Annotated in this window: 54 protein-coding genes and 1 pseudogene (2 of these 55 cut by a window edge); 18 read left to right on the forward strand and 37 right to left on the reverse strand. The window is 65.7% G+C overall.

Annotated elements, in window-relative coordinates:
• The 7 genes in view from ACFOES_RS06370 to ACFOES_RS06400 are tightly spaced (at most 25 nt apart) and all read right to left on the reverse strand, a layout consistent with a single transcriptional unit that may run on beyond the window.
• On the reverse strand, positions 1–706 hold the 5' end (the start) of the coding sequence (locus tag ACFOES_RS06370) for a hypothetical protein (protein WP_377832360.1). 1766 nt of this gene lie to the left of the window's left edge; only the first 706 of its 2472 coding nucleotides appear in the window; the start codon lies at positions 704–706; the stop codon falls past the left edge of the window.
• Between the two features lie 25 nt (positions 707–731).
• Positions 732–2345 (reverse strand): terminase large subunit, encoded by a 1614-nt coding sequence (locus ACFOES_RS06375; RefSeq protein WP_377832361.1) that lies wholly within the window; start codon positions 2343–2345, stop codon positions 732–734.
• Between the two features lie 2 nt (positions 2346–2347).
• The gene (locus ACFOES_RS06380) at positions 2348–2740 is read right to left on the reverse strand and encodes a P27 family phage terminase small subunit (protein WP_377832362.1); all 393 of its coding nucleotides are present in this window, start codon (positions 2738–2740) and stop codon (positions 2348–2350) included.
• Positions 2737–3072 (reverse strand): phage head closure protein, encoded by a 336-nt coding sequence (locus ACFOES_RS06385; protein WP_377832363.1) that lies wholly within the window; start codon positions 3070–3072, stop codon positions 2737–2739. The genes ACFOES_RS06380 and ACFOES_RS06385 overlap by 4 nt, the downstream gene beginning before the upstream one ends.
• Positions 3060–3479, reverse strand: a complete 420-nt coding sequence (locus ACFOES_RS06390) for a DUF3168 domain-containing protein (RefSeq protein WP_377832364.1) — start codon at positions 3477–3479, stop codon at positions 3060–3062. Before ACFOES_RS06390 ends, ACFOES_RS06385 begins: the two co-directional genes overlap by 13 nt.
• Entirely contained in the window at positions 3476–3910 is a 435-nt protein-coding gene (locus ACFOES_RS06395; RefSeq protein ID WP_377832365.1) for an HK97-gp10 family putative phage morphogenesis protein, read from the reverse strand. The genes ACFOES_RS06390 and ACFOES_RS06395 overlap by 4 nt, the downstream gene beginning before the upstream one ends.
• Positions 3897–4193: a head-tail connector protein gene (locus ACFOES_RS06400; RefSeq protein WP_377832366.1), complete on the reverse strand. Its 297-nt coding sequence runs from the start codon at positions 4191–4193 to the stop codon at positions 3897–3899. Before ACFOES_RS06400 ends, ACFOES_RS06395 begins: the two co-directional genes overlap by 14 nt.
• 416 nt (positions 4194–4609) lie before the next feature.
• Between ACFOES_RS06400 and ACFOES_RS06405 the strand changes: the two genes are divergently transcribed.
• The 3 genes from ACFOES_RS06405 to ACFOES_RS06415 are packed head-to-tail and all read left to right on the forward strand — an operon-like array spanning position 4610 to position 5959.
• Complete coding sequence (locus ACFOES_RS06405; RefSeq protein WP_377832367.1) at positions 4610–5047, forward strand: hypothetical protein; 438 nt, start codon at positions 4610–4612, stop codon at positions 5045–5047.
• Positions 5025–5462 (forward strand): helix-turn-helix domain-containing protein, encoded by a 438-nt coding sequence (locus ACFOES_RS06410; RefSeq protein ID WP_377832368.1) that lies wholly within the window; start codon positions 5025–5027, stop codon positions 5460–5462. The genes ACFOES_RS06405 and ACFOES_RS06410 overlap by 23 nt, the downstream gene beginning before the upstream one ends.
• Positions 5459–5959, forward strand: coding sequence for a hypothetical protein (locus ACFOES_RS06415; RefSeq protein WP_377832369.1), 501 nt, complete (start codon positions 5459–5461; stop codon positions 5957–5959). The genes ACFOES_RS06410 and ACFOES_RS06415 overlap by 4 nt, the downstream gene beginning before the upstream one ends.
• 62 nt (positions 5960–6021) lie before the next feature.
• On the opposite strand, the gene ACFOES_RS06420 is transcribed toward ACFOES_RS06415, so the two are convergent.
• The 19 genes from ACFOES_RS06420 to ACFOES_RS06510 form a co-directional block, all read right to left on the reverse strand.
• Complete coding sequence (locus tag ACFOES_RS06420) at positions 6022–6360, reverse strand: HNH endonuclease signature motif containing protein (protein WP_377832370.1); 339 nt, start codon at positions 6358–6360, stop codon at positions 6022–6024.
• Positions 6360–6992: a hypothetical protein gene (locus tag ACFOES_RS06425; RefSeq protein WP_377832371.1), complete on the reverse strand. Its 633-nt coding sequence runs from the start codon at positions 6990–6992 to the stop codon at positions 6360–6362. Before ACFOES_RS06425 ends, ACFOES_RS06420 begins: the two co-directional genes overlap by 1 nt.
• A 6-nt stretch (positions 6993–6998) precedes the next feature.
• Positions 6999–8555: a phage major capsid protein gene (locus tag ACFOES_RS06430; protein ID WP_377832372.1), complete on the reverse strand. Its 1557-nt coding sequence runs from the start codon at positions 8553–8555 to the stop codon at positions 6999–7001.
• Positions 8552–8875, reverse strand: coding sequence for a gene transfer agent family protein (locus ACFOES_RS06435; RefSeq protein WP_377832373.1), 324 nt, complete (start codon positions 8873–8875; stop codon positions 8552–8554). The genes ACFOES_RS06430 and ACFOES_RS06435 overlap by 4 nt, the downstream gene beginning before the upstream one ends.
• Positions 8872–10050: a phage portal protein gene (locus tag ACFOES_RS06440; RefSeq protein WP_377832374.1), complete on the reverse strand. Its 1179-nt coding sequence runs from the start codon at positions 10048–10050 to the stop codon at positions 8872–8874. The genes ACFOES_RS06435 and ACFOES_RS06440 overlap by 4 nt, the downstream gene beginning before the upstream one ends.
• 90 nt (positions 10051–10140) lie before the next feature.
• Positions 10141–11064, reverse strand: a complete 924-nt coding sequence (locus ACFOES_RS06445; RefSeq protein WP_377832375.1) for a hypothetical protein — start codon at positions 11062–11064, stop codon at positions 10141–10143.
• Positions 11065–11191: 127 nt separating this feature from the next.
• On the reverse strand, positions 11192–12985 hold the full coding sequence (locus tag ACFOES_RS06450; protein ID WP_377832376.1) for a DUF6538 domain-containing protein: 1794 nt from the start codon (positions 12983–12985) through the stop codon (positions 11192–11194).
• Positions 12986–13853: 868 nt separating this feature from the next.
• Entirely contained in the window at positions 13854–15029 is a 1176-nt protein-coding gene (locus tag ACFOES_RS06455; RefSeq protein WP_377832377.1) for a M20 aminoacylase family protein, read from the reverse strand.
• A 29-nt stretch (positions 15030–15058) separates the two neighbouring features.
• Positions 15059–16672, reverse strand: a complete 1614-nt coding sequence (locus ACFOES_RS06460) for a dipeptide ABC transporter ATP-binding protein (protein ID WP_377832378.1) — start codon at positions 16670–16672, stop codon at positions 15059–15061.
• A complete protein-coding gene (locus tag ACFOES_RS06465) occupies positions 16672–17511 on the reverse strand; it encodes an ABC transporter permease (protein ID WP_377832379.1) in 840 nt (279 codons plus the stop codon). Before ACFOES_RS06465 ends, ACFOES_RS06460 begins: the two co-directional genes overlap by 1 nt.
• Before the next feature lie 10 nt (positions 17512–17521).
• Positions 17522–18490 (reverse strand): ABC transporter permease, encoded by a 969-nt coding sequence (locus ACFOES_RS06470; protein ID WP_377832380.1) that lies wholly within the window; start codon positions 18488–18490, stop codon positions 17522–17524.
• A gap of 66 nt (positions 18491–18556) precedes the next feature.
• A complete protein-coding gene (locus tag ACFOES_RS06475) occupies positions 18557–20107 on the reverse strand; it encodes an ABC transporter substrate-binding protein (RefSeq protein WP_377832381.1) in 1551 nt (516 codons plus the stop codon).
• 60 nt (positions 20108–20167) lie between these two features.
• Positions 20168–22366 (reverse strand): N,N-dimethylformamidase beta subunit family domain-containing protein, encoded by a 2199-nt coding sequence (locus tag ACFOES_RS06480; protein WP_377832382.1) that lies wholly within the window; start codon positions 22364–22366, stop codon positions 20168–20170.
• 7 nt (positions 22367–22373) lie between these two features.
• Positions 22374–22997 carry a DJ-1/PfpI family protein gene (locus ACFOES_RS06485; protein ID WP_377832383.1) on the reverse strand — a complete coding sequence of 208 codons (624 nt, stop codon included), beginning with the start codon at positions 22995–22997 and terminating at the stop codon, positions 22374–22376.
• Positions 22997–23506 carry a MaoC/PaaZ C-terminal domain-containing protein gene (locus tag ACFOES_RS06490; RefSeq protein WP_377832384.1) on the reverse strand — a complete coding sequence of 170 codons (510 nt, stop codon included), beginning with the start codon at positions 23504–23506 and terminating at the stop codon, positions 22997–22999. The genes ACFOES_RS06485 and ACFOES_RS06490 overlap by 1 nt, the downstream gene beginning before the upstream one ends.
• Positions 23507–23515: 9 nt before the next feature.
• Entirely contained in the window at positions 23516–24805 is a 1290-nt protein-coding gene (locus ACFOES_RS06495; RefSeq protein ID WP_377832385.1) for a TRAP transporter large permease, read from the reverse strand.
• Complete coding sequence (locus ACFOES_RS06500) at positions 24802–25425, reverse strand: TRAP transporter small permease subunit (protein ID WP_377832386.1); 624 nt, start codon at positions 25423–25425, stop codon at positions 24802–24804. The genes ACFOES_RS06495 and ACFOES_RS06500 overlap by 4 nt, the downstream gene beginning before the upstream one ends.
• A 38-nt stretch (positions 25426–25463) precedes the next feature.
• The gene (locus ACFOES_RS06505) at positions 25464–26444 is read right to left on the reverse strand and encodes a TRAP transporter substrate-binding protein (RefSeq protein ID WP_377832387.1); all 981 of its coding nucleotides are present in this window, start codon (positions 26442–26444) and stop codon (positions 25464–25466) included.
• A gap of 129 nt (positions 26445–26573) precedes the next feature.
• Positions 26574–27233 carry a TetR/AcrR family transcriptional regulator gene (locus ACFOES_RS06510; RefSeq protein ID WP_377832388.1) on the reverse strand — a complete coding sequence of 220 codons (660 nt, stop codon included), beginning with the start codon at positions 27231–27233 and terminating at the stop codon, positions 26574–26576.
• A 165-nt stretch (positions 27234–27398) separates the two neighbouring features.
• Here ACFOES_RS06510 and ACFOES_RS06515 point away from each other — a divergent pair, with 165 nt between their 5' ends.
• Positions 27399–29027, forward strand: coding sequence for a class I adenylate-forming enzyme family protein (locus ACFOES_RS06515; RefSeq protein ID WP_377832389.1), 1629 nt, complete (start codon positions 27399–27401; stop codon positions 29025–29027).
• A gap of 8 nt (positions 29028–29035) precedes the next feature.
• On the opposite strand, the gene ACFOES_RS06520 is transcribed toward ACFOES_RS06515, so the two are convergent.
• The 3 genes from ACFOES_RS06520 to ACFOES_RS06530 are packed head-to-tail and all read right to left on the reverse strand — an operon-like array spanning position 29036 to position 32147.
• Complete coding sequence (locus ACFOES_RS06520) at positions 29036–30187, reverse strand: amidohydrolase (RefSeq protein ID WP_377832390.1); 1152 nt, start codon at positions 30185–30187, stop codon at positions 29036–29038.
• The gene (locus ACFOES_RS06525; RefSeq protein WP_377832391.1) at positions 30171–31289 is read right to left on the reverse strand and encodes an ornithine cyclodeaminase; all 1119 of its coding nucleotides are present in this window, start codon (positions 31287–31289) and stop codon (positions 30171–30173) included. The genes ACFOES_RS06520 and ACFOES_RS06525 overlap by 17 nt, the downstream gene beginning before the upstream one ends.
• A 51-nt stretch (positions 31290–31340) precedes the next feature.
• Positions 31341–32147 (reverse strand): alpha/beta fold hydrolase, encoded by an 807-nt coding sequence (locus tag ACFOES_RS06530; RefSeq protein WP_377832392.1) that lies wholly within the window; start codon positions 32145–32147, stop codon positions 31341–31343.
• A gap of 116 nt (positions 32148–32263) precedes the next feature.
• On the opposite strand from ACFOES_RS06530, the gene ACFOES_RS06535 reads away from it, so the two are divergent.
• Positions 32264–33778: a class I adenylate-forming enzyme family protein gene (locus ACFOES_RS06535; protein ID WP_377832393.1), complete on the forward strand. Its 1515-nt coding sequence runs from the start codon at positions 32264–32266 to the stop codon at positions 33776–33778.
• A gap of 77 nt (positions 33779–33855) precedes the next feature.
• Here the strand turns inward: ACFOES_RS06535 and ACFOES_RS06540 are convergent, their stop codons facing one another.
• The 3 genes and pseudogenes from ACFOES_RS06540 to ACFOES_RS06550 all read right to left on the reverse strand — a co-directional run bounded on the left by ACFOES_RS06540 (position 33856) and on the right by ACFOES_RS06550 (position 34591).
• Positions 33856–34047 (reverse strand): acyl-CoA dehydrogenase C-terminal domain-containing protein, encoded by a 192-nt coding sequence (locus ACFOES_RS06540; protein WP_377832394.1) that lies wholly within the window; start codon positions 34045–34047, stop codon positions 33856–33858.
• Positions 34048–34087: 40 nt separating this feature from the next.
• Positions 34088–34408: pseudogene (locus ACFOES_RS06545) on the reverse strand (acyl-CoA dehydrogenase family protein); the annotation flags it as partial.
• A gap of 6 nt (positions 34409–34414) precedes the next feature.
• Positions 34415–34591: a hypothetical protein gene (locus ACFOES_RS06550; protein WP_377832395.1), complete on the reverse strand. Its 177-nt coding sequence runs from the start codon at positions 34589–34591 to the stop codon at positions 34415–34417.
• Between ACFOES_RS06550 and ACFOES_RS06555 the strand changes: the two genes are divergently transcribed.
• Entirely contained in the window at positions 34581–35117 is a 537-nt protein-coding gene (locus ACFOES_RS06555) for a hypothetical protein (RefSeq protein ID WP_377832396.1), read from the forward strand. The two genes, ACFOES_RS06550 and ACFOES_RS06555, sit on opposite strands and share 11 nt — an antisense overlap.
• 212 nt (positions 35118–35329) lie before the next feature.
• The gene (locus ACFOES_RS06560) at positions 35330–36316 is read left to right on the forward strand and encodes a malate dehydrogenase (RefSeq protein WP_377832397.1); all 987 of its coding nucleotides are present in this window, start codon (positions 35330–35332) and stop codon (positions 36314–36316) included.
• Positions 36317–36750: 434 nt separating this feature from the next.
• Here the strand turns inward: ACFOES_RS06560 and ACFOES_RS06565 are convergent, their stop codons facing one another.
• Positions 36751–37230 carry a MarR family winged helix-turn-helix transcriptional regulator gene (locus ACFOES_RS06565; protein ID WP_377832398.1) on the reverse strand — a complete coding sequence of 160 codons (480 nt, stop codon included), beginning with the start codon at positions 37228–37230 and terminating at the stop codon, positions 36751–36753.
• Between the two features lie 130 nt (positions 37231–37360).
• On the opposite strand from ACFOES_RS06565, the gene dctP reads away from it, so the two are divergent.
• The 4 genes from dctP to ACFOES_RS06585 are packed head-to-tail and all read left to right on the forward strand — an operon-like array spanning position 37361 to position 41070.
• Positions 37361–38353 (forward strand): TRAP transporter substrate-binding protein DctP, encoded by a 993-nt coding sequence (dctP, locus tag ACFOES_RS06570; protein ID WP_377832399.1) that lies wholly within the window; start codon positions 37361–37363, stop codon positions 38351–38353.
• 1 nt (position 38354) lies between these two features.
• Positions 38355–38828 carry a TRAP transporter small permease gene (locus ACFOES_RS06575; protein WP_377832400.1) on the forward strand — a complete coding sequence of 158 codons (474 nt, stop codon included), beginning with the start codon at positions 38355–38357 and terminating at the stop codon, positions 38826–38828.
• Entirely contained in the window at positions 38825–40111 is a 1287-nt protein-coding gene (locus ACFOES_RS06580; RefSeq protein ID WP_377832401.1) for a TRAP transporter large permease, read from the forward strand. The genes ACFOES_RS06575 and ACFOES_RS06580 overlap by 4 nt, the downstream gene beginning before the upstream one ends.
• On the forward strand, positions 40111–41070 hold the full coding sequence (locus tag ACFOES_RS06585; protein WP_377832402.1) for an alpha/beta hydrolase: 960 nt from the start codon (positions 40111–40113) through the stop codon (positions 41068–41070). The genes ACFOES_RS06580 and ACFOES_RS06585 overlap by 1 nt, the downstream gene beginning before the upstream one ends.
• Positions 41071–41112: 42 nt before the next feature.
• Here the strand turns inward: ACFOES_RS06585 and ACFOES_RS06590 are convergent, their stop codons facing one another.
• On the reverse strand, positions 41113–41985 hold the full coding sequence (locus tag ACFOES_RS06590) for a MurR/RpiR family transcriptional regulator (RefSeq protein ID WP_377832403.1): 873 nt from the start codon (positions 41983–41985) through the stop codon (positions 41113–41115).
• Between the two features lie 155 nt (positions 41986–42140).
• Between ACFOES_RS06590 and ACFOES_RS06595 the strand changes: the two genes are divergently transcribed.
• The 7 genes from ACFOES_RS06595 (at position 42141) to ACFOES_RS06625 (ending at position 49988) form a co-directional block, all read left to right on the forward strand.
• Positions 42141–42935, forward strand: coding sequence for an N-formylglutamate amidohydrolase (locus tag ACFOES_RS06595; RefSeq protein ID WP_377832404.1), 795 nt, complete (start codon positions 42141–42143; stop codon positions 42933–42935).
• A gap of 7 nt (positions 42936–42942) precedes the next feature.
• Positions 42943–43449, forward strand: a complete 507-nt coding sequence (locus ACFOES_RS06600; RefSeq protein WP_377832405.1) for a TRAP transporter small permease subunit — start codon at positions 42943–42945, stop codon at positions 43447–43449.
• Positions 43449–44774: a TRAP transporter large permease gene (locus ACFOES_RS06605; RefSeq protein ID WP_377832406.1), complete on the forward strand. Its 1326-nt coding sequence runs from the start codon at positions 43449–43451 to the stop codon at positions 44772–44774. The genes ACFOES_RS06600 and ACFOES_RS06605 overlap by 1 nt, the downstream gene beginning before the upstream one ends.
• A gap of 94 nt (positions 44775–44868) precedes the next feature.
• Entirely contained in the window at positions 44869–45906 is a 1038-nt protein-coding gene (locus ACFOES_RS06610) for a TRAP transporter substrate-binding protein (protein ID WP_377832407.1), read from the forward strand.
• 84 nt (positions 45907–45990) lie between these two features.
• Complete coding sequence (locus ACFOES_RS06615) at positions 45991–47355, forward strand: glutamine synthetase family protein (RefSeq protein ID WP_377832408.1); 1365 nt, start codon at positions 45991–45993, stop codon at positions 47353–47355.
• Between the two features lie 102 nt (positions 47356–47457).
• The gene (locus ACFOES_RS06620) at positions 47458–48846 is read left to right on the forward strand and encodes an aldehyde dehydrogenase family protein (RefSeq protein WP_377832409.1); all 1389 of its coding nucleotides are present in this window, start codon (positions 47458–47460) and stop codon (positions 48844–48846) included.
• Positions 48843–49988, forward strand: coding sequence for an iron-containing alcohol dehydrogenase (locus ACFOES_RS06625; RefSeq protein WP_377832410.1), 1146 nt, complete (start codon positions 48843–48845; stop codon positions 49986–49988). Before ACFOES_RS06620 ends, ACFOES_RS06625 begins: the two co-directional genes overlap by 4 nt.
• A 204-nt stretch (positions 49989–50192) precedes the next feature.
• Here the strand turns inward: ACFOES_RS06625 and ACFOES_RS06630 are convergent, their stop codons facing one another.
• From ACFOES_RS06630 to ACFOES_RS06640, 3 genes are all read right to left on the reverse strand, one after another.
• Positions 50193–52925 (reverse strand): calcium-binding protein, encoded by a 2733-nt coding sequence (locus tag ACFOES_RS06630; protein ID WP_377832411.1) that lies wholly within the window; start codon positions 52923–52925, stop codon positions 50193–50195.
• A gap of 453 nt (positions 52926–53378) precedes the next feature.
• Positions 53379–54407, reverse strand: coding sequence for a hypothetical protein (locus tag ACFOES_RS06635; RefSeq protein WP_377832412.1), 1029 nt, complete (start codon positions 54405–54407; stop codon positions 53379–53381).
• 105 nt (positions 54408–54512) lie between these two features.
• Positions 54513–55975: the 3' portion of a peptidoglycan-binding protein gene (locus ACFOES_RS06640; RefSeq protein WP_377832413.1), read on the reverse strand. It continues 2002 nt past the right edge of the window; only the last 1463 of its 3465 coding nucleotides appear in the window; the start codon falls outside the window, past its right edge; it ends in the stop codon at positions 54513–54515.

Here is a 55975-nt window from a genome sequence, read left to right on the forward strand (position 1 = left end):
GCGACACCTCGTCGGCTTTGGCGACCACCTCGTCGCCCAGGACAAGGCCCAGCTCATGCGCCCTGTTTACGGTCTGGCGCAGCTCAGCATCGCTGCGGCCCATCAGCTCGACAAAGCGCTCGCCGGCGGTGCCGCCGAAAATCTCGTCTGCGATGCGGATGCGCGCGGCCCGGCTCAGCTTGCGCGCACGCTCGAAGATCTCAAGCAGCAGCTCGGCCGGGTTCTTCAGCTTCGCCTTGAGCTCTTCGGCGCCGTAGCCCAGCCGGGCGAACGCCTCGGCCGCCGGCCCCTTGCTGGTGATGATGAACTCGTCGGCGCGCAGGTTCAGCTCTTTCATACCGTCGATCATCGCGTCGAGGTCGATGCGGTTCTGTTCCGACAGGAACTTCAGTTCCTGAAAGTCCTTGAGCGGCACCCCTGCCCGCTTGGCCTCGTCACCGAGGCGCGCAACGCCCTTGGTGGTCTCGGCAATCGCCCGGACGGTCGCCGCCGAGGCGATTCCGCCCACCAGCGGCAGCGCCATCTTCTTGAAACCGGCGGCAATGTCGCTGCCCATCCGGCCATAGGTGTTGCGCATCCGGTCGGCCGACTGCTTCGCGCGCCGCTCCATGCTCTGCGCTGCCCGGCGCTGCGCCCGGTTCGCGCGTTCAAGGCCCTTCTCAAGCTTGTCGATCCGCGCCTCAAGCGGGACGATCAGGCCGGGCATCATCACTTCGTTCATTGCTCACACCTCAAAACGTGAAAATCTCGGCGTCCTCGCCGCTGTAGCTCGACTTGCTGCTCTCACCTGCGACGGCGCGGTGCACGGCCATCGCCGATGCGACAGCGCCGTCAATCCGGTCGGTCTTCTTGCCCTTGTGCATCCGCACGAGGCCCGTGGTCTCGTTCCGGCTCGCGACGACGCTATCGAAGTGGTGACGCAGCACGGGGTGGCCGTCATGGCGGATCATCTGGCCGTTGACGGTGCGCTCAAGGTCGCCGATGGCGACACCCATGCTCAGCGGCGCCTGCCGCAGCTCGATCACCGGAAGGCCGTCATCATAGAGCCGCTGCATGATCTGCCGGGCGAGATGGGGGTCGAAGGCGATCTCGCGCACATCATGGCGCGCGGCCAGCTCGCGCAGGTGATCCTCAACGGCCTCCGGGTCGATGATCGGCCCCGGCGTCGCCGTGATCAGCCCCTCGTCGCGCCAGCGCTCGTAGGGCACGCCGTCGCGCTCGCCGCGTTCCTTCAGCTCGTCACCGGGCACGAAGAACCACGGCTTGATGGTGATCTGCCCGTCAGGGTGCCGCCACGCGGCGACCACGGCGGCGGTGTCGCCCGACAGCGCCATATCGACCCCGACCCAGCACGGCAGCGCCTCAAGCTCGGCCTCGTCATCCTCGAAGCGCCGGGCATCATAGGTCGCCATGTTGAACAGCGGGTCGCGGCTGTTCCCGAACCAGATGTTGAGGTTGTATTGCTGGAAGCTGTAGCGCTCGGCCGGGTGGTCCTTGGCCTCGTTCGCCAGACTGCGCAGTCCCGGCAGGCTCGGGAAGCCGTGCTTGAGGCCGGGGTTCACCCGGTGCCACACGGCCTCGTCCTGCCAGTCATCGCCCGGCTCGGCGGCGAAGATGATCGGAAGGAACTCGGGGTTGTCGATATCGCCCAGGGCGATGCGCCGGGCGTAGTCATACTGCTCTGCGGCCAGGGTCTCATGGCCCCGGCCGGCGGTGGTGGCGATTACCATCAGGTTGTCGTCGGTCTTGGCGAGGCCGGACTTCAGCGCTTCCCACAGGTCGCGGCCGGTCCAAGCGTGGATCTCGTCGGCGAGCACGAAGGCCGGCGTGGTGCCGTGCTGGGCGCGGCCATCGCTCGACACGGCGCGCAGCCGGGCGCCGCTGGCAAGGTCGGTGATCTGCTTGGCGCTGTTGAAAGCGTCGTGAATACGCGTCGCGGCGACAAGGCGCTTGTCCTGCCGGATGATCTCGGCCGCCTCGCGGAAGCCGATGCCCGCCTGCTCCCGATCCGAGGCGGCGAAGATCACCTGCCCGGCCGGCACCTTCTCGGGGCCGATGACGTGCAGCAGCGACAGTGCGGCGGCGAGCGAGGTCTTGCGGTTGCCACGCGGCAGCATCAGAAACACCGTCTTCACGATCCGGCGGCCATCGGCATCGCGCGGCCCGTAGATGCGGCGCACGATGCGCTCCTGGAACGGAGCAAGCTGAAAGGAGCGCTTGGCTGCCGTGCTTGCCGGGTGCCGCAGCCTGCGCAGGAAGGTGACGGCGCGCTCCCCGTGCCCTAGCGGATCGGGAATGGGGCTGCCGTCATCAATCCACATCGGGTAGGTGCTGGCCGCGCTCATGGTCACACGGCGAGCGGGTTGTCGGCGTCGTCATCTTCGGCAAGCCCTGCCCCGATCCGGGCGCGGCTCGTCGGGGTCAGGCCGTATTCGGCGGCGAGCTGGCGCGCGGTCTGGGCAGCCCGGTTGAGAACGCCAAAGAGCTTCACGTCGATCATGCCACCGGCGGCGGCGCGCTCTTCCTCGATCTGGCGCACGATGCCGATACAGGTGGCGTAGTTCTCGACGCCAGCCAGGTCGGCGCGGGTGATCACCCGCCGGGCGATGAGCTGCGGCATGATCCGCCGCCACTCGGCCTTCGCGTGCGGCGCCAGGTGCTTCGGTGCCGGCGGGGCCTTGGTCAGCGCGTCAGCATCGGCGGCGAGCGCCGGCTTTACGCCGCGAGAATGCACGCTCATGCCGCCGCCCTCGTGCAGCGCAGCTCAAGGGCGCGCCGGCGCCCCAGCTCCGCGATTTCGTCAATATCATAGGCCACTCCATCGCAGATCACGCGGTCGGCCGGGGTGATGCCGGCGAGGTAGCGGATGCGGAACACAGCACCGCCGGCGTCGGCCTCGCCGAACCCAGCGAGGTATTCGTCGGCGCTGCGCTGCACCAGCTCGGCCCGGACGGTCGCGATGGGTGCCCAAGTCTTCGACACGGCGCCGCTCGCGGCCACAGTCTCGGCCTCGCGCTCGATGATGATCTGCCGGTCGAGCTTGCCTGCCCTGATCATGATCACACCCGCCACCGGATCACGCCCTCGACGGTGCCGACGCCGTGGCAATAGGCCCGCTCCGGGTCGGGGTCGCGCATGTAGCTGAAGCCGGGGCGCTGGTAGGCATCAATGCCCACCTCGTTGCTCGCCGGCACATCCCAGAGCGCGACCGATGCCGCCGCGCCGATCTGCCGGGCCATGTCGGCGCCGTCCTCCACGGCCCAGATGTGCAGGTCGAGCGAGACGCGCGTCAGATACTGCCCACCGCTCGCCCGGCCCAGGTTGATCGTCTGGGGGCTGGCGATGATGATGGTGGGCAGCTTGTCCGGGCGCGTGGAGCCGGCCCGGACATGATCGGCCGGGACAAGGGCACTCACCGCCGGGTCGGCGATTAGCGCAGCCCTCACAGCGGTCTGAAAGGCGATGCTGGGGTCGATCATGCCTTGCCCTCCGCCGCCTTGCGCACGGCCTGCCCGATGGCGCGCTGAATGCGGCGCAGGGCCTTGGGCTTCGCCAGCCGGAAGCCCGGCCGCAGGAACGGCTGCGCCTCCTGCTTGACGGTGCCGAACTCCTGCAAATGGCCGTGACGCACCTTCTCGTTGCCGGCCGTCACGAGGGCCTGATTGCTACCGGCGGTGCGCTTGCCGCCGCCCTCGGCATAGGCCGGCGTGCTCTGCCCCGGCGCGGTGACGGTGATGCTGTCCTTGAGCGCGCCCGTGTCCACCGGCACCAGCGCGCGCATGTTCGCGGCCACTTCCTCGGCGCCCTTGATCAGGGCCGGCTGCACATCGCGCACCACGGCCTCGGGGATGGCGCTAAGGCGCTTGCTCAGCAGGCGCGACTGCCCGGTCAGGCTCTTAGACTGCGACATAGCCCGTCACCTGCTCACGATAGGGCGCCAGCAGCTCATAGACGCCGAAGGGCACCGGCCGCATGGTCACGTCGCTGGCGCTCTCGCGCTGCTCATACCAGTAGCCGGCAAGCTGCAACGCGGCCTCGGTCAGAGCGGCGTCACCAACGGCAAAGGGCGTGCCGGTGTGGTGGCCGATCCACGCCTCGGCGGCGTCGAGCTTGTGCGCCAGCAGCGCATCATCAAGGTCGGTGTCGATGTTGAGCTGCGACTTCAGCAAGCTCAGGGGTGTCAGGGCGGTCATAGGGAACTCTTCAGCGAACGATGCGTTATGTTATAACACTTCTCGCGAATCCGGTGAAGAGTCGGTGGAAAAGTTATTTAGAGGCTCTCTTGTGCGGACCTCCCCCCGCCGGTCCCCAATGTATCGCGGAAGTTGAACCCGCCCCCATTCACAACGCCCTGAGAGCCACATATCGTGACCTATATGCGATTCGCCAAAGGGCCCACCTCCTGCCGCTCATCCCTCCACGCGGCCATACGGACGATCAAGAATTTGAACATACCCGTGACAACTCACCGCGCCGAACTAGCGCAAGTCTTGCTAATCGCACACAATTTGTGGTGTGTTCAGCGGGTTACGGGGCCAGGGGCATATCCAGTATCCATTTGCAACGCCCGCATAGTTAAGTCATACCTTAACCCATGACCGAGTTTTGAATGCAGATCGAAGGCTACGAAGCACACGCGCCAGATGAAGAAGAGTGGGAGGTGGATGTCCACCTCTCTAAGCAGGTGCGCGACTTCATCGACAAAGAAGGGAGGCGAGGAAAACGGAATGAAAGGCATGTAAAAAAGGCAAGGATTACTCTGACCACCTTGAAAAGACATGGGCTAGAACGCGTCAACAACACCGCACAGTTCAAGAGAGAGGGAAACTTCCCCTCCGGGAAGAAACGGGGCGGCAACCAAGTCGTGTATGAGATCAAGTCCGACCAGGTCAGAATCTATGGCGGTCCGGTTACGGCGAGAGGTCGAACCGAATTTTTCTTTGTTGAAGCAACGAGCAAAAAAGAAAACAGAGCGGACCAAAAACAGCTTCAACGAGTAGCCAAAGCTTTGGGAGCGATTCACGATGAGCTCGAACGAAAGAAATAGCGTGACCAACTGGAAACATGATGCCGATCGCCAAGAATTTGCGATCGAGGCGCTCGCGATGTCGGTTCAATTTGCTTTGCAAAAGGCGATGAACGAAAACTGCATTACCCAAAAACAACTTGCGGAACGCCTTGGAGTTAGCCCCGCTCGCGTCTCTCAAATTCTTGCCAAGGATGCGACCAATTTGACGCTGAAGACGATTGGAAGAATTGCGGACGCGCTCGGAGAAGAATTTGAACTCTTTTCGTTGCGCGACATTAACAAGCTCAAAGCGCGAGCTAAGAAAGGCGAAACGGGTCGCTTCTGCAAAATCATTACCATTCCCCACCTTCACAAGGGTGCATCTTGGGTGGATACGTCTGCGGCGAATGATCGCCTCGGTGAAAGAGACCTTGCATTCGCGGTTGCGCAATGACGAAGAAGACCGGCAAAGACATTGTGAGCGCACCGGAAAATGCGCTCACTTTTTCCAGCGATGATTTCGACGCGGACGTCTACGCGAGCGTCGCGCGCAAAGCGCGTCTGCAAGATCTGAGACTCTGCGAAAGCAATTACTTTTCGAAACCTGAGTGCTTCATGGAAGCTGAGGAAACTGGAAAGGAATTATCTCAAGGGTTTTATGGAGAAATGTCTGGGCACAGTTTTTCCAGCGATAGTGGACTTCTTGTTGGCGGTTATGTTTGGGGCGCCGACGTTAGGTTTGGCCGAAAGAAAGCACTGAAGATGAAGTGTGAGTATGTGCTGATCTATAGCGGCCTGGAGGGAGCTGACGCCGAATATGTGCGTCTCTATTTCAAGAAAATCGCACGTTTCACTTCTTATCCATATTTTCGAGCACATTTTGCGCACCACTCGGCTGCATCTGGATTGCGTCTTCCTCCTCTTCCGTCGTTGAATGATCGCATGGACTAATAATCCGTCCACAATATCAGAGGCACCCCTCGAGTTACACAACGCAGAGAGATTGCATCATTCTATTGACTGCAGTCCGTCCTCTGCTTCACCCTATCATGGCAGCTCTTGCACAACGGCTGCCAGTTCGACCGATCCCAGAACAGCACCATGTCGCCCCTGTGCGGCTTGACGTGATCCAACACATCCGCAGGAGCGCCGCACATCGCGCAGCACGGGTGTAGCCGCAGGAACTCAACACGGGCTTTGCGCCATTCGTGATTGTAGCCCCGCTGCGCCGCACTCGGCCGCCGGGCATCATGGCGGCGGTTCCGGGCACGGGTGCGCACGATCTGACAGGCGCAGCGCTCACCATGGGGCACGATCTGGCCGCAGTTGCAGATGTGCGGAGGCTTCGGCATCAGGCGGCCATGCCCTCGCGCAGCGTCGAGAGCTGCTTCAGCGCGTGCAGTCCTGCCCGGTCGAAGTCAGGATCGAGGCCCTGCTCTACGTTCTGCCTGCGCTGAGCCGCGTCAGGGCCTCTCTCGTCGTGCTCATCAGCACCGGCGCCGTGAATGGCCCTGAGCTTGACGACATGCGCGTTAAAGGCGTCAAGGATTTCCTGCGGCGTGGCGTTCCACGCCGTCTCGGGCGTCCAGCCGAGCCAGCCGGTCGCGAAGCCATACAGTTCCTTGAACAGATCGGCCCAGGGCGTCGGCTTGGCCGTGCTGGGCTGCGCCGTAGCGGTCGCCGGGGTCTCGGGGAAGAACGCGGCCACCAGCTCGATACACGGCCCCTGTGCGGCCCGCTTGAAGCCGCTGAGGGGGTGAGTGGCGGCATAGGCAAAGAGCGCGTCTGTGGCGTCCTTGCCGGCCGCCGTGGTGATCACCCGCCAGATCGTCAGCGTGTCGAACTCTTCGATCTTGCGCAGCAACTCGGGGAAGCCCCCATGCAGCCGCTCAAGGTGAAGGGCAGCCCGCAGAGACGGGCGCAGGACCACGGCGTTGCCGCCGTAGTCCAACGTGATCGTGTCATCTGCGAGCTGCTGTTTCATGGCCGGTTACGCCGCCGCCATCTGGAGCTTGCGGAAGGCGTCCGGGCGCACGACACCAGCGCCGACACGACGGCGGGCGTGGTAGCGCATCAGACCGTTGGCGCGCTGGGTGTAGGGGTCGGCCAGCATCGCCAGCGAGATCCGGTCATAGATGCGGTAGCCGCGCTTGAAGTCGCCGAAGATGATCGGCTCCGCGCTCAGGCCAACGTCCGGCATGTCCACGGCCTCGATCACCGGCCGGCCGAGGATCGTCTCGGGCTGGCCCGCCTGATAGGACGGCTGCCACAGGTAGTTGCCGTTGCCGTCCTTGAGCGTGCGCAGGGCGGCAAGCGTCGTCCCGTTCATCACCCAGGTGCCGGCGTTGCGGTAGGTCGCCGGCAGGGCATACATGAGCGCGATCAGCTCGTCGGGCGAGATCGCCGTGCCGCTGGTCGCGACGGTCGCGCCGATGTTCGCATCGGCCATCACACCGGCCGGTTCAAGTGCGGTGTTGCCGCTGACGAAGGACAGGCTTTCCTTCTGGCCGAAGTCCTCGGCCAGCGCGAGATTGACTTCGCTCAGCACGTTGGCGCTGTCCTCGGCGAGCTGAAGCGACATGTCGACGAAGGTCGCGATTTCCTTGATCTCGATGTTCGACTGATCGAAGGCCGGCTGACTGCCCGTCCGGGCATCGGTTTCGCCGACCCAGACGGCATTGGTGATGCCGGTGCGCTTCGGCAGGACGATGTTCGCCGAGGTGGTGCTGCGCACATCGGCGATGCCCCGGATCGGGCTGAACTCGACCAGGTTACGGATGAACTCGGCGCTGACGTCCTCGGGGGCAAGGATGTGGTTCGCGGTGTCGCTCGCCGTGGTCAGCGATTTCTTCTCGCCGGTGCTCAGGTAATGCGTGAACGCCTTGACCTCTTCGGCGCCGATCACCGGGTCGGGCGTGCCGGTGATCCGGGGGCGGTTGGCCTTGGCCTCGATCTTGTCGAGCCGGGCCTTGATCTCGTTGAACGCCTTGGCGTCGATCTGCGGCACCTGCTGCGTATCGTTGGCCGGGGTCGCGGCCTTCTCTTCGATTTCGATTTCCTCGTTTTCCACTTCGGGGGTCTCCTTGAGGGCGGTGGGGGTCTGGGGTGCATCCGATTTAATGGAGGTGATCTGCGCGCCCGGATGCGCGGGAACGGCGACAACAGAGATTTCATGCAGCTCGGCGGCGGTGATGGTGCGGCCCTTGGCCGTGCGCTGCGCCTTCTTGGTGACGAAGCCGATGGACAGCCCCGAGACGGCCTTGCTGCGGATCATGGCGCGCACCTCGCGCGCGCGCTCCACGTCCTCCACCAGCAGGCGGCCTTTGACGGTCAGGCCCTCCGGGGTCTCGGCGATCTGATCCCAGACGCCGACCACCTGGCCCTGATCGTGCGCGAAGAGCATCGGCAAGGTGCCGGGCGCGGTTAGCGCGCCCTTCTCGATCACGTCGCCTACCCGGTCGGGGCTGCCGAACGGCCATGCGATGCCGGTGATCTCGCCGGCGTCGGTGACGGCCAGCGCCGCCTTGATCTCGATGCGGTCGGTCACGCGGCAGCCTCGTCTTCAAGGGCACCGCCCCAGCGCGCGTCGAGAATGTCCAGCGCCAGCGGGTAGAGATCGTCAATCGGCCGGTTCCGGGCGTAGGTATCGACAAGCTGCGCGGCCCTCTCCGGGGCGGTGCCGCCGCCGATCAGGCCGAGGCGAATGACCTCGATCAGATCGGCGAGCTTGAACTGCATGTTGACGGCGCGCAGGTAGAGCGCGCCGATGCCCAGGTCGGCGAGCCGTTCAAGCTCGGCGATCATGTCGTCGGTCAGGGCGAAGGCGTGCTCGCCGTCGCCGAAGAAGGCGGTGTGGGTCAGCCTCATGCGGCCTTGTCCTTGCTGGTCGTGGTGTAGGGATTTTCGAGGGTGTCGCCGCCGGCCATCGGCGGCAGGTTGAGCCCGGCGCGCACCTCGTTGGCGGTCAGGGCGCCCATGCTGCGATACTGGCCATAGGCGGTCGCACGGGCGGCGGTGTCAGTGGTCAGAAGATCATCGGTGACGGCCTCAAGGTAGGCGGTCTTGCGTTCCTCGGGGGTCAGCAGGCAGCGGGCATAGGCCCAGCTCCACGCGGTCAGCCACGGCTTGAGCGTGACCTGCATGAACTGCCGGGCCATCTCTTCGGTGTTGCTCCACGTCCCGCGCGACAGCTCGAAGAGCATCGTCGGCGGCACCCGGAACACACGCGCGATCTCGCGCACCTGCTCAAGCCGGTTCTCGGCGAACTGGGCGTCAGCGAGCGTGGTCGAGAGCTGCTGATAATCCATGCCCTCGTCAAGCACGGCAGTGCCGCCGGCGTTGCTGCCCGAGTGGGTCGAGAACCAGCTTGCCGCCAGCTTCTTCTTGGCGTCCACGTCGAGCACCTTCGGGCTCTTGATCACGCCCGAGGGCCGGCCGCCGTTCGCGAACAGCCCGCCGATATGGCTCTCGAAGCTCAGGGCGAGCGCGATGGCCTCGCGGCCCAGGGTGATCGGGGAGACCCCACCGAACGCCTCGACGCGCAGAACGTCGCGATAGGACAGCCGCACCGGCCCGGCATCGGTGGAGACGCGATAGAAGGGCTCGCCGTAGTCGTCCTGATCGCGCTGCACCCGGCTAGGGTCGAGCCGGTGCAGCTCATAGGGGGCGCCATCGGCGAGCCGGATCACCTGCGCATGCCCTGCCCCATGCAGCAGCGCGTCGAGCGTCAGGTCGCGGCGCAGCTCGGCCGCGCTCGTCCACTCGTTCGCCTCGTCATGCACGAGCCGATAGGCCGGGTGATCGGTCAGGGCGGCCTTGCTGGCGCGCTCATAGAGCTTCACCGGCAGCGCGCCGATGGTCTCGGAGATCAACCCGACCGCACAGGCGACAGCGGGGACGCGCAGGGCGGTGCTGGGGCCGATGGAGACGCCCGACGCGGTGGGCAGCACCCCGAACAAGGTCAGGGCGTCGGCATCGGTCAGGGTCAGCGCCTTCTTGTCGGCGCCGAACTCGAGGGCCTTCTTGATCTTCGTAAGTGCCATGCAGTCCATGCCATGTGTTCGCCTGCATGGATTCTCTCACAAGTGGAATCCGGACTCAACATTAATGTTATGTTATTACTTTTCCAGGCCTCAGAATCGACCATGGTCAATGACTGCTGCTGCAATCCTCGGATCCTCAAACTCAAGTGGCTCTGCGCGTTCATCCAAGCCTCCAGCGTTCCTTGGATCAATAAGCAGCATCCTGACTTCTTCTTCGTGCATATAATCCTTAGACTTCACAAAAGCCGTTCCGAGCCAGACAGCAAGGCGATCTTTAGAAGCGGCATACTCGAATCTCTCTTCAATCTCCCAATGTCTGTCCTTGCTCCCATAGACGACATCACGCCCGATCAATACGAGGTCATTTGTCTCTGCTTTTTCCAAAATCAAATCTTCTATCGCCTGCCGTAATTTCTTGAGATCATAAACGGCATATGCGCCGATATCATCATTACCCCGTTCACGAAGAAGCTTTGCACGCGCAAGATCAAATTTTCCACTGGACGAACAAGAGCAGTAGTCGTTAACGACATATTCATAAACAATCGGGTTATCGAAACCAACTATAGTAGTTCCAAGGATCCGATTTCCGCCAATCGCCACATCATCATACAACCCAGTCCTGCTTCTAAATGTCTCCTGCTGCGTCCCCTCCTGCGCATCGCTAAACCGTCCAATCTGCTTCATATCCGCCGGCCTATAGCTTGCGATTGTCCCGAAGCGAAAATAGCCTCGCAAAGCTCCACCGATAAAATCTTCCTTAAAATGCCGAGTTACATATTCCGCAGACGTATCATCAATGCCTTCAATGTCGCGCAGAGAGAGAGCTGGACACGCTATCTTTTCACCGAAACGAAAGGCCGTCGACCCGCGCCCTCTCGCCTGACCTGGCGCAACAGCCACCTTTCGCGCTAGCTTCTGCGTATGCCCCGGAGACTTGGCACCCGCAGTTCCTTGATTAAAAGCAATCCTACCTGATTTCAAGAAGGTGGAATTAAGCAACCTACTTTTCATATTGTTCCTAGCTCCGCTACCTCAATATCTCAGATATTATCACCTACACTGCGCCATCAAACAAACGAAATCGAACTGCACGGCAACATCTGAGCACAACCCATGCGAAGCAATATCATGGGTGAAGCTACGTTTCAGCCAAATGCCTCAAGGACAAACCATGATAGCCAATTGCATTGATCAACTCGACGCGCTGCTCAAGCATCCCCTGCGGCAAAATCCCGTAGCGCCCCGTCATCGTCGCGCCCGTGTGGCCGAGGATGAAGCCGAACTGCTCGTCTAGGTAGCCAGCTCGGCGAAGCGCGTCGGTCGCACCATGCCGGAACGAATAGAGCGACAGCCCCCTGCCCTCCTTGATGCCGATGCGCTCTAGGTAACGCCCGAACTCGCGCGAGAAGTCAGCCATCATCTGGCCGCGCGCGTTACGCTGCGCACCGGGGAACAGCCGCTTGCTGCCGGCCCGCTCCTGCTCATCCCGATACTTGATGAACCCAAGCCGCACCAACTCGGGGTGGATCGGCACTACACGCATTGACCCCTCGGTCTTCACCGACTTGTCCCCCTCTCCCTCGGTGGTGATGTGCATGATCCAGTGGCCATGCTGCTGGCGCACGTCCGAGACGGCAAGCTGCGCGATCTCGCCCGGCCGGGCACCCGAGAACAACATGATCAGCGGCACCCAATGGCGGTGATCTCTGACTTGCACGTTGCCGGGCTTAGCGAGGTTGCGCCACTCATCGCCGCTCAGGCAGCCGGTGAACAAAGGCGAGGCGAACAAGGCGTTCAACTGCTCTGAGGTGAAGGGCAGCGTCTTAGAGGTTCGTTCCTTGGGCAGAGCCATACCGTTGACCGGGTTCTGATCGAGATAGCCGTTCTTCACGCACCAGTCGCAGAACGCCCCGAGGCTCGACAGATAGCGGTTCACGGTGCGGTCGGAGATCACCGGCTTGCCCACGCGCTCGTTGTGCTCGACCGTCTGGCGCATGGTCAGGCCGGCGAAGTCCTTCGTCTCGGTGGCCTTGACCGGGTAGCTGATCAGCAGCGTCTTCCACTCGCGCACGGCCGCCTTGTCGATCTTCGTCACCGACAGGTTGCGCCCGACAACATCAACGAACAGACCCAGGTCGCGCCTCATCTGATTGAGCCGGTCCTGCGCGACCTTGCGGGGGTTCTCACGGGCGAAGATGTCGAAGACCTCCATGACGGTTTCGCCGGGCTTCGCAGGCGCTCTGGGCGCGCTCGTGAAGGGAGTGACGATGGGGTCGCGGGGTTGCCCGCCATAGTCGCCCTCATCGCGCTCTAGGGTGCGTTGCAGGGCCTCGATCTCGGCGCGCATCATGCGGTGCGCCAGCGCCTTCCAGTCGGGCGAACCTTCCTCGACCAGTAGCTCGTTCTCTTGGATGTAGGCGGCGACCTCGTGATTGATAAGCGCCATGTTGCCGGTGCGCAGATGCTTACGCAGTTCGGCTAGCTTCACCCTGCGCGCCTCGGCGTCGAGCCGGCCCCATTCCTGCTTCACCTTCAGGTCGAGAGTAGCGTCTAGGATAGTGAGCGGATCGGCCTTGGCGATCTCACCGGCTTCGGCTCGGCGCATGATCTCCGCCCGTTCGGCTTCAATGTCGGCCTCATCCGGGTAGCTCTGCCGGCTCGCCTCGTCGCGGTCGAGGGCACCGGCGTAGTGCGCCCAGGTCGCGTGCGCCTTGTCGTCGTCGGTCACGGCGCGTCGGGCGCGCAAATCATCGAACTGACGATGCCAGCCTTCAAGCACCGGCAGCAGGCGGCGCTTCGCCTCGACGTGATCGCTCGTCCCGAGAGCCTTCACCAGCTCCTTGCGCCCTAAGATCTCGACCAGATCGAGCGGAACGCGGATACGCGCGGAGTAGCTTCCACCACGTCGAAGAAGGTAGTTCAATCGGGCCATAGGCGCACCACATGCGAGGGTCGTGTGTTACAGCCATGTGTTACAATTTCGTTCTGATTTTGCAATATCTATCAGTAACTTATTGAAATGCCTACGCCTTAGAAAAGTTGGATTATTGTCCTACCGCCCCAGCCACTTTCCTGAAATCGATGTGAAAATGACCTTCACGATTGGCCGAGTGGTGTGAAATGCCCCATCGGGTGCCCCAATCTGCCTCTTGCGGGAGGAGGCAGTCATCCGTCGTCTGGCGGTTCTTACGGACGGTTGCTGCCCCAACGCCTTATTGACGTCGAGACGTGCCATTCCTTTTTCTGGCGCATCCTGACGGCACCTGGCTACCTAATTGGCCTTCCGAGACGGTTCTTTGTTCTCACGCCGCCGGGCGAGGCGATCGCGCTCTCGGGCATCAGGTCGAGGTTCCCAAAGAAAAACCTCACAGAAGAGGAGAAGGCTGCGAAGGAGGCGGCTGAGCATAGCCCCCAGCAACTGCTCCCGAGCACACCCGCTGAACCCGGTCACGGGACGAAGGAAGAAAAAAGGCAAAGTGGGGAGACCCCGGCAGTCTCCCGCCGGGGCCTTTCTCAGGTCAGTTTCCTGCTCAGTACGTATTCGGCCAGGCCCACCCAGTACTAGTTGGCATCGTGAAAGCCCTGTGTCTGGGCAGCGCGACCCGGGCAAGATTTTCCCTGACAGCCGAGCGAACGCGATAACGCCCCTCCGCTCCTATCAACTCGGCATGCCGGGAGATCGACGGGCTCAGACAAGTGCCAAGCGCACCGATGCCTGGTCCCCGGCCGGACCTGTTCGATAGCGCCCGCGCCCCTGAACGAGCCGGCGACGTTCTGCGCCTCAACGGCCTGCTGGCGCCTCAGAGCGGCAGCACCCGCGCAGCAAGCTCGCTCCAGTAGGCCACACCGGGCGCAATGGCGCCGTCGTCGAAATCATAGGCGGGGTTGTGCAGCGCCGCGCTGTCGCCGTTGCCGATCAGCACGTAGGCGCCCGGCACCTGGCGCAGGATGAAGGCGAAATCCTCCGAGCCCATGATCGGCTTAAGATCGTCACTGACCCGGTCCTCGCCCACCGCCGCACGCATCGCCGCGAGCGCGATTTCGGTTTCGGCGGGATGGTTGACGGTCGGCGGATAGGGGGTGAGCGGCGGACGCTTCACCTCGACCGAGACGCCAAACGCCTCGCCGGTCTTCTCGCAGATCCGCCAAAGCTCCGCCTCGATCTCCTTGCCGACGCATTCCGAGAAGCAGCGGAAGTTGCATTTCATCTCCACCGTGTCGGGGATTACGTTGAAGGCCTCGCCGCCATGGATTGCGGTGACTGAAACCACCGCCTTTTCGAACGGATCGACCACACGGCTGACGATGCTCTGCACCGCGGCGACGATATGCGCGGCGGCGACGATCGGGTCGCGCGCGAGGTTGGGCGCGGCGGCGTGGCCGCCCTTGCCCTGCACGGTGATGAACACGCCGTCGGCAGAGGCCATCGCCGCGCCGCGCACCACGCCGAACTCGCCCACCGGCATGCCCGGCCAGTTGTGCAGCGCGTAGGCGCCCTTCACCGCGAAGCGCTCGAACATGCCGTCGTCGATCATTGCCTGGGCGCCGGCATGACCCTCCTCGGCGGGCTGGAAACAGAACACCAGCGTGCCGTCGAAGGCCCGGGTTTCGGCGAGGTGGCGGGCGGCGCCGAGCAGGATCGCGGTATGGCCGTCATGGCCGCAGGCGTGCATCCGGCCCGGCACCTCGGAGGCATGCGCCGCGCCGCTGGCCTCCTCGATCGGCAGCGCGTCCATATCGGCGCGGAACATCACTCGCTTTTCGGCGTTGGCCGCCGGGCCGGTCGCGCCGTACAGGATGCCCAGCACCCCGGTTTTCCCGACGCCTTCGATCACCTCGTCGAAGCCGAACTCCCGCAGGCGTTTGGCGACGATCCCGGCGGTGCGCGGCAGGTCGTACATCAACTCGGGATGGCGGTGGAAATCCTGTCGCCAGTCGATCAGCTCAGGCAGCATCGCGGCAATCGAGTTTTTCATGGGCGCATTCATGTTACAGAGATCCTTGTTCAAATTGCACTTTTGGCGGCAACGGGCGCAGCAGGCCCGGTGCCCGCGGGGAACCAGTCCTGCCCCGGGATCGCGGCCAGAAGCTCCTCGACATAGGCGTGCCGGCTCCCGGTCAGCACCGCCTCGGGCGTGCCCCGGGCGACCACGCCGCCATGGCGCATGACTACCACTTGATCGCAGATCTCGGCGGCGACACGCAGGTCGTGGGTGATGAAGAGGATCGCCAGGTTGCGCTGCTCCTTCAGCTCGGCAAACAGCGCCAGCATCTGCTTCTGCACCGAAACGTCGAGCGCCGAGAGCGCCTCGTCGGCGATCAGCACCTCGGGGTTGGCTGCCAGCGCGCGGGCGATGCAGACGCGCTGGCGCTGGCCGCCCGAGAGCTCGTGAGGGAAACGGTCGACGAACTTGCCGTCGAGCTTCACGTCGTCGAGCAGCCCAAGCGCCCGGGCGCGCAGATCGCCCCGGGCACAGCCGTTCGCCCGTAGCACATCGGCCAGCGTGCGGCCGATGGTGTGGCGCGGATTGAGCGCCGCGGTCGGGTCCTGGAACACCATTTGCATCATGTGCCGCTTCTGGCGCCTCTGCACCGGCGGCAACGTGGTGATCTCGGTGCCTTGCACGACGATCTTGCCGCCGTCCGGCTCTTCAAGCCCGATCAGGCATTTGGCGAAGGTGGACTTGCCCGAGCCGCTTTCGCCAACGATGCCCAGCGTCTCGCCGGCCCTCAGCGCCACCGACACGTCATCCAGCGCGGCGAAACTGCCCTTGAACACCTTCTGCAGCGATGTCGCCTCGATCAGTGCCGGTGCTTCGAGCCCCTCGGCACGCGGGTTCCACTGCGGCACCGCCTCGATCAGCGTCTTGGTGTAGTCCTCGCGCGGCGCGCGCAGGATGGTCTCAAGCGGACTGTGCTCGACGATCCGACCATGCCGCAGCACCACCACGTCATCGGCGATCTCGGCGACCACGCCGAAATCGTGGGTGATGAACAGAACCGCGGTGCTGAACGTCCTCTGCAACTCCGCGATCAGCCGCAGGATCTGCGCCTGAGTGGTGACGTCGAGCGCGGTGGTCGGCTCGTCGGCAATCAAGAGGTCGGGGTTCAGCGCCATCGCCATCGAGATCATCACCCTCTGGCGCTGCCCGCCGGAAAGTTCGAACGGAAAGGCGTCGAGGATGCGCGGCGGGTTCGGCAGGTGGGTGAGTTCCAGAAGTTCGAGCATCCGCGCCTCGCGCCCGCCCTCGGGCTCGATCCCGTGCGCCGAGAACACCTCGTCGAATTGGGTGCGAATCCGGCGCGCCGGGTTCAGTGCCGACATCGGATCCTGGAAGATCATGCTGACCCGCTTGCCGCGCAGATCGCGCATCGCCTTGTCGCCGAGCGGGCGCAAATCCTCGCCGTGGAAGCGGATTGCGCCGCCGGTCACCGCCAGCTGCGAGCTCGGCATCAGGTCCATGACGGCATTGGCGATCATAGACTTGCCCGAGCCACTCTCGCCCACGAGACAGACGGTCTGGCCGGGGGTCACCGCGAAGGAGACGTGCTCAACGATCTTCGCGCCGGTCTTCAGGCAGACGCAGAGATCGCGGACTTCGAGGACCGGCTCGGCCATCACAGGTCCTCCTTGCGTTCGAAATGCGGGTCCTGGCTGTCGCCGATCGCGTCGCCGAGGATCGATATCGAGACGATGGTGAGCATGATCGCCATGCCCGGCAGGAAGGTGAGCCACCAACTCCGCGCCATCACGCCGCGTCCGGCGCTGATCAGGTAGCCCCAGCTCACCACCTGCGGATCGCCGAGGCCGACGAAGGAGAGCGCGCTTTCGAACAGGATCGCCATCGACACCATCAGCGCCGCCATCACGATCAGTGGCGACAGGGTGTTGGGCAGGATCTGCGACCAGGCCACGCGCAGGTTGGATTGCCCCGACAGCAGCGCCGCCTGCACGAACTCGCGCCGGCGCATCGACAGGAACTCGGCCCGCGCCAGCCGCGCGACCGGCGGCCAGCTGACCACCGCGATCGCGACCATGATCGAGGTGAGCGAGGGCGCGTAGATCGCCACCAGCAGGATTGCCAGCGCGAAGCTCGGCACGGTCTGGAACATCTCCGTCGAGCGCATCAGGATGCTGTCGACTCGGCCGCCGAAAAAGCCGGCGATGCCGCCGACGCCGGCGCCGAACAGGATCGCCACGCAGGTCGAGACGAGGCCGATCTCCAGCGAGGTGCGCGCGCCATACATCAGCGAGGCCGCGAGGTCGCGCCCCAGCGCATCGGCGCCGAGCGGATGGCGCATGTCGGTGAATGGCGGGATGAACGGCCGCGCCACCATGCGCCACGGCCCGTCGGGGAAGACGACCGGCGCGCAGAGGCCGGCGAGCACCACCGCGGTCAGGAGAACCAGGGCGAGGATCGCGTCGGGGCGCGAAACGAGGGATTTCCATATCGGCATGGCGGACTCCTCAGGCGGCACGCGTGCGCGGATCGACGACGCGGTAGAGCAGGTCGACCACGAGGTTGGACAGGATCACGATGACCGAGGTGACGATGAAGACCCCGATCACCACGTTGTAATCGCGTGCGCCGAGCGCGTCATACATCAGCCGGCCGATGCCGGGCCAAGCGAAGACGGTTTCGGTCAGGATCGTGCCGGCAACCAGCTGCCCGGCCTGCACCCCGGCCATGGTGGTGATCGGCAGAAGCGAGGTGCGCAGCACGTGGCGCAGCCAGATCCGCATCGGCGCCATGCCCTTGGCATGTGCCGCCTTCACGAACAGCGCATTGGAGGTTTCGATCATCGAGGCGCGCACCAGCCTTGCGTAGATCGCCATCGAGAACAGCGCCGAGGCGGTGGCGGGCAACACGAGATGGTGCAGGTAGTCGGCCACGGCGCGCAACCCGGTGTAACCGGCGCCGATGGTTTCGATGCCATGCGAGGGGAACCAGCCGAGCTTGCCGGAAAACAGCAGGATCGCCATCAGCGCAACCCAGTAGTAGGGCGAGGAAAAGAACAGCACCGAGCCGATCGAGATCACCCGATCGGTTAGCCGGCCGCGGTGGATCGCGGCAAGGAAACCGGCGGCGGTGCCGAACAGGAGCGCCAGCAGGAACGCCGCGCCGGCCAGCGCCAGCGTGTTGGGCAGGCGCTCGGCGATCATGTCGAACACCGGCCGGTTCTCGCGGTAGGACCGGCCTAGATCGAGGCTGGCGAGGTCGCGCAGGTAGTAGCCAAGCTGCACCAGGAGCGGCTTGTCGAGCCCCATCTGCGCCCGCAGGTGCTCAATGAAGGCAGGATCGCCCGACCCGGCCTCGCCAGCCATGAAGGCCGCCGGGTCGCCCGGCGCGGCCCGCGCCAGGAGGAAGGTGCCGGTCACCACGAACAGGATCACGACGAAACGCTTGGCGATTTCGGAAACAACGGTCTTTAGCACCACTCGGGCTCCGATAAAGGGGGGGGGCGGCCGGCGCCATCGCACCAGCCCGCCGGGGGGGGGGGGCTACTGCTTGATCCAGACGCCGGCGAAGCTGTCGCTCAGCCCCAGCGCGGTTGCGATGAGGTTGCGCACCTTCGAGCGGTAGAGCGTCGGAAACTCGAGTTCGGCGGTCCAGACCTGCACCGCATCGTTGCCGATGATCTGCTGTGCCTGGGCATAGAGAGCCGCCCGCTCGTCGGCATCGGTCACCGAATCCGCCTTCCCCAGGATCGCGTCGAGGTCGGCGTTCAGATAGCGGCCGACGTTGTTCCAGGGTGAGCCCGCGACATCGTTGAACGAATAGAAATTGCGGGTCACGCCGACCGAGGGGTCGCCGTATTGGTAAAGGTAGATGTTGCCGAGATCGTAGCTGCGGTCGCCCAGCTTTTTCAGGTAGCCGCCGACATCGTTGTTATCGAGCTCGACATTGATGCCGACCTCTTTCCAGGCCTGCACCTCATACTCGGCCAGCCGCGCCCAGGCCGAACCCACCGGCGCGGTCGACAGCTTCAGCACCGTGCCGTCATAGCCCGAGGCCGCAACCAGTTTGCGCGCCTTTTCCGGGTCGTAGGCGTAGTCATTGACGCTGGGGTCGAAGAATTTCGTGCGCGAGTCGAAGGCGCCACGCGGCGGCGTGGCCAGGCCGTTGAACACCACGTCGCGGATGAACGCCTTGTCGAGCGCGTAGTTCAGGGCTTGGCGCAGCTCGACGCTGTCAAGCGGGGGCTTCTGGGTGTTGACCCACAGGAAGCCGTGCGGGGCAAGCATTTCCCAGCCGTGCTTGGTGCTTTCCACCCCATCGAGACCTGCCAGACGTGACACGTCGAAACCTTCGAGATTCGACGCCGAAACCACGTCGACGCTGCCCTCCTCGAACGCCACCGCCACGCCCTGGGCATCGGGGATGACCACGAAATAGAGGTCGTCGAGAAACGGCTCGGAGCCGTCGCGGTAGTCGTCAAACCGCACCAGATGGATGTAGCTGCCCTTCTCCCAGTCGGCGAACTTGAAGGCGCCGGTGCCGATCGGGGTCGCGTTTGCCGGGTTGTCCCGATAATTGCCCCCAGCGTAGAGATGCGCGGGGATGATCGGCAGGTTGCCGTAGTTGATCATGTAGATGAAAGACGGGATCGGCTCGTTGAGGGTGAAGCGCACCTGGTGCTCGCCGACCGCCTCGACCGCGGCGATCTTGCCGGCGATCAGTTTCAGCCGATCGTTTTCGACCGAGAAGACCTCGTAGGAGGTCACCACGTCGGCGGCGGTGAAAGGCACACCGTCATGCCATTTCGCGTCTTCCGCGAGGTTGAAGGTCCAGACCAGCCCGTCCTTGGAGGTCTCCCAGGAGGTCGCGAGCCAGGGCTGCGGGTTGAGGTCAAAATCGTAGGTGACGAGCGCTTCGTAGATCTTGCTCGACACGATGCTTGCCGAGCCGAGGCCGGAGAGGCCAGCCACTAGCGTCGGCGGTTCCGGAAACAGCGCCACTTTCAGGCTGCCGCCGTACTGATGCGCCGAGAGCGGCGCAACAAACGCGAGCCATGCCGCGAGCAGCGACAGGAAGAATGCTTTGAACTTCATGTGAACCTCCGATGGGGAAACAGCCCTCTTCGCGGGGCGGAGTAAGCAGTCTGGGTGTCGTCAGCCGCCCGACGGGCGGAACGGCGCCGGGTCGAGAAAACGCCGGACCACGTTCTCGGTCATCCGGGCCACGTCGTTGCGGCCCGCGGTATCGCCGCCGTCGAGCAGCGCCCCGACCCAGGCCATCGAGCCGACCGAGAACACCGCGCCGGACGCCCCGGCAAAGCGGATCGCCACATCGGCGCGCGCTTTCGGGTCGTCGAACGGCATCACGAAAGAGAGCATTTCTTCCTTGGTGCGCAGCATCGAGGGTGGATGGCCGGTGCTGCTGGCGAGCACGTGCACCTCCGCGTCGGGGGCGAGCCGCGGCTCGACCCGGTCGATCTCTTGCCCGGCCGCGCCGCCGCCCAGCCAGCCATGCTGACCGAAATCGTCGCCGACGCCTTCGAGCGCGAAACCGCCGGGCCCCGAGCGCGCGTCCGGGCGAACGTGGTAGTGGCCGCTCGCGTCGAAGCCCTGCGCGGCGAAACCGACGCCCGCCAACCGGTTCGGCGGCCGGCCAAGCCGGCGCCACAGCCCGCCGTAGCCGCCGTCCATCTGGTGGTGGCCCTCGCCCGGTTCGGCGATCCAGGCCCGGGTGCCGTCCTCGGTGCGACGCACCTCGATCTGGCCCGGCACCGTGTCCGACACGCTCACGCGCCAGTAGAAACCGTTGCCGCCGAGATACATCATCCGCCCGCCCCCGTCGCAGAAGGCCTCGAGCGCATCGAGCATCTCGGTGGAGTAGTATTCGGGGTGGTTGCCGGTGATCACCAGCCGGTGCCCGGAAAGCGCATCCAGCCCGTCGCGGTGCAGGTCCTCATCGGTGAGCAGGTCGATCTGCCCGAACCTGTCGCGCAGCCAAGTGTAGAGCCAGGTATCGGGGGTGATCCCCCAGGGCAGGCTGCCGAACCGCATCGAGGTGACCGGCCGCAGCCGCGACGAGAGCATCACCGGCGCGCCGTCGTCATGGCGGTCGTAATGCGAGCGGCCGAAGCCGGGATGGCCGTCGATCGGCGCCTCGTCGGGATAGGCCGCGATACCATGGTCGGGACCGCGCATCGCCGGCGGGGCGTTGCCGTAGGACAGATACGTGAAGGTGGGCAGCAGCAGCGCCACCGGCTCCCGCTCCGCCGGGCGCGCCCGCACCACGAACGGCACCACGTCGGTGCCCTTTTCGGTTTTCAGTTCGGCGCCATAGAGACCCGAGGGGCAATCTGCCGGAATGTCGAGTAGGGCTGCGTCGGGCCAGCCGCAATCCGAGAGGTCGTCGGCGTGGAAATGCACCGCGTTGTAGTGCTCCGGCCGCAGGCGCCAGTCGAAGGCGCTACCGTCCCAGAACGGCCCGGTGATCACGCGAGAAGGGGTGTTGACCAGCTCGGCGTCGCAGCGGCCGGGGCCGACATCGCTAACCCGCGCGCGTTCCGGCGCCTGCGAGAAATCCCACCGCGACAGGACCGCGCCGGCGCCGTGGGCACGCGACAGATGCCGCCAGCCCTGCGTCCCGCTGGCCAGTGCGGTGGCGATCTCTCCGGCCGTGGCCGTGGTTAGCAACGGATCGGCGAAGCGGGCGTCCGCGACCTGCGCCGCCCCCCCCGCAGCGACAGCAGCGCCGAGGGTCAGGGTTTCAGCCGCCGCCAGGCCGTCGAGAGCCACATCGCCCCGCGAAACGGTCGCCGCGCCGAACAGCGGCGCGACGGCCAGCTCGACCCCGCCCGTGGTGCCGGAAAACCCCGCGCCGACGCTCGCCCACTGGCCGCGCACCAGCGGGGCCGCGCTGCGTAGGAGCGGAGCACCGTCGGCGCCGACGATGGCCAGGTGGCCGCCGGCATCGAGGGCGAGCCCACCCAGCCGCCGGCCGTGCGGGCCGTAGAACTGCACTAGCGCCTGCACCCGACCGTGTCTTGCGGTCGGCATCAATAGCAGGCCGAAGCTACGTGCTTCGGACCGGCGAAAGGCCTCCGACACCGGCGCCTGTGCATAGGAGCCGAGCGGAACGGAATGGAGCGTCCCGTCGAGGACCCGGTCCTCAAAGCCTTCCGCGTGAACCAGTGTTACGTCGGGCCCGGCCTGTGCCGACCAGCTCCCTGAAGCGACCCGCCGGACGCCAAGGCGCACCCGGTCAGCGGTGGTCGAAACCTTCAGTTTCAGCGTTCCGCCAGCCTCGACCGACATCGGGTCGGTGTAGCCGACGACATCCTTGAAATGCGTGTTGACCATGGTGCCCTCACAGCTCCTTCATGTAAGCTGGCATGCCCGGCGCGGCGTGCGCCCGGCCGTAGATCTGCCGGCTGGGGTAGTATTCGGCGTTGTGCTGGACCGCGGCGGCGACCTCTTCCCCCGCGGTCTCGGCGACAAAATGCAGCATCAGGTCGATCCCGGCCGACACACCGCCGCTGGACCAGATATTGCCGTCGCGCACGAAGCGCTGTTCGGCCACATCGACCCCGGCCTCGCGGAGTTGCCCGAGAACCTTCCAGTGAGTGGTGGCATTTCGGTTCTCGAGCAGCCCGGCCGCGAGCAGGATGAAGCTGCCGGAACAGACCGACAGCACGTCTTTTCCGCTTTGGGCAACGGCCCGGACGAACGTGACAACGGCCTCGTTCGCCATCTCGTCGAAGGCGGCAAAACCGCCCGGAACAACCAGCGCGTCGAGCGCCGGACAATCGGCAAAACCTGTATCGGCGACGATCTCCAGGCCCTTGGCACAGCGCACCGATCCGGCCTGCTGGGCGACGACCAGGCATTCCGGTCCAGCGGCGTAGTCCCGCCACATCGTCGCCATTTCCCACGGCCCGACGAGGTCGAGTTCCTCGACCCCGGGAAACGCGAGGAAGCCAATCCGTCTCATCACTTCGACGCCCCGGCCATCTCCGGCCGCCGTTCTTCCTCAGCGCCATTCACCACCATGAACAGCCAGTCGGCCACCACCGCCGGTTTGGCTTGGCCCCGGACCTCGACGGTCATCTCGATGGTAACGAGAAAACGGGCCGGTCCACGGTCCTCGATCCTCTTCAGCCGGGCCACGCCGCGGATCGGCGCCCCGGCCGGGACCGGCGCCATCAGCCGGACCCGGTCGAAACCGTAGTTCAGCTTGTAGGCCTCCTGCGAACCACGGTTCAGGATCTCGTTGATCATCATCGTCATCATCGAGATGGTCTGGAAACCGTAGACGATGGTTTGGCCGTAGGGGCTGCGCGCGCGGGCCCAGTCGGGATCCATGTGCATCGCATCGACGTCGCGGGTGAGGCGGCCGAAGGTGTCGATGTCCTCCTGGCAGATCGGGTGCCAGCTCGATCGGCCAATCTCCTGGCCAATATGCTGCTGCAGGGAAACTCGGTCGGAAAGATCGATACTCACGGTATTCTCCTAGGAATCGAAGGCAAGGGACGGCAGCCACAGGGCAAGGTCCGGGAAGGCAAGAAGTATCAGGATCATCAGGAAGATGACGGCCACGAACGGGATCGAGCCGAGGATCACGTCGCTGAGATCGCCCCCCTGGCGCACGCCCTGGACCACGTAGAGGTTCATGCCGATCGGTGGGGTGATCAGCGCCGCCTCGAGCAGCAGCGTCAGCACCACGCCGAACCAGATCGGGTCATAGCCCAGCGAGACCACGATCGGCACGATGATCGGCACCGTCACAAGAAGGATCGAGAACCCCTCCATGAAGCAGCCAAGCACGAGGTAGAACAGCACGATCGCGATCATCAGCGCCAGCGGGCTGAGGTCGAGCGCGACCACCACGTCGACGATCTGCCGCGAGATGCCGAGAAAGGTCATCACGAAGTTCAGGATCAGCGCGGTCATGATGATCGCGGTGACCATCGCGGTGGTGCGCATGGTGCCCTCGATCGCCTCGGAGAGCATCGGGATGGTGAGCTTCTTGTGGGTGGCGGCGAGGCCGAGCGCGCCGACCACGCCAAACGCAGCGGCCTCGGTCGGGGTGGCGATGCCGACATAGATCGTGATCACCACCAGGCCGAAGATCATCAGCGGCGGAAACAGATCGGGGATGGCCCGGATCCGCCGCGCCCAGGTGGTCTTCACCGGCGTGCCGCCAGCCGCGGGCTTGATCAGGCAACCGCCGGCGATCAGCGCCATGAACATTGCAGCGAGAACGATACCCGGCAACATCCCGGCCATGTAGAGCCGCGGGATCGAGGTCTCGGTGAGCGCGCCGTAGACGATCAGCGACACCGAGGGCGGGATCAGGATGCCGAGCGTGCCGCCGGCCGCGAGCGAGCCGAGAAACAGCCGTGGGCTGTAGCCGTGCTTCTCGATTTCCGGCGCCGAGACGGTGCCGATGGTGGCCGCGGTCGCCACGCTCGATCCGGACGAGGCCGCGAACAGCGCGCAGGCGCCGATATTGGCGTGCATGGTGCCGCCGGGCAGCCACGACAGCCATTCGACCAGCGCGGCGTACATCCGCTCGGCAATGCCGGCACGCAGCAGGATCTCGCCCAGCAGGATGAAGAACGGGATCGCCACCAGTGTGTCGGACGACATCGACTGCCAGGCGATCTCGCCGATCATCCGGTCGAGCGGCACCTCGGTGAAGAGCCAAATCAGCGCGTAGGCCAGCACGCCGAGCGATGCGGCAACCGAAACCGACAGCGCGAGCGCGCCGAGCAGGAGAAAGATCGTCGACGCAATCATGACAGCTCTCCGGCGGTGGCAGGGCCGACGGCGTCGTCGGACGACACCGCGATGTGGGAAAGCTCCTGCGCCACCTCATCCGACGGCGACAGCATCGCAGCCGCGGCCTCGCCCTGCCCCACCCGCCATAGCGCCAGCGCACGCAGCGCGAGCGACAGCGAGGCGAGCACGCTGGCGACCAGCCCGGCCGCCCACAGCCCCTGGGGAATGGCCAGGTAGCTGCGCAGCGGGGTGATCGAGCGTGCCCCCTCTTCGAAGGACTGCAGCGCCAGCGCGCAGGCCCGGTAGGCGATCAGCGCGAACACCAGCGTGAAAGCCCCCCAGGCCAGCACATCCAGCGCGAGCCGGACACGGCGTCCGAACAGGTTGCGCAGGATGTCGATGCGGATGTTGGCGCGTTGTAGGATCGCGAACGGAAACGCAAAGGTGGTGGTGACGGCGAAGACATAGGCCGTGATTTCGTCCACGCCGCCAAAGGAGTGGCTGAGAAATTTGCGCATCAGGGCCTCGACGGTGATGACGAACGACATCACGATGAGGGCAGAGCCGCAGACCCAGACCAGGAGCTGGGCGACGCGCTCAATCGTGCCGTGCCCGCGAAGCAGGAGTCGGTTCATCATCACCGTTTTCCCCTATTGAAGGTTCGGATCGGCGCGCCCTACGGCCGCGCCTCGACCCCGACGACGGCACCAGCGGTCTCGTTCCACCGGGTCGTGCAAGCTTCGCCGCAACGATCGGCGTAGCGCTTGAGCACGAAATCGGCGAGCAGCTGCTTGCGGATCGGATCGTCTTCCGGGCGCGCGGCCACCAGCTTCATGTTGGCCGGTTCGCCATAGCGGCATTCTTCGCCCTGGCCGGTCAGGCAGGCGATCCCCTGCGCTTCGGAATCCGCCAGCGCGTCCCACGCCTTGTCGACGAACTTGTCGGCTTCGGCCTGGATCAGCGCCTGGGTGTCGGCATCGAGGCCGTTCCAGCGGCTCATGTTCATGGCAAGGAAGGCGATGCCGGCCGAAACCGGGGTTTCGTAGACGTATTTCACCACGTCCTGCCATTTCGCCGTATACATGCTGATGCCGCTCGACACGCCGCAGTCGATCACGCCACGCTGCAGCGCCGGCACCACATCGCCGAGCGGGATGGTGACGCTGACGCCGCCAAGACCCTCGGCCATATCGCCAAGCGTGGTGGAATAGACCCGGATCTTGCGCCCTTTCAGGTCATCGAGGCCGGTGAACTCGTCGCGACAGACCAGGATCTGCGCCGGGAACGGGTAGCTCGCCAGCAGCTTCACGCCGTGGATCTGCTCGAACGCCGCGGCGACCACCGGCTCGTAGGCCTCAACCAGCTTTCGGTTTTCCGCGCTCGACCGCGAGACCAGGGCCAGGTCGATCCCCTCGAACACCGGGTCGCCCGAAGCAATGTAGGTGTAGGCGCCGAAGCCGGCATCGTAGACGCCGGTCTGCAGCAGCTTGACCGTCTCGAACCCTTTGAGGCCGAGATCGGTCATCGCCTGGATGTCGGCGGTGATCGCGCCGCCCGAGGCCTGCGGCAGCGCGACAGTCCAGAGCGGCGCCTCGTGCTCGGGAAACATCGCCCCGGTGCCCCAGGTGCCGACGACCTTGAAATGTTCTTCCGCCAAGGCGGCGGATCCTGCGCCCACCAACAGGCAGAACGCACCAACAGCAGTACCGAATCGTTTCATGGTGAACCTCCCCTGTGTCACTCCATGCAACGATCAGTCTCCATTTATTTACATGTCTGTCAATCTTTATCCATCCGCTGGCGGCGCGCCCTCCCCGCCAACCCCCACCAGACCGCTCACAGAACGGACCGCCTGGGCCGCCATCGCGTCAGCCACGGCGGCAGCATCCATCTGCCCGTCCGGGCGGAACCAGAACACCGCGTAGGACAGGATTCCCAGCACGCCAAAAGCGGCCATCGTGGGAGACCCGTCAGCAAACTCACCCGCCTTCTGCCCGGCCACGATCACATCCCGATACATACCGACGATCCGGCGCTGCAGCCGCAGGATATTGTCGCGCTGCTCATCCGACAGCTTTGCGGCATTGCGCAGCGGTCCGTAGAGAAACGCATTCACGAACGGGACAAAGGCGCGCCCGTCGAGCTCGTGGAAAACTTGCGCTCTGGCAATGCTATAGAGCTGCAAACTTGGGTGAAGCGGCAGCGATTTCACGGCCACCTCCATCGCCGCGATCTCGTCTTGGATCGCCTTCTCCACCGCCTCGTAGACCAGTTGCTCCTTCGATGAGAAGTAGTGGTAGAGCGCCGGGTGGGTCAGCCCGAGGCTGGTCGCGATTTCCTTGATCCCGGTCGATTCCAGGCCGCGCTCAGAGAACACGCGCAGCGCCTCGGCCAGGATCGTTTCGCGGCGCTTCGAATAGCGCTTCGACTGCCTTGCTTCATCCACCGTCTCTCTCCTCATTGCCAGCATTGGTGCTGCCACAGTTATCCCGGCCCGAACACCGAAAGGCAACATGTCACGGCGCCGCCGACAACGGGCCAGATTTCGACACTCTTGTAAACCTTATGGGTTCTGATAGAAGGTTTCTACATAGCTGTCGGGAGACGCCAAATGCCGACTCTTCCCCGCCCCACACCGGACCGATTCGCGGCCGCGCGCGCGCGAACGCGCGCGCTTGGTGACACCTTTCCGCTTCAGTCGATCGGCAGCGCGGTCTCCGAGGCCTGCGCCCGCTATCCCGACCGGATGGCGATCGAGGTGTTCGAACGCGGTGAGCGGGCAACCTTCGCCGCATTCGAGGCGCTGACCCACCGCTATGCCCAGGCGCTCACGCGCATGGGCATAGCCAAGGGCGACCGCGTTGGCCTGATGCTGCCTAACCGGCTGGCCTACCCGGCGCTGTTTATCGCGCTCGCCCGGCTCGGGGCGGTGCACGTGCCGGTAAACACCCGCTACACAGCCGACGAGATCGCCTATGTGCTGGGCGATTCCGGCGCCCGGCTACTGCTGCATGACGGCCAGTTCGCCAAGGTGGTCGCGGGCCTGCCCGAAGACCTGCGCCGCCGCCTTGCCGTTGCCGACATCGCCGAAGGCGACGGTGCGTTCGACCGGATCGCCGCGGCAAGCCCCGAGACGCCGTTGGCCTCCGGCCCCGCCGGCCCCGACGACCTGGCCAACATCCAGTACACCTCGGGCACCACCGGTTTTCCGAAAGGCTGCATGCTCACGCATGATTACTGGCTGGTGCTCGCCCGAGCGGCGCTCGCCTGGGACGCCGCGCCTGCGGGGCGGATCCTGTCGGCACAGCCCTATTTCTACATGGACCCGCAATGGATCACCCTGAAAGCGCTGCTGAGCGGCGCGACGCTGGTGATCGCGCCGGGCCTGTCGTCGTCGCGGTTCCTGGGCTGGCTCATCGACCACAACATCGAATGGTGCATGTTCCCGCTTCTGATGACGCGCCAGCCGGAACGACCTGAGGAAGCGCAGACCGCACTGAAACAGGTGGCGACCTTCGGCTGGCCGCCGGAAACCTGCCGTGATTTCCGCCGCCGCTTCGGCGTCACCGCGCGCGAGGCCTTCGGAATGACCGAGATCGGTCTCGGCACCTGGATGCCACCGGAGCTCGACGAGATGTACGCTTCCGGCAGCGTCGGCTTCGCCGCGCCGTGTCGCGAAACCACGATCCGTAACGAGGCCGGCGCGCCGGTGGCCACCGGCGAGACCGGCGAGCTCTGGGTGCGCGGCCGGTCGATCTTCCAGGGCTACTGGAACCGCCCCGAGGCCAATGCCGAGGCGTTCCGCGAGGGCCGCTGGTTCCGCACCGGGGACCTGTTTCGCAAAGACGCGGACGGGTTCCTCTATCTCGTCGGCCGGCTGAAGGACATGATCCGCCGCTCGCAGGAAAACATCGCGGCGCGCGAGGTCGAGGCTGTGATCTGCGCCCTGCCCGGGATCGAAGACGCCGCTGCGGTGCCGGTGCCCGATCCGGTGCGGGGCGAAGAGGTAAAACTCTACGTCCAGCTCAAGCCCGGCACCCGGCGCGACGCGATGCCGGTCGAGCTGATCCTCGACCACGCCCGCGCGCATCTCGCGAAATTCAAGGTGCCGCGCTACCTAGCCTATGTGGAGGGCTTCCCGCGCACGCCGTCAAACAAGATTGAGAAAAAGGCGCTGCTGGCAGGCGTCGACGACCTGCGCTTCGGCGCGTTCGACGCGGTAGAGGGCATCTGGCGCTGAGGCGCTGGCTAGCCGAGAAAGTCTCTCAGGATCCGGTTGAACAGCCGCGCACCGATGCAAATCAGATCGTCGGGGAAATCGTAGTCGGGGTTGTGCAGATGTGGGCGGCTTTCGCCCGCGCCGAGCAGGAACAGCGCGATCTTGCTGTCACCCTTGCCGAACCTGCCGAAATCCTCCGAGCCGCGCAACGGCAGCTCGCCGGCATCGAAAGCGATCCCTTCCGCCTCCAGCGCGCGGCGCACATGGGCGGCTGCCTCGGGATCATTGGTGCAGTCGGCAAACACGTTGTCATATTCGATCTCGACACCGAGCCCGGCCTCTGCTGCCGCCTTGCGTGCGAGCTGCTCCGCCTCGAGGCGCAACGCCTCCATGCGGCTGTCGGTCAGGCTGCGCAGGGTGAGCCAGACCTCACCGTCGCCCGGCGAAATGCCGAAGACCGGCTCGCCGATCTCGACATGGGTGATCGTGGTCATCGCGAAATCCGGCGACGGCAGCGCACCGCTGCCGAGGCTGACCAGCTCGGGCAGGAGCTTCAGCACGGCCGGTATCGGCGAGACCCCCGTTTCAGGCATCGAGGCGTGGGCGGTGCGCCCGGCGAAAATGATCTTCATCCCGCGCGAGGCACAGGTGACGGGCCCATCCGTCAGCGCGACCTTCCCCAGGGGCATGCCGGGCATGTTGTGGTAGGCGAAAACAAAATCCGGCTTGATCGCGACAAAACCGTCGTCGGCGACCACCGCGGCGGCACCGGCGCCGTTTTCCTCGGCAGGCTGGAACATCAGCACCGCCCGCCCCCGTCGCGGCCGCTGCCGTGACACCCCGCGCGCGAGTGCCATCAACGTGGTCATGTGCCCGTCATGGCCGCAGTGGTGCCCCTTGCCGGGCACCTGCGACCGATACGGAAGATCGGCGGTGTCCTCGATCGCCAGACCGTCCAGCTCGGCCCGGAACATCACCGTGGGACCGAGCTCGGCACCCTCGTAGACGGCCGCCACACCATGCCCGCCGAGGCCGTCGATGATATGGTCGGGGCGGGTCGCCATCAGCGCCGCCTTCACCTCGCGTGCGGTCTCGACCTCCTCGCCGGACAGCTCCGGCAGGGTGTGCAGCTTGCGCCGCCAGGCCACCAATTCCACCACATCTTCATTCGTCAGAAACATCTGCCAGCCTCTCCTGGGAATTGCATCGTCTGGCGGGCACCGCCGCCTCATTGCGCGCTCGGGCCCGCAACAGCATGCCAAGAAGATCCCGCGGCTCATCAGGGTCCGCCACCAGGTCTAGACGCTCACTGAACGGGCCCGCGGTGATGCGGTCGTGGACGTAGCGCAGCGCCGAGAAATCCTCGATCGCAAAGCCGACGCTGTCAAACAGGGCGATCTGATCGGCGCCCGACCGCCCCCGCGTCGCGCCGGTGACGACCTGCCAGAGCTCGATGACCGGGTGGTCGGTGGCCAGCTGCTGGATCTCGCCTTCGATCCGCGTCTGCGGCAGATACTCAACGAAGATCTCCGCGCGCCGCAGGATGTCGGGATGCACCTCGGTCTTGCCGGGACAGTCGCCGCCGATCGCGTTGATGTGCCCCCCCGGCCCGATCATGTTGTCGCCGAGGATGGTTCCGTGCTGCTTGTCGGCCGTGCATGTGGTGACGATCTGCGCCCCCTCGACCGCTGCTTCGCCCGAGCGGCTGGGCACCACCTTCCGTCCGCTGCCGGCGAGGTTTCGCACGGCTTTCTCCGTCGCAGCCGGGTCGATATCGTAGAGCCGCACCGTGTCGATGCCCGGTACCGCCTTGAAGGCGATCGCCTGGAATTCGCACTGCGCGCCGTTGCCGATCATGCCCATGGTCCTGCTGCCTTTCGGCGCCAAGTGCCTTGCCGCCACCGCCGACTTCGCCGCCGTGCGGAGCGCAGTGAGGATTGTCAACTCTGACAACAGCACCGGATAGCCGGTTTCCACGTCCGCCAGCACGCAGAATGCGGCGACCGTCTGCTTGCCGCTGCGGGCGTTCTTCGGGTGACCGTTCACGTATTTGAAGCTGTAGAACCGGCCGTCGCTGGTCGGCATCAGCTCGATCACTCCGCCCGGCGAATGCGCAGCGACGCGTTGTGTCTTGTCGAAGTCTTGCCAGCGCCGGTAGTCGTCTTCGATGTAGCCCGCGAGCTCGATGAGAAACCGCTCGACACCGATTCCGAGCACAAGCTTCATCATGTGGTCCACGCTCACGAAAGGCACCGAGCTGAGCGGCTTCGCGGTGATCTGCATGTGTGGAGAAACCTTTTGTGTCGGGCGGACACTTGGCCCGCCCGGGGCATTTCAGCCGGCGACGGCGTCCAGGTGGGCGCGCAGCCGGTCGGCCAACAGCTCGGGCGCCTCGGCATTCGGTTGATGGCCGAGGCCGTCGAAGATCTCGAGTTTGCTGTCGCGGATGCCTTCGGCGATGATCCTGGATTTTGCTGGTGGGTTCGCCCCGTCGAGTTCACCAACGAAGACATAGGTCGGGCAGGCGACATGCGGCAGCATGTGACGGATGTCGACCCGGCGCAGGATCGGCGCCGAAGCGCGCGCCACCGCCGGGCCGTCATTGTCGATAATCCGCGCCCGTTCGCGGGCCACGTCGTCGGCCCGGGCTGGGTCGGTCCGGAACGGTTCGCCATAGAGGATCGGCATCAGCCCGTCGACCACGCTCGCGGGATCGACCGCATAGCCATCCAGCAAGAGATTTTCGTATTTCATCACCTTCTCGATCGGCTCCGCCTCGGCAGAGGCCCCGCCGATCGCCAGAGATTTGAACCGCGCCGGCATCTGCGCCGCGAGCCGGATACCCACCACCCCGCCGACCGACATGCCGACCCAATGGAACCGGTCGATGCCGAGGGCGTCGGCCACGCCGATCACGTCGTGGCAGAGGTTGTCGACATCATAACCGCCAAGCGGCTTGCCGCTGCGCCCCATGCCACGCCAGTCGATCGTGATGCAGCGGTACCGGTCGGCGAGGCGTTGGATCTGCCGCTCATACATCCGACCGCTGAAGAACAGCGCATGGGTGAACAGGACCACCTCTTCGCCGGCGCCAAATTCCTCGACGAAAAGAGCCGCCCCATTAACATGCATCAGTGCCATTGAGACCTCACGTGCTGCAGTGTGTCATTCCGGTTGCCGTTTTTTACATGTATGTTAATTTCGGCCGATGGTCAATCGCCATTACGGCGCAACACGGATGTCAAAGGTCGACATATATGCCCCTACCCACACCCCACCCCAAGACACTCGACGCCTTTACTTCCCACTACGCCGCGGCCACGCCCGAGGCGGAAGCCGCGGTCGACGGGTCCCTGCGTTTGAGTTATGCAACCCTAAATTTGTTGATAGATTTCCTGTGCGCCTGGTTGGATGAAAAGGGCATTCGCCGCGGCGACCGGGTTGCGATCGCGGCCGCGCCCGGCATTCCCTACCTGATGACTCTGCTCGCCGCATCGCGACTCGGCGCAATTTACGTTGGTGTCAATCCGCGCTATTCCGAGAGCGAGATTGCCCATGTTCTCGCGGTCACCAAGCCAGCGATCCTGCTCCATGCCCCGGTGCCGCGCGAGCAGGATCTCGCGTCTCGGCTGAGCCGCGCCGCCGGCGACATCCCGGTCCTGCCGGTGCCAACTGCCGAAGGGCTCGCCGGCCAGGTGGCCACGCATCACAGCCCGGCCCAGCCCGACGATGTCGCGGTGATCGTGTTCACGTCGGGGTCGACCGGCAAGCCCAAGGGCGCGGCGCTGCATCACGGCGGGCTGATCGGCGCGGCGACCGGCCAGCACGAACATCTCGACGGGGAGGCGCGACGCTACATCTCGAACCTGCCGATCAACCATGTCGGCGCGATCATGAACAACACGATGGCCTGCGTGGTCGGTGGCGGCACGCTGGTATTTCAGCCCAAGTTCAGTCCCAGCGAGGTGATGGAGCTGATCGAGCGCGAGCGGATCCAGACCTGGCTCCAGGTGCCCGCCATGTTCACCATGGTGGCGAACCACGACGATTTCGGCCGCCGCGATCTGTCGTCGCTGCGCTCGATCTGCATCGGCGGCGGCGCGGTCTCGGCCCCCACCCTCGCCCGCCTGCGCGAAACCGGCGCTGAAGTCTTCGTCGAATACGGCCAGACCGAGGTGATGAGTTCACTGTCCTATTCCGACCCGGGTGCGCCCGACGAGGTCTTGCTTAACACGATCGGTCGGTTCGATCCGCGGTTCGAGACCCGGATCGCGCGCGCGGACGGCACACTGTGCGAGGAGGGCGAGGTCGGCGAGATCCAGGCGCGCGGCGACTGCGTGCTGCGCAGCTACTGGGGCGACGATGCGGCCACAAGCGAGGCCTTTACCGCCGAGGGTTGGCTGCATACCGGCGATCTCGCCTTCCTGCGCCCCGACGGCAACGTGACAATCAAGGGACGGCTGCGCGAGATGATCAAGTCGGGCGGCTACAACGTCTACCCGCGCGAGGTTGAGGTGGCGATCGAAAGCCACCCTGCCGTTGCCGAAGTCGTGGTCTACGGCGTAGCCGACGAAGTCTACGGCGAAGCGGTGCATTGCGCGCTCGAGTGCAAGCCCGGCGCCAGCGTGACCGGCGACGAGCTCAAGGCGCATTGCGCCGGGTCGCTTGCGAACTACAAGATCCCGAAGCTGTTTGCCGTCGTCCCGGCCCTGCCGCGCCTGAGCAACGGCAAGCTCGACCGCGCCGCGGTGTGCAATGGGGAGCTCGGCTAGCGCCCTCTCGCCATCGCAAACGGGAAAGGCACAGGCGCCGACGCGCCCGTGCCGTTCCAGACCACAGCGCCGCTGTGTCAGATCGTGTCGTTGGCGAGGCTGTTGATCGATGCCGGCCCGGCCATGATCCCGGCTTCCAGCGCCAGCGTCTGCGGCGACAGCCGGTCGAAGAAGAAACGGGCGAGGCACAGCTTGTTCTCGGCAAAACCGCCCAGCGCGCCGCGCTGTTCGACCGCGCAAGCGGCCATCTGCAGCCAGAGCCCAGCCATAGGCGGTGTCGGCGAACAGCCGGAGGTGGTCGGTGGCCGCCGCGCCGACCCAGCCCGGCTTCGCGGCATTGCCAAGGATCGCCTGCGTCACCCGGTCGAGCCGATCCAGCGCGGCCTGTGCCGAGGCGACCAGATCGGCAACGTCCGGGCCCGATGCGTCGGCGACCTCGGCGCGCATCATCTCGATGAACCGTCGCACCAACTTGCCGTCTTCAAACCCCAGCTTGCGCCCGGCGAGGTCGAGCGCCCGCACCACGTTGGTGCCCTCGTAGATCTGGGTGATCCGCGCGTCGCGCACGAATTGCTCCCTGCCCCATTCGGCGATGTAGCCGTGCCCGCCGATGGCCTGCTGCGACAGCACCGCCGCCTAAAGGCCGAAGTCGCTGAGTGCCGCCTTCACCACCGGGGTGAGCTGGGCGACGAAGCCGTCCGCCGCGGCGCGCAGCTCCGCGTCGGGATGGTGTCTCGACAAGTCCATCTGCAGCGCCGTCCAGACCGCCAGCGCCCGGCCTGCCTCGTTCCAGGCCCGGACGGTGAGCAGCATCCTGCGCACGTCGGGATGCCCGATGACCGGCGCCGGGCCGGTTCAGCGGGTTGAGCAGCTCCGCGCAAAGCTTGTCGCCCCCGGTGAGGATGTCCACCGCAAGAGCGGCATCGACCTCGCTCTGGCCGATCGCGGTCATCACCTCGTCGAAACCGAACACGGTCTCGAGCAGAAAGCGCAAGTCGTCGATCGGCGCCATTGGCGTGAGCCCGTGCCGTTCGACGGCAGCGGCGGAGGCGACCAGGGTCATCGAGGCGCCATCGGTCAGCGGAGACGTGATGATCTTCTAGCCGAACTCACCGACGGGCACCTCCGCCATCTCGAGGCCGGGCTGCGCTTTCAGAAACCAAAAGCATCGGGCTCAGGCCTGATGGAGCGGCTTCTGAACACTGACTGGGCCAAGTCTTCTTCCGGTTGGCGCGGCGGCGATAGAGTGCCCCATCGGGTGTCCCGAGGGGGGGAGGCGATCGTCGACATCTGGCGGGGCTGGCGGGAGTGCAGGCGTCCGGACAGCCGGCTCGGATAAACACCTCCGAGGCGATGTGCCGGAAACTCCGCGGCGAGGCGAAAACCGGCTTCTTCGGCACCGCGAAGACTCGCGCGATGGATCGGGCGCGCAGCTCGCCTCGCGATGAATCCGGCTCATCGACGGCTTCGAACGGAATCAACCCATTTTTGCGTTGGTCAGATCAATGGCGCTGCATTAAGTCATGATCGGAATCACGACAGGAGGCTTGGATGCCCACACCTACCCCGAAGCGCATTGCCGTGACCGGTGCCGCCGGTCAGATCTGCTATGCTCTGTTGTTCCGCATTGCCAAAGGCGACGTCTACGGCCCCGATCAGCCGGTCATCTTGCAGCTTCTCGATCTGCCCCAGGCCCAGGCTGCGGTGCGCGGCGTGGTCATGGAGCTCGAAGACTGCGCTTTTCCCCTCCTCGTCGACACGATCGTCACCGACGATCCGACCGTCGCCTTCCGGGACGCGGACGCGGCGTTCTTCGTCGGATCGAGGCCGCGCAGCAAGGGCATGGAACGCCGCGATCTTCTTTCGGCAAACGCCGAGATCTTCAGGGTTCAGGGCCGTGCGCTGAATGAAGCGGCCAAGCGCGACGCCAAAGTCGTGGTCGTGGGCAACCCCGCCAATACCAACGCCATGATCCTCGCGGCCAATGCTCCCGACTTCCCGACAGAGAACGTCACCTCGATGATCCGCCTGGATCACAATCGCGCACTCACGCAGCTTGCCGCGCGGGCCGGCGTGGCCGTGGGCGACATCGATCGCCTTGCGGTCTGGGGCAACCACTCGCCGACCATGTTCGCCGACTGGACAGAAGCGGTGTCCGGCGGTCGCCTCCTGTCGGAGATCATCGATGACGAAACCTGGTATCGCGAAACGCTGATTCCGGATGTCGCGCGGCGCGGCACCGCCATCATCGAGGCCCGTGGCGCCTCGTCTGCCGCGTCCGCGGCAAATGCTGCCATCGACCACATGCACGACTGGATTCATGGCAGCGATGGCAAGTGGGTGTCCATGGGCGTCCATTCGACAGGAGCCCACGGCATCCCCGAGGGGCTGATGTTCGGGGTGCCTGTCGTCTGCAAAGACGGCAGCTATGAACGCGTCGAAGGCTTGTCCTTCAATGAGTTCCAGAACGGGATGATGGCCCGGACCATTGCCGAGCTCGAAGAAGAACGGGAAGCCGTCGCGGCCCTTCTGGGTTGAGCTGGCCATTCCGGCAACAGGGTGGAGTGTGCTTCCCGGAAGGACCTGGGCCAGGCCACTCCACCTTCACGGCCATCCGCATGGCGCCAGCGCCGAGACGGTGATCTGGCGCCCTGTCGGAGGGGTTTGAGGGCGATTGTGCCGGCCCTCATCGCCGCCCCTGGAATCGCGCTGCAAGTCCAGCCTGCGGTTGAGGCCGAAGAGGAAAGCCGGGGAAGCGCGCCCGGTTCCTCGCGGCATTCGAGCCCAGGGGCGACGGTCGCGCGCGACGGCGAAAGATGAGCCCCGGCGCTCCCATGGCCATTGCCGGCAGGCGAACGGCCCAGGCTGCTTGCCCGGCAAGCCGTGGCAGCGCCGCAGGCAGAGCGTCGGGATCGGCACAGCGGAGTGCGCTCAGCGGGCGCGGAACCCGGATCGCCGGGTGGCAACCATCCCTACTCGGCGCCGACCCAGCCCGGCATCGCGTCGATCATCTTCGCCAGCAGCGCGTCGAACTGCGCGGCCTCCTCGGCGGTCAGCGCCGCGCGCATCGCGCTCTGGCGTGCCTCGAACAGCGGAACCGCCTGGTCGAGCAACGCGCGGCCTTCGGCGGTCAGCGCCAGCAGCTTTGCGCGCTTGTCCCCGGCGTCCGGGCGGCGCTCGATCAGCTTGCGCGCCAGCAGCGTCGAGACCGCGCGGCTGATCGAGTTCTTGGGCAGGCCGGTCACGAGGCAGATGTCGCGCGCCACCAGCCCGGACCGCTGCGACAAGCTGAAGAGGATGACGAACTCCGCCCGCGACAGGCCGGTGCGCTGCTCGAGCTCGCGGTAGACCGGACCGGTAAAGAAGTTGGCAAGGAAGTTGAGCCGCCAGGCTGGCGACAGCGGCGTGTCGTTCAGCATCACCAGCGACAGCGCGCCGAAACGCTCCACCATTGCCCGCTCCGCTCCGCCTTGATCGCCCATCTCTGCCACCCCCCCAACCGGTTCCATATGGAACTTTACATGTAGTCCCATTTGGAACTATACTTCCACCATTGGCGCGTGATGCGCAAGGGAGGAGAACATGAAACGATTTCTGAGCCGGGCCTGCGCCCTGGCGATCGGCGCGGCACTGGGGCTTGCCGCCGGTACCGCCTCGGCCCTCGAGTTGAAGATGCTCGGCAGTTTCCCCGAGGGCTTCGTCTTCACCGAGCAGATCGCCAAGCCGTTCATGGCGCTGGCGACGAAGGATTCGGGGGGCGAGCTGACCTTCACCTACACCGGGCCCGACGCGGTGCCGGCGCTCGAACAGTTCGAGCCGGTGCAATCGGGGGTCTTCGACCTGCTCTTCGCCCATCCCGCCTATTCGGCCGGGGTCAGCCCCCTGGGCCTCGCCATCGACGCGATCGCGACCGACCCGCAAAAGCGCCGCGACGGCGGGATCATCGACTATATCGACAGCTACTATCAGAAGAACTTCGGCATGAAGCTGATCGCGGCGCCGGCAACCGGCACCAAGGGCTTCCGCTTCTTCCTCAAGGACCCGATCACCGGCAGCCCGGCGCTGGCCGGGCGCAAGATCCGCGCCACCGTCTCCTATTTCCCGATGATCGAGGCGCTTGGCGGCACCGGCGTGGTGATGGGCGGCGGCAACGTCTACTCGGCGCTGCAGACCGGGGTGGTCGATGGCGCGGCCTGGGGCCTGACCGGGGCCAAGGACTTCAAATGGTATGAAGTCAGCAAATACATGGCCGATCCGGTTTTCGGGCAAGTCGGGGTGATGATCTTCATGAACCTCGACCGCTGGAATTCGCTGACGCCCGAGGAACAGGCCGCGCTCCACAAGGCGGCGATCACGCTCGAAGACGAGAGCATCCCGCGCTTCGACAGTCTCGCGGCCACCGAGAAGGCGGATTTGCTGAAGCTCGGCATGAAGATGACCGATTTCCCGCCCGCCGAGGCGGCGCAGCTCGACAAGCTCTGGTCCGACGGGGTCTGGGCAGTGGCGATGAAAGGCGCGCCCGAGGCCGTCGCAGGCCTGCGCGACCTCGCCCGCAAGGCCGGGCTGTCGGACTGAGATGACACCCCTCGGCCGGTTCCACGACCTCACCTCCCGCGGGCTCTTCGCGCTCGCGGGGGGGGCGCTGGTCGCGGCGCTCTTCCTCTACGTCTTCGAGGTGATCGCCCGCTACCTCTTCGCCGCGCCCACCGTCTGGTCGGGCGAGGCGGTGCAATATGCGCTGGCGGTGGTGATCTTCACGGCGCTGCCCGAGATCACCCGGCGGGGCGCCCATGTCGCCATCGACATGGTGCCCGAGGCGCTGAGCGGCCGCCCGGCGCTGTGGCTCGGGCGGTTCAACGTCGCAATTGCCACGCTCGCCTGCGCCACCGCGGCGGGGATCGTCGGCAAGGAATCCCTGATCCAGTTCCGGCGCGGACTGATGACCAACGCCGCCATCCCGGTGCCGCGCTGGTGGATCACCGCGATCATCGCGCTCGGGCTGGCCAGCGCGGCGCTCCACCTCGCCCGCCGCTTCGCGAGGCCGCTATGAGCTGGGCACTGTTCCTGATCGTCGCCATCGGCCTGCTGCTGGCGCTTCTCTTCGCCGGGGTGCGGATCTTCGCCGGCTTCCTCGCGCTCAACCTCGTCGGCGTGCTGCTGCTGATCGGCCCGCGCGGCTTCGGCCTGTTCACCAACTCGATCTTCGAGACCGCGACCTCGCCGTCGCTGATGACCGTGGCGCTGTTCATCCTGATGGGCGAGGTGCTGTTCCGTTCCGGCACGGTGGACGTGCTGTTCAACAGCGTCGACCGGCTGGTCGGGCGGCTGAAGGGGCGGCTTTACGTGGTGACGATCCTGCTTTCCACCGTGTTCGGCGCGCTCTCGGGTTCTGCCGTCGCGGTCGCCGCGATGCTCGGCCGTTCGGTGCTGCCGCTGATGGAGGCGCGCGGCTACGACCGCCAGCTTTCCGCCGGCACCATCCTCGCCGGCGCCAGCCTCGCGCCGATCATCCCGCCGAGCCTGATGGCGATCGTGGTGGGCTCGCTGGCCGACGTCTCGATCGCCGGGCTCCTCGTCGCCGGTATCCTGCCCGGGCTGGTGTTCGCGGCGCTGACGCTGGGCTATGTCGCGCTCGCCACCCGCGGCGAGGCGCCCCCCGAGGCCACCGCCCCCAAGGGTTCGGCGCTGAAGGCGCTGCTCGGCATGACGCCGTTCCTGCTCGTCATCTTCATGGTGATGGGGCTGATCATGCTCGGCATCGCCACGCCGTCGGAATCGGCCGCGACCGGGGTGATCGGCGCGGCGCTGGTGGCGGCGCTGTTCGGCCGGCTGAATTTCGCCATGCTGCGCGAGGCGGTTTCCTCGGCGGTGCTGACCAGCGGGGTGATCCTGATCATCATCTGCTCGGCCAAGCTGTTCAGCCAGCTCCTGTCGCTCGCCGGCGCCACCCGCGGCATGGTCGAACTGATCGGCCATCTCGGGCTCGGGCCCGACCTCACCTTCCTGGTGATGATGGCGATCCCCTTCGTGCTGTGCATGTTCATCGACCAGATCGCCTTCATGCTGCTGGCGATCCCGATCTATCAACCGATCGTCGCCGCCATGCATTACGACCCGATCTGGTTCTGGACACTGTTTCTCATCAACCTCACCGTCGGCAGCCTGACCCCGCCCTTCGGCTACACCCTCTTCGCGCTCAAGGGGGCAAGCCCCGGCCTGACCACTGCGCAGGTGTTCCGCGCCGCCTGGCCGGTGGTCGCCATCTTTCTCGCCGGCATGGCGCTGCTCTGGGCCATGCCCGGGATCGTCACCACCATTCCGAGGATGCTGTGATGGACTGGCGCCGTCACGACACCGCGCGGGCGCATTTCATCGCCTCGTCGGATGAGCCCGGGTTGCGCCTGCATCTGCGTGCCCACGAAGACGACCCCGCCCGCCCGCCGGTGCTGTTCGTCCATGGCGCCACCTATGCCAGCCGGCTCTACGACATCCCCCATCCGGGGGCGAGCTGGTTGAAAGCCGCGGCCGCGGCGGGCTTCGCCGCCTATGCGCTCGACATCCGCGGCTACGGGCGCTCGCGATCGGCCGCGATGGCGGCGGCAACCGGGCCCTATGCCCGGGCGACCGAGGCGATCCGCGACATAGATGACGCGATGCGTTGGCTTGCCGCCCGCCACGGCCGCAGGGCGCTGCCGCTGGTCGGCGGGTCATGGGGCTCGATCACCACGGCGCTCTACACCGCGACGCTCGGCGCCGGGCGGGTCGCGCGGCTGGTGCTCTACGCGCCGATCTTCGCCGCGCCCAATCCGGGCTGGCACGCGCTGCTGGCCGATCCGTCCGATCCGGCGCGGCTCAATCCCGCCTTCGGCGCCTGTCGCTGGGTGACCGAGGCCGGCACCCGCGAGCGTTGGGATGCGGAGATACCCGAAGGCGCCGACTGGCGCGACGAGGCGGTGCTGCAAGCACTTTTCCTGTCGTCGCTGGCCGACGACCCGCTGGCGGCGCAACAGTCGCCCCCCGCCTTCCGTGCGCCGAACGGAACCTTCTGCGACCTGTGGCAGGCGTTCAACGGCCGGCCGCTCTACGATCCCGGCGCGATCCGCTGCCCGGTGCAGCTGCTCCGGGGAGGCGCCGATCCGACCTCGACCCGGGCCGACGCGCTGGCGCTGTTCGACGCCCTTGGCAGCGAGGAACGCCAATATGTCGAAATCGCGAACGGTGCGCATTTCGTCAGCGCCGAGCGTCAAGCTCCGGCCGTCTTCGCGGCGGCGAACAGCTTCCTTGCCGGCTGACGGAGCCGTTGACCTCGACCGCGCTCGCCCTCCTGACGCCCGTCAGCGAAATCGCCTGAAGAAGCGGGCCCTGTCATAGAGCCCTTCCAGCCGCTTCATTCTCGCGTGGGTCTCTTGCCAGGTCAGGTCCTGCACCGCGGCCAGTAGGGTTTCGACCAGCACGAGGATCGAGACGGTAGAGTCCCACGCCGAAGGCACCTCGACATGTGCCCGCAGCGTATGGCGGGCGAGGCTGGCAGCCGGCGAGACCCATTGATCGGTAATCAGCACCACCTCGGCGCCCTGGTCGACGGCCATCTCGGCGACCTGCAGGACCGTATTCTCGTAGCGGCGGATGTCGAAGACCAGGGCCACGTCGCCGGGGCGAATGTCGAGCAGCGCCGGCGGCCAGGCATTGGCCATGTCCGACATCAGCGTCACCCCGGGCCGCACCACCTTCATGTGGGTCACGAAGTGGTCGGCCATCGTGTGGGTGATACGGCCGCCGAGCGCGACGATCTGGCGGCCCGGATCGGCCAGCAGGGCGGCGGCGGCATCGAACTCGGCATGGTCGATCTGGCCCAGCGTCGCCTGCAGGTTGGCCACGACCGCATCGGCGAAACGGTTGAGGATATGGGTGTCGGGCACGCCGCCGGCCCAACGCTGGTGCTTGGCCAGCGGCGAGACCAGCATCTCCTCCACCTCGGTCCGGAGCGAGGCCTGGAAGTCGGGATAGCCCTTGAAGCCCAGCTTCTGCACCAGCCGCACCACCGTCGGCGTCGACACCCCGGCGGCCTTGGCCAGCGCAGTGATCGAACCCAGCGCCGCGACCGGGTAATGCGACAGCAAATGAGTGGCGAGTTGGCGCTCGGCCCGGGTCAGGCCGGTCAGCGCCGCCTGTATCTTCTGCGAGATCGTCTCGACGGTCTCGGTCACTCGTCCCTCCTGTCCGTTCGGGCCTGCTGCCCAGAGAATATGCGCCGGTGAAACTTTTTTAACAAGATTTCAGCACAAGAAACATTCTTGACAGAACGTATCTCGATCGGTGAGCCTTGAGTCAGATTCCCGTGATCAAACCGTGAGCGATATCCGTGCCGAGCACTTCCGAGAGTCCTCCTGCCGAGTTCACAGCGCGCGTCGAGAACCGCGATGCGCGGGGCCGGATCGTGCTGGTCTGCGAGCATGCCAGCAACGCTTTCCCCGACGTCTTCGGCACGCTGGGGCTGAGCAACGAACTGCAATCGGCCCATATCGCCTGGGACCCGGGCGCGCTCGGGCTGGCGCGAGGACTGGCCCGGCGCCTCGACGCGCTCCTGGTCCATGCCCCGGTGTCGCGGCTGGTCTTTGACTGCAACCGCCCGCCGAACGCCTCCGGTGCGATCACGCCACAATCCGAGATGTATCCGGTGCCCGGCAATGCCGGCCTCGCCCCGGAGGGGCGACTGAGCCGAGTCGAGGCGGTCTATCTGCCGTTCCAGAACGGCCTCCACAGCGAGATCGCCCGCCGCCTGACACGAGGCCCGGCTCCGGTGATCGTCACCGTGCACAGCTTCACGCCGAGTTGGTTCGGAACCCCGCGCGACGTCGAGCTCGGGATAATCCATGACGAGGATCCCCGCTATGCCACGGCCGTTCTGGCCGAGGCCCGGGCGCGCACCCGGCTGAAAACCGAACTGAACGCCCCCTATTCCGCAGCCGACGGGGTCACCCATACGCTGCGCCTGCAGGCCCAGCCATACGGGCTGGCCAACGTCATGCTTGAAATCCGCAATGACCTGATCGCCGATGCCGAGGCCGAAGAAGCGATGGCCGAAATGCTCGCGCCGGTACTCGAGGCGGCACTGGCGGCAGTCGACATCCCACAATCGACCGAAATCCGAGGATAGGAGAACCATGCCCCGCGCCATCGTCGCCTATGTCCGATTTGTCGACCGCCTGAATTATCGGGTCGGCCGCTTTGCCATGTATCTGCTCTTCGTGCTGATGGGCATCCTGCTCTATTCCTCGGTCACCAACATCCTGCGCCAGAACGCGATCTGGACGCTGGAAATGGCCCAGTTCACCATGGTCGCCTATTACATGCTGGGCGGACCCTATTCGCTCCAGCTCGACAGCAACGTGCGCATGGACCTGCTCTATCACCGCTGGTCCGACAGGACCCGGGCCTGGGTCGACGCCTTCTCGGTCTTCGCGCTGATCTTCTACCTCGTCATCCTGCTCTACGGCGCGGTCGACAGCACCACCTATTCGCTGACCTATAGCGAACGCAGCCCGACCGCCTGGCGGCCCTATATCGCGCCGATCAAGATCGTCATGGTGGTCGGCATCTTCCTGATGCTGCTGCAGTCGATCTCGTTCTTCTTCCGCGACGTCGCCCGACTGCGCGGGGAGGAGATCTGATGTCCTATGACATGATCGCCATCATGATGTTCAGCACGATGATGCTGATGATGATGACCGGACAGAGGGTGTTCGGCGCCATCGGCTTCGTCGCCGTGCTGGCCTCGGTGACGCTCTGGGGCACCGGTGGCACCGATCTCGGCTTCGCCGCCGCGATGAAGCTGATGAAATGGTATCCGCTGCTGACGCTGCCGATGTTCATCTTCATGGGCTACGTGCTGTCGGAAAGCCGGCTGGCCGACGACCTTTACAAGATGTTCCACGTCTGGATGGGGCCGGTCCCGGGCGGGCTGGCGATCGGGACGATCCTGCTGATGGTCGTGATCTCGGCGATGAACGGCCTCAGCGTCGCCGGCATGGCGATCGGCGCCACCATTGCCCTGCCCGAACTTCTCAAGCGCAACTACGACAAGCTGATGGTGACCGGGGTGATCCAGGCGGGATCGTCGCTCGGCATCCTGGTGCCGCCCTCGGTGGTGCTCGTGCTATACGCCATGATCGCGCGCCAGCCGGTCAGCCAGCTCTGGCTCGCCGGCGTCTTCCCCGGGCTGCTGATGGCGGCGATGTTCATCGGCTACATCTGGATCCGCTGCAAGATCACCCCGTCGCTGGGCCCGACCCTGCCGCCGGAAGAACTCGAGCAGATCACGCGCGAGGAGAAGCTCCACCTGCTGCGCGCCGGCATCCTGCCGCTGGTGATCTTCGTCACCATGATGGTGCCCTTCATCCTGGGATACACCAGCCTGGTCGAAAGCTCGGTCGTCGGCGCGATGGCCTCGGTCTTCGCCGCGGTGGTCAAGCGTCGCTTCACCCGCCGGGTCTTCGAGGTGGCGACGCGCGAGACGCTGGCGATCTCGTGCATGTTCATGTGGATCATCCTCGCCGCGCTGGCCTTCGGCGCCGTGTTCGACGGCCTGGGGGCGGTGAAGTCGATCGAGGGCTTCTTCGTCGACCAGCTCGGCCTGTCGCCCTGGGAGATCCTGCTGCTGATGCAGCTGAGCTACCTGATCATGGGCACCTTCCTCGACGACACCGCGATGCTGGTCATCGTCGCGCCGCTCTACGTGCCGCTGGTCAAGCATCTCGGCTTCGACCTGATCTGGTACGGCGTGCTCTACACCATCACCTGCCAGATCGCCTACATGACACCGCCCTTCGGCTACAACCTGTTCCTGATGCGGGCGATGGCGCCGAAGGAAATCACGATCCACGACATCTACCGTTCGATCGTGCCCTTCGTCGGCGTGATGATCGTTGCTCTCGCGATCGTCACGGCCTTCCCCCAGATCGCGCTGTGGCTGCCGCATTACGTCTATCAGAGATGACACTAGAGGGGCGGCCCGAACCGCCCCCATCCAACCTGCCCCGCGGGGCTCTGACCGCCCGGACCGCCCGGGCCCAACAGAACGAGGTAAGACCATGACCACAAGACGCAAGTTCCTAACCCATGGCGCGCTTGCCGGCGCCGCCACCCTCGCTGCGCCTGCGGTGCACGCCCAGTCGGCGCCGATCAAGTGGCGGATGCAGACCTATGCCGGCCCGGCGCTGGGCGAACAGGTGATCGACACCTGCATCAAGCAGTTCAACGAGATCGCCAAGGGCCAGATGGAGATCGAGCTCTACTACGCCGACCAGCTGGTGCCGACGGGCGAGCTGTTCCGGGCGATGCAGAAGGGCACCATCGACGCGGTGCAGTCGGACGACGATTCGATGGCCTCGCCGACCGAGGTGACGGTGTTCGGCGGCTATTTCCCGCTCGGCCTGCGCTACTCGCTCGACGTGCCGGCGCTGTTCAACCACTGGGGGCTCGACGAGATCTGGAAGGCGGAATACGCCAAGGTCGGCGTCAAGCACATCTCGGCCGGCTCCTGGGACCCGTGCAACTTCGCCACCCACAAGCCGATCAACAAGCTCGACGACCTCAAGGGCCTGCGCGTCTTCACCTTCCCGACCGCCGGCCGCTTCCTCAGCCGCTTCGGCGTGATCCCGGTCACCCTGCCCTGGGAGGATGCCGAGGTCGCGCTGCAGACCGGCGAGCTGGACGGCATCGCCTGGTCGGGCATCACCGAGGACTACACATCGGGCTGGGCCAACGTGACCGAGTACTTCCTCACCAACAACATCTCGGGCGCCTGGATCGGCCATTTCTTCGCCAACATGGACCGCTGGAACGAGGTGCCGCCGCATCTGCAGACGCTGATGCAGGTCTGCTTCAACTCCTCGCACTACCACCGCCAGCACTGGTACTGGAACGGCGAAGCCAGCCTGCGGGTCAACAAGGACAAGCTGAAGTCGACCACCATCCCGGATGCGGAATGGGCCAAGGTCGAGGAAGAGGCGCACAAGTTCTGGGACGAGATCGCCGCCGAAAGCGAGCTCAAGGCCAAGGTCGTCGGCATCTTCAAGGCCTATAACGAGACCATGGTCAAGGCGGGCACGCCCTATCGGTATTCCTGATCCTCGGGACCGGATTGACAAGGTGGGCGCGGGCATTTCCTGGCCGCGCCCGCTGCACAGAAAGTTGGACAGGACGTTTACCGAATGCCAGGCAACATGACATTTGAGGCGCTGCGGGAGGCGGTATCTTCCGGCGCGGTGGACACGGTGATCGTGGCCGGGATCGACATGCAGGGGCGGCTGATGGGCAAGCGTTTCCATGCCGCGCATTTCGTCGACAGCGCCCATGCCGAGACCCATTGCTGCAACTACCTGCTGGCGACCGACCTGATGATGGCCACCGTGCAGGGCTACAAGGCGACCTCGTGGGAGGCGGGCTACGGCGATTACGTGCTGCGCCCCGACATGGCGACGCTGCGCCTGGTGCCCTGGCTCGAGGCCACCGCGCTGGTCTTGTGCGACATGCTCGACCACGCCACCCACGAGGAGGTTCCGCATTCGCCGCGCGCCCTGCTCAAGGCGCAGATCGCGCGCGCCGAGGCGCTGGGGCTGACGCCGATGATGGCGACCGAGCTCGAGTTCTTCCTGTTCGAGCAGAGCTACGCCGAGCTGCGCGACGCCGGCTGGCGCGACCCGAAGACGCTGGGCGGCCACAATGTCGATTACGCGATCTTCGGCACCACCAAGGAAGAAGAGGTGATGCGCGCGATCCGCAACGGGCTCTACGGCGCCGGGGTCACGGTCGAATGCTCGAAGGGCGAGGCCGAGATCGGCCAGGAAGAGATCAACGTCAAGTATTCCGATGCGCTCGACACCGCCGACATGCACGCGATCACCAAGAACGGCTGCAAGGAGATCGCCTTCCTCAAGGGCCGCTCGGTCACCTTCATGGCGAAGTACCGCGCCGACCGCGCCGGCTCGTCGAGCCATGTCCACCAGTCGCTATGGTCCGGCGCGACGTCGGCCTTCCTCGACCCGGCGGCGGCGCACGGCATGTCGGAAAAGATGCGTGCCTACCTGGCCGGGCAGCTGAAATACGCGCGCCAGATCACCTATTTCCTGGCGCCCTACGTCAACAGCTACAAGCGTTTCACCGAGGGGCTGTTCGCGCCGACCAAGATCGTCTGGAGCCTCGACAACCGCACCGCCGGCTTCCGCGTCTGCGGCGAGGGCACGAAGGCAATCCGGATCGAGTGCCGGATCGGCGGCTCGGACCTCAACCCCTACCTGGCGATGGCGGCGCTGCTGGCCGCCGGGCTGGCCGGGATCGAGGAGGGGCTGGAGCTTGAGCCCGAGACCACCGGCGACGTCTATCATGCCGAGGGCGTGACCGGGGTGCCGCGCACGCTGGGCGAGGCGGCGGCCGAGATGACCGGCTCGGCGATGCTGCGCGCGGCCTTTGGCGACGCCGTCGTCGAGCATTACACCCGCGCCGCGTTGTGGGAGATCGAGGAACAGAACCGCACCGTCACCGACTGGGAGCTGAGCCGCGGCCTCGAACTCGCCTGAGCCCCCTGCCCCACGGCGCCGGGCCGGCCTTTACACCTCTGCCCCGAGCCGACATCACATCCAAACCGCCGCGACGAAGCGGCAGGAGCCACAGAGGTTCTCATGAGCAAGACAATCCAGTGCATCTCGCCCGTCGACGGCCGGGTCTATGCCGAACGCCGCGCGCTGCCGCTCGACGAGGCGCGGGCGGCGGTGGCGCGCGCCCGCGCGGCGCAGGCCGCCTGGGCCGCGCGCCCGCTGGCCGAGCGCACCAGGCTGGTGATGGCCGGCATCGACGCGCTCGGCGCGATGAAGGAGCGGGTGGTCGAGGAACTGGCTTGGCAGATGGGCCGGCCGGTGCGCTATGGCGGCGAGTTCGGCGGCACCGAGGAGCGCGCGCGCTACATGGCCTCGATCGCCGAGACCGCGCTCGCACCTATGGTGATCGAGGACAGCGACAGCTTCCGGCGTTATATCGCGCGCGAGCCGGTCGGCGTGGTGCTGATCGTCGCGCCGTGGAACTACCCCTACATGACCGCGATCAACACCCTGATCCCGGCGCTGATCGCCGGCAATTCGGTGGTGCTGAAGCATGCCAGCCAGACGCTGCTGGTCGGCGAACGGCTGGCCGAGGCGATGCATGCCGGCGGCGTGCCGGAAGAGGTGTTCCTCAACCTCGTGCTCGACCACGCCACCACCGAGGCGCTGATCGGCGAACGCGGCTTCGACTTCGTCAACTTCACCGGCTCGGTCGGCGGCGGACGGGCGATCGAGAAGGCGGCGGCGGGCACCTTCACCGGCGTCGGGCTGGAACTTGGCGGCAAGGACCCGGGCTATGTCATGGAGGACGCCGATCTCGACGCCGCGGTCGACAGCCTGATGGACGGCGCGATGTTCAACGCCGGCCAGTGCTGCTGCGGCATCGAGCGAATCTATGTCCACGAAAGCCTCTACGACGCCTTCGTCGCCAAGGCTGTGGCCTGGGTCAATGCGCTGAGGCTCGGCAACCCGTTCGATCCCGACACCACGCTGGGGCCGATGGCGCATGAACGCTTCGCCCGGGTCGTGCGCGCGCAGATCGCCGCCGCGTTGGCCGAGGGCGCCGAGGCGCTGATCGACCCGGCGCAGTTCCCGAAGGACGATGGCGGCGCCTATCTCGCGCCGCAGATCCTGGTGAACGTGAACCACGAGATGCGGGTGATGCGCGAGGAAAGCTTCGGCCCTGTGGTCGGCATCATGCCGGTGGCGGACGACGAAGAGGCGATCGCCGCCATGAACGACAGCGACTACGGGCTGACCTGCTCGCTCTGGACGCGCGATGCCGGGCGCGCCGCGGCGATCGGCGCGCGGCTGCAGACCGGCACCGTGTTCATGAACCGCTGCGACTATCTCGACCCGGCGCTGTGCTGGACCGGCTGCAAGGAGACCGGCCGCGGCGCCGGGCTGTCGGTGCTCGGTTACCAGTCGGTGACGCGGCCCAAGTCCTACCATCTCAAGAAGGTGAAGACATGACCCTCACGGCAAACTGGTCCTACCCGACCGCGATCAAGTTCGGCGCCGGGCGTATCGCAGAACTGGCCGAGCAGTGCAAGGCGGCCGGGATGACGAAGCCACTCTTGGTGACCGACCGGGCGCTGGCGGCGCTGCCGATCACCGCCCGGGCGCTCGACATCCTCGACGCCGCCGGGCTGGGCCGGGCGGTGTTCTCCGAGGTCGACGCCAACCCGACCGAGGCCAACATGGAGGCGGGCCTGACCGTCTACCGCGCCGGCGGCCATGACGGCGTCGTCTGCTTCGGCGGCGGTTCGGCGCTCGACCTCGGCAAGATGATCGCGCTGATGGTCGACCAGTCCTGCAGCGTCTGGGATCTCGAGGATGTCGGCGACTGGTGGACCCGCGCCAACCCCGACACGATCGCGCCGATCGTCGCCGTGCCGACCACCGCCGGCACCGGCTCCGAGGTCGGCCGCGCCGGGGTGCTGACCAACGCGAAAACCCACCGCAAGAAGATCATCTTCCATCCCAAGCTGCTGCCCGCGGTGACGATCTGCGACCCGGAGCTCACCGTCGGCATGCCGAAGTTCATCACCGCCGGCACCGGCATGGATGCGCTCGCCCATTGCCTCGAGGCCTATTGCAGCCCGCATTACCACCCGATGAGCCAGGGCATCGCGCTGGAAGGCATGCGGCTGGTGATCGAGAACCTGCCGCGCGCCTACGCGACGCCAGACGACATCGAGGCCCGCGCCCACATGATGAGCGCGGCGGCGATGGGCGCGGTGGCGTTCCAGAAGGGGCTCGGCGCGATCCACTCGCTCAGCCATCCGATCGGCGCGGTCTACAACACCCATCACGGCACCACCAACGCCGTGGTGATGCCGATGGTGCTGGACTTCAACCGCCCGGCGATCGAGGCGCGCCTGGCCCGCGCCGCCGCCTATCTGGACATCGCCGGCGGCTTCGACGGCTTCCGCGCCCGGGTCATGGAGCTGCGCGCCGCGCTGTCGATCCCGGAAAACCTGTCGGCGATGGGGGTCGAGGAGAGCCGCCTCGATGAGCTCACCGAGATGGCCCTCGAAGACCCGTCCTGCGGCGGCAACCCGGTCGAGATGACGCGCGAGAACACGCGCAAGCTGTTCCAGGACTGCCTCTGAGCGCGGCGGGCGCCATGCACGGGGCCAGGAGAGACCGGGGCATGAGGGGGAAACCTTCGCCACCGGGCTGGGTCAGCTGCGTGATGCCCGCCGAGCCGATCGCGATCGGCTCGGATTTCCTCACCCCCTGAGGTCGATGCAGGGAGAACCGGAAGGGGCGCTGCGGCGCCCTTTCCCACTTGCGGTTGGCAAGATCGCCGGCTCTCACCCGATGATGAGGTCGTTCACCAGCAGCGCGGGATCGGAGATCCCCGTCACCGTCAGCACATCGCCATTGCCGAAGTCGAGCACCACGCTGTTGCCATCGGCATGAGCATAGTTGGCGACGATCTGGCTCGCGCTCAGGGAGCCGGCCCAGAGGTCGCTGTGCAGCTTGGCCTGATCGACATCGTCGACGAAATCGACGACGCGGTCCTGGCCATAGCCCTTGCCGAAAACGAAGCTGTCGACCCCGGCGCCGCCGGTCAGCACGTCACCGCCCTTGCCACCGTCGAGCAGGTCCGCGCCACCGCCGCCGAACAGCTTGTCGGCGCCGGCCGCACCGAGGATCCTGTCCTGACCGTCGCCGCCGTTCACCGTATCGTTGCCGGCCCCGCCATTGAGCGTGTCGTTGCCGCCCCCGCCGAATACCTTGTCGAACCCGGCGCCGCCGACGATCCGATCGTTGCCGGCATTGCCGTTGAACAGGTCGGCGCCCGCGCCGCCGTTGATCGTGTCGTTGCCGCCGCCGGCAGTCACCGTGTCGGCGCCCGCCGCACCGCCCTGGGCATTGTCTTGGAACAGGTCGGCCCCGTTGCCCAGGAACGCCTTGTCCTTGCCGTTGCCACCGTTCACCGTATCGTTGCCGGCCCCGCCGTAAAGCGTATCGGCGCCGTCGCCGCCAAACAGGGTGTCGTTGCCGCCGCCGCTGTTGAGCAGATCGTTCCCCTTCGCGCCCTTCAGGATATCGTCTCCGAGGTCCGACATGAACTGGTTGCCGGCACCGTTGCCGGTCAGTCTCGCGTCGAAATCGCCGATGACCGTGAAGCCTTCGGTGTGGATCTCATCCCGCCCGGTCGTGGTTTCGACCGCGCCGGCCGCGCCGGTCGCGGCGTTGTAGAACAGGGTGAAGGATTGCGGGGTGGCCTGGCTCAGGTCGGCGATGGTCATGTCCTGGCCCGCATCGCCGAAGATCGTGTCGCTGCCCCCGCCGCCGCCCAGGTGGAAGACGTCATTGCCGTCGCCGCCCCTGACGAGGTCGTCTCCGTTGCCGTCGCTGATATCGTCGGCGCCGTTGTTGCCCAGCAGGGTATCGTTGCCATCCGAGCCTTCGAGCCGATCGGCCCCGGCGCCGCCGACAAGCCTGTCGTTGCCGCCTTCGCCTCTGAAGCGGATGCCCCCCGCCACCCCGGCTGCGGTCATGACATCGCCCTTGTCGGTGCCGCGCACTTCGTCGATGCCCGAAACCACGTCGGTATAGCCGAACGTGTCGACGATCGTCCCGGCCTTGAGATCGGCATGGATCGCGTTGCCCGGGCTGCCGTAATCCGTCTCGTAGCCGTAGTTGAGCGCATCCCAGCCGCCGCCGCCCCGGATCGTGTCCGCGCCCCCGAGGCCGGCAAAGCCCTCCCAGCGGTCGGCGTTCGATCCGCGAATGAGATCGCCATCCTGCGACCCTTCGAAATACTGGATATAGGTGAAATGGTCATTCACCCGGCCGTCGCCGCTGACCGCGGTCCCGGTGCCGTTCGCCCCGACTTTCACGGTGACGCCCCCGACCCCGGACAGATCGCCATAGGAGATGTCCGTGCCTTCGTCGCTGGCATAGAGCCCGGCATGGCCGATAATCGTGTCGTGACCGAGGCCCGGCCGGATATAGTCGCCGTAGCCCTGAGAGGCGACGGTGCCGCCCGACGCGTCGATCCGGTCGTTGCCGTCGCCGCCCTCGAGATGATCGCGCCCGCCGCCGCCGACCAGCGTGTCATCGCCATTCCCGCCACGCAGCGTGTCGTCGCCGCCAAGCCCGACGAGCCGATCGTTGCCGTCCCGCGCCTCCAGCAGGTTGCCGGCCCCGTCGCCGATCAGCACGTCGTTGCCCGACCGGGTTCCGCGGATTTCCTCGACCCCGTAAAGATGGTGAGTGAAGGCATTCCCGTCCCAATTGCCGGTCGCCTTGTGCTGCGCCAGGTTGACGTTGAGATTGTCGACGCCCGACCGGTCATAGCGCACCTGGTCCCAGCCGGCGCCGGCATGCAGCGTGTCATTGCCGCCACGCAGGATGAAGCGTTCACTGGCGTCGCTGCCAGTGATGTTGTCATTGAAATCGGTTGCGCGAATCTCGAGCCAGCCACCGGCCTGGCTCACGTTCAGCGTATCGGTATAGCCGAAGCCATCATTGGCGATCACGCCGGTCGCCAGATTGACGACCGCCCCCTGGTTCGCCTCGGAGAACCAGCCGTTCAGCAAGTCGATCCGGAGCCAAGATGACAGCGTTAGATTGTAGGTGTCAGCCCCGCCTCCGCCGTTGATGATGAGTGAAGTGCCCGAGCCTGCATTCACCGTGAAGGTATCGGCGGAAGTCGTTCCGAAGATGTTGAACCCGTCGGTCATGTCGCTCAGCACGTGGCTGACATCGACGATGGTGTCGGTGCCGCTGGCCTTCTGGACCGAGGCGGTATTGGCGGCGCCGTCGATCACCGCGGTGACGCCGGAACCCAGGTTCATGTAGGACAGCGTGTTCCATCCGTCCCCAGCCGAGACGGCGGAATAGACAATCGTGTCGTTGCCTTCCGACCCGCGGATCTGGTCGCCGCCACCGTAATCGGTCGCACCGGCATTCAGCCGATCGTTACCGCCGCCGCCGTCCAGCGTATCCCAGCCGCCAAGCCCTCGGATCGTATCGTCGCCCGCCGTTCCGAGCAGACTATCATTACCACTTGTTCCAATGATCAAGGCCATCGCAATGCCCCCCAATAGCCAACGGAAAAGTAGATTTATGTAAATTAGATTCACGATATGGTGTGTATTGCGGGCAGTCAACGGGGCTCTTCCGGGCCAATGCCGTTGATGATTCACATCATGGAATCAAAGCGATAGACTGGCATCATGGGCATTCCCGCCCCTCCGACCGACAAGACGAGGAACAGGCAGAGGGACGACGAAGCGGTCGTTCGCGACATCGACCTCGAACGCCCCCCCAGTGGCTCGACGTCACATTCGTCCATCGCTCTGACCTGCCCTCCTTCGCCCCTTCCCGGCCTGCGCTTCGGTTCGCCCGGCACTTCGGAGTCCAACAAGGCACAGTCGGAAACGGCCGCTCTTTGCCGTGAAGATCTCAGCCCCGTGGCGCCCCCGGCGAAACGCAGGGGCCGTGGCAGGAGGGGGCTCGGACTGTCTCGCTAGTCGGTTACGCTAGTCGGTTTCGGGGGGCTGCAGGCAGCGGTAATAGGCTGCCCGCGTCAACTGGGCATCGCCACAGCGCCGGAAGGCTTCGAGATCGCCCAGATAGCTGTAGTTGACATAGGGATTGACGAGATACCGGCCCTCCTGGCTGCGGAAATTGCCGAACCGGTCGATCTCGCCCTCGAGATCGGGATGAACGGCGAGGATCGCGTCCTTCAGCATGTCGCCTTTCAGGAAGTTGTCCGGCAGCTGATCGAACGGGCCGTCGAAATAGTTGTTGTTCTCGACGTTGTCGGCATAGACGCCGATGAGGATCTTGCGGTCGAGGTAACGGTCCCGGTAGAAGGCGAAGCCGGTGCGCATGCCGACCAGGATCGACGGGTCGCCGTCGCTATAGGCAAGCAGGTCCTCGGCCTTGGGTCCGGCCTCGTTGAGGACGAACATGAACCGCCTGTCCCGCTTGTGAAACAGCAGGTAGAACTGCAGGCCGGATTCGTCGAAAACGGGCCCCAGGTATTCCTCGCCCTCCCCGATCTGCCCCGGCGGCGGCTGGACATCGCCCAGATCGTTGAGGGCGAACAGCGTGCTCTTGCCGTTGAAGGTCACCCGGTAAAGCAGGGCCGCGACCTTCTCAACCGTGACGCCATCGGCCCGCGAGAGCGGCCGGTACCGGGTGAGAACCTCGCCATTCCAGCTCTCCAGCTTGTTGAAATAGGCGAAATGCAGAATGCCGGCGTCGCGGTCCTTGACGTCCAGCCGCATGTTGCCGGCATAGGTCAGCCCGCCATAGCCGAAGGTGAAATAGAAGTAGTTCTCCGTCGGGTAGACCCGGACCCGGTCCGGCAGCGACGCGAAGACATGGCCGAAGACGCCCATGATGTCGTCAATGGCGAAGCTGGGTTCGGCGCTGACGGATTCGACGTAGTCCTGGTTGCAGACAACGCCGTTCGTGCAGGCCGTGGCGGCCGCGGCTGTCGTGGAGAAAAGCAGGACGATACCAGCCAGAGCGGGCAGTATCGTGGTGAGGGTTCTGTTCATTTCTTCCAAGGCCTTTCAACCTGGCGATCACTGGTTCCTGTTGCGGCAGCGCCACCGCGTCTCCTGCGCCCCTGCGCCTTGCCACCCGTGCAAGGCAAAGCGGCCCTACTTGCTCTTCTCCACATCTATCCGGCTCGTTCGCGGGTCGTGCTGCGCCGATTGGTAGATACGGTGGAAGGTCGACAGCGCGGTGCTGTGCACCTGGCGCTCGCGGGTGGTGCGGGAATCGTGCTGCGCCGACTGGTGGCTGCGGTGGAAGGTCGACAGCGCGGTATTGTGCACATCGCGCTCGCGGCTGGTGCGCGGGTCGTGCTGCGCCGACTGGTGGCTGCGGTGGAAGGTCGACAGCGCGGTATTGTGCACATCGCGCTCGCGGCTGGTGCGCGGGTCGTGCTGCGCCGACTGATGGCTGCGATGGAAGGCCGACAGCGCGGTGCCGTGCACCTGGTGCTCGCGGGTCGTGCGCGGGTCGTGCTGCGCCGACTGGTGGCTGCGATGGAAGGCCGACAGCGCGGTGCCGTGCACCTGGCGCTCGCGGGTCGTGCGCGGGTCGTGCTGCGCCGACTGGTGGCTGCGATGGAAGGCCGACAGCGCGGTGCCGTGCACCTGGTGCTCGCGGGTCGTGCGCGGGTCGTGCTGCGCCGACTGGTGGCTGCGATGGAAGGCCGACAGCGCGGTGCCGTGCACCTGGCGCTCGCGGGTCGTGCGCGGGTCGTGCTGCGCCGACTGGTGGCTGCGATGGAAGGCCGACAGCGCGGTGCCGTGCACCTGGTGCTCGCGGGTCGTGCGCGGGTCGTGCTGCGCCGACTGGTGGCTGCGATGGAAGGCCGACAGCGCGGTGCTGTGCACCTGGCGCTCGCGCGTGGTGCGCGGATCGTGCTGCGCCGAGCGGTGGCTGCGGTGGAAGGCCGACAGCGCGGTGCTGTGCACCTGGCGCTCGCGCGTCGTGCGCGGATCGTGCTGCGCCGAGCGGTGGCTGCGGTGGAAGGCCGACAGCGCGGTGCGGTGATCCGGAATGCGCAAGCTGGTCACCGTGTTATGCAGTCCCGAGCCCAGGGTGCGGTGGAAGATCGAGAGCGCCGTGCTGTGGCTTTGCCACCGCCGGGTGGTGCGCGGGTCGTGGCGCGAGGAGGTCCAGCTGCGGTGGAACAGCGACAGCGTCGTGCGGTGCAAGGAAATCGATCGCGTGGTCACCCCGTCATGCATCGACGAGCGATAGCGCAGGTGGAACGAGGAAATTGCCGGGTTGTGCAGCGTGACCGGGCCGCTGGTGCGCGCATCATGCATCGCCGAGACGTAGCGGCGGTGGAAGGCGGAAAGCTGGGTCAGATGCGCGGGCGGCGGCGGGATGTCGATATCCGCATAGGCGCAGCTGCGGTTGTTGGACTGGACCGCGTCGCCGCCGCGCAGCCCATCGGGGCCGAACAGCGCGCTCAGCAGCGCGTCGGAGACTTCGCCGCTCTCCGACAGGCCGAGGCTGCGCTCCGCGGCGCGGATCGCGGCACGGGTGCGCGGCCCCATGATGCCATCTGCCAGCCCCGGGTCGAAACCGCGAGTGGCGAGTTCAA

The organism is Acidimangrovimonas pyrenivorans, from assembly GCF_042643245.1.
GTDB classification, from domain to species: domain Bacteria; phylum Pseudomonadota; class Alphaproteobacteria; order Rhodobacterales; family Rhodobacteraceae; genus Acidimangrovimonas; species Acidimangrovimonas pyrenivorans.

Excerpts from the sequence above, each read along its gene's own strand:
- ACFOES_RS06375 (WP_377832361.1), bottom strand. The coding sequence starts at position 2,345 with ATGAGCGCGGCCAGCACCTACCCGATGTGGATTGATGACGGCAGCCCC.
- ACFOES_RS06380 (WP_377832362.1), bottom strand. The coding sequence starts at position 2,740 with ATGAGCGTGCATTCTCGCGGCGTAAAGCCGGCGCTCGCCGCCGATGCT.
- ACFOES_RS06390 (WP_377832364.1), bottom strand. The coding sequence starts at position 3,479 with ATGATCGACCCCAGCATCGCCTTTCAGACCGCTGTGAGGGCTGCGCTA.
- ACFOES_RS06395 (WP_377832365.1), bottom strand. The coding sequence starts at position 3,910 with ATGTCGCAGTCTAAGAGCCTGACCGGGCAGTCGCGCCTGCTGAGCAAG.
- ACFOES_RS06400 (WP_377832366.1), bottom strand. The coding sequence starts at position 4,193 with ATGACCGCCCTGACACCCCTGAGCTTGCTGAAGTCGCAGCTCAACATC.
- ACFOES_RS06405 (WP_377832367.1), top strand. The coding sequence starts at position 4,610 with ATGCAGATCGAAGGCTACGAAGCACACGCGCCAGATGAAGAAGAGTGG.
- ACFOES_RS06410 (WP_377832368.1), top strand. The coding sequence starts at position 5,025 with ATGAGCTCGAACGAAAGAAATAGCGTGACCAACTGGAAACATGATGCC.
- ACFOES_RS06415 (WP_377832369.1), top strand. The coding sequence starts at position 5,459 with ATGACGAAGAAGACCGGCAAAGACATTGTGAGCGCACCGGAAAATGCG.
- ACFOES_RS06420 (WP_377832370.1), bottom strand. The coding sequence starts at position 6,360 with ATGCCGAAGCCTCCGCACATCTGCAACTGCGGCCAGATCGTGCCCCAT.
- ACFOES_RS06425 (WP_377832371.1), bottom strand. The coding sequence starts at position 6,992 with ATGAAACAGCAGCTCGCAGATGACACGATCACGTTGGACTACGGCGGC.
- ACFOES_RS06435 (WP_377832373.1), bottom strand. The coding sequence starts at position 8,875 with ATGAGGCTGACCCACACCGCCTTCTTCGGCGACGGCGAGCACGCCTTC.
- ACFOES_RS06440 (WP_377832374.1), bottom strand. The coding sequence starts at position 10,050 with ATGGCACTTACGAAGATCAAGAAGGCCCTCGAGTTCGGCGCCGACAAG.
- ACFOES_RS06445 (WP_377832375.1), bottom strand. The coding sequence starts at position 11,064 with ATGAAAAGTAGGTTGCTTAATTCCACCTTCTTGAAATCAGGTAGGATT.
- ACFOES_RS06450 (WP_377832376.1), bottom strand. The coding sequence starts at position 12,985 with ATGGCCCGATTGAACTACCTTCTTCGACGTGGTGGAAGCTACTCCGCG.
- ACFOES_RS06455 (WP_377832377.1), bottom strand. The coding sequence starts at position 15,029 with ATGAAAAACTCGATTGCCGCGATGCTGCCTGAGCTGATCGACTGGCGA.
- ACFOES_RS06460 (WP_377832378.1), bottom strand. The coding sequence starts at position 16,672 with ATGGCCGAGCCGGTCCTCGAAGTCCGCGATCTCTGCGTCTGCCTGAAG.
- ACFOES_RS06465 (WP_377832379.1), bottom strand. The coding sequence starts at position 17,511 with ATGCCGATATGGAAATCCCTCGTTTCGCGCCCCGACGCGATCCTCGCC.
- ACFOES_RS06475 (WP_377832381.1), bottom strand. The coding sequence starts at position 20,107 with ATGAAGTTCAAAGCATTCTTCCTGTCGCTGCTCGCGGCATGGCTCGCG.
- ACFOES_RS06480 (WP_377832382.1), bottom strand. The coding sequence starts at position 22,366 with ATGGTCAACACGCATTTCAAGGATGTCGTCGGCTACACCGACCCGATG.
- ACFOES_RS06485 (WP_377832383.1), bottom strand. The coding sequence starts at position 22,997 with ATGAGACGGATTGGCTTCCTCGCGTTTCCCGGGGTCGAGGAACTCGAC.
- ACFOES_RS06495 (WP_377832385.1), bottom strand. The coding sequence starts at position 24,805 with ATGATTGCGTCGACGATCTTTCTCCTGCTCGGCGCGCTCGCGCTGTCG.
- ACFOES_RS06500 (WP_377832386.1), bottom strand. The coding sequence starts at position 25,425 with ATGATGAACCGACTCCTGCTTCGCGGGCACGGCACGATTGAGCGCGTC.
- ACFOES_RS06515 (WP_377832389.1), top strand. The coding sequence starts at position 27,399 with ATGCCGACTCTTCCCCGCCCCACACCGGACCGATTCGCGGCCGCGCGC.
- ACFOES_RS06520 (WP_377832390.1), bottom strand. The coding sequence starts at position 30,187 with ATGTTTCTGACGAATGAAGATGTGGTGGAATTGGTGGCCTGGCGGCGC.
- ACFOES_RS06525 (WP_377832391.1), bottom strand. The coding sequence starts at position 31,289 with ATGCAGATCACCGCGAAGCCGCTCAGCTCGGTGCCTTTCGTGAGCGTG.
- ACFOES_RS06530 (WP_377832392.1), bottom strand. The coding sequence starts at position 32,147 with ATGGCACTGATGCATGTTAATGGGGCGGCTCTTTTCGTCGAGGAATTT.
- ACFOES_RS06535 (WP_377832393.1), top strand. The coding sequence starts at position 32,264 with ATGCCCCTACCCACACCCCACCCCAAGACACTCGACGCCTTTACTTCC.
- ACFOES_RS06540 (WP_377832394.1), bottom strand. The coding sequence starts at position 34,047 with ATGGCTGGGCTCTGGCTGCAGATGGCCGCTTGCGCGGTCGAACAGCGC.
- ACFOES_RS06550 (WP_377832395.1), bottom strand. The coding sequence starts at position 34,591 with ATGCTGCTCACCGTCCGGGCCTGGAACGAGGCAGGCCGGGCGCTGGCG.
- ACFOES_RS06560 (WP_377832397.1), top strand. The coding sequence starts at position 35,330 with ATGCCCACACCTACCCCGAAGCGCATTGCCGTGACCGGTGCCGCCGGT.
- ACFOES_RS06565 (WP_377832398.1), bottom strand. The coding sequence starts at position 37,230 with ATGGTGGAGCGTTTCGGCGCGCTGTCGCTGGTGATGCTGAACGACACG.
- dctP (WP_377832399.1), top strand. The coding sequence starts at position 37,361 with ATGAAACGATTTCTGAGCCGGGCCTGCGCCCTGGCGATCGGCGCGGCA.
- ACFOES_RS06575 (WP_377832400.1), top strand. The coding sequence starts at position 38,355 with ATGACACCCCTCGGCCGGTTCCACGACCTCACCTCCCGCGGGCTCTTC.
- ACFOES_RS06580 (WP_377832401.1), top strand. The coding sequence starts at position 38,825 with ATGAGCTGGGCACTGTTCCTGATCGTCGCCATCGGCCTGCTGCTGGCG.
- ACFOES_RS06585 (WP_377832402.1), top strand. The coding sequence starts at position 40,111 with ATGGACTGGCGCCGTCACGACACCGCGCGGGCGCATTTCATCGCCTCG.
- ACFOES_RS06600 (WP_377832405.1), top strand. The coding sequence starts at position 42,943 with ATGCCCCGCGCCATCGTCGCCTATGTCCGATTTGTCGACCGCCTGAAT.
- ACFOES_RS06605 (WP_377832406.1), top strand. The coding sequence starts at position 43,449 with ATGTCCTATGACATGATCGCCATCATGATGTTCAGCACGATGATGCTG.
- ACFOES_RS06610 (WP_377832407.1), top strand. The coding sequence starts at position 44,869 with ATGACCACAAGACGCAAGTTCCTAACCCATGGCGCGCTTGCCGGCGCC.
- ACFOES_RS06615 (WP_377832408.1), top strand. The coding sequence starts at position 45,991 with ATGCCAGGCAACATGACATTTGAGGCGCTGCGGGAGGCGGTATCTTCC.
- ACFOES_RS06620 (WP_377832409.1), top strand. The coding sequence starts at position 47,458 with ATGAGCAAGACAATCCAGTGCATCTCGCCCGTCGACGGCCGGGTCTAT.
- ACFOES_RS06625 (WP_377832410.1), top strand. The coding sequence starts at position 48,843 with ATGACCCTCACGGCAAACTGGTCCTACCCGACCGCGATCAAGTTCGGC.
- ACFOES_RS06630 (WP_377832411.1), bottom strand. The coding sequence starts at position 52,925 with ATGGCCTTGATCATTGGAACAAGTGGTAATGATAGTCTGCTCGGAACG.
- ACFOES_RS06635 (WP_377832412.1), bottom strand. The coding sequence starts at position 54,407 with ATGAACAGAACCCTCACCACGATACTGCCCGCTCTGGCTGGTATCGTC.